The sequence below is a fragment of the Streptomyces sp. 8N114 genome, from assembly GCF_052245835.1.
Lineage (GTDB): Bacteria > Actinomycetota > Actinomycetes > Streptomycetales > Streptomycetaceae > Streptomyces.
Genome location: NZ_JBQQBT010000004.1, coordinates 226988 through 282105 on the forward strand (window position 1 = coordinate 226988; position 55118 = coordinate 282105).

Consider the following 55118-nt stretch of genomic DNA (forward strand, 5'->3'; position numbering starts at 1 on the left):
CGCCGAGGGGCTGGTGGTCACCCGGCCCGGGATCGGTGCGTTCCGCGCCGAGGCGCGGCGCCCGTACGACGCGCTCCAGCAGCGGGGCGACACCTCGTGGCAGGAGGTGGCGCTGAGTGCGGACGCCTCCGCGGACCAGATGCCCCGCAGTGTCGATGCGAGCGGTGTGACGACCACGCTCGATGTGCCGCCGCCGGGCGTGCTGGAAATGAACGGCGGCTATCTGCCGCCCGGATTGCAGCCGGAGAAGGCTCTCGCCGCCGCGCTCGCCCGCGCAGGCCGGCGGCCCGGAGCCTGGCGACGGCCGCCCCTCGAAGGTGTGGACGAGCTGCGCGACTGGTTCGCGCGGGAGATCGGCGGGCCGTCCGGGACGGTCGCTGCCGAGGAGGTGCTGGTCACCGCGGGCGGGCAGGCGGCGATCACCACCGCGCTGCGCGCCCTCGCGCCCCCAGGAGCCGCCGTACTCGTGGAATCCCCCACCTATCCCGGCATGCTCGCCGCCGCCCGGGCCTCGGGTCTGCGCCCGGTTCCGGTGCCGGTGGAGCCCTGTGGCGTACGGCCGGATCTGCTGGCGGACGCCTTCCGGGCCAGCGGCGCCCGTGTCTTCGTCTGCCAGCCGCTGTTCCAGAACCCGACCGGTGCCGTGCTCGGAGCCGACCGGCGCCGCGAGGTGCTGCGGGTGGCGCGCGAAGCAGGCGCCTTCGTCGTCGAGGACGACTTCGCCCGGCAACTCGCGCACGAGGACGCCGGACCCCTCCCGCCCGCGCTGCGCGCCGAGGACCCCGACGGGGTGGTCGTGCACATCCGCTCGCTGACCAAGATCACATCGCCGAGCCTGCGGGTGGGTGCGCTGGCCGCGCGCGGGCCGGTGCTGGAGCGGCTGCGTGCCATCCAGATCGTCGACAGCTTCTTCGTTCCGCGGCCGCTCCAGGAGGCGGCGCTGGAACTGGTCGGCGCCCCCGCCTGGTCCCGCCATCTGCGTACCGTCGCCGCCGAGTTGCGTACCCGGCGCGAGCTCATGGTCACCGCGCTCGCCGGCGAGGTGCCCGTGCTGGGCCTCGACCACGTCCCGCGCGGCGGCTACCACCTGTGGCTGCGGCTCCCCGACGGGGCCGACGAGGGTGTGCTGACCGCTGCCGCGCTGCGTGCCGGTGTCGCCGTCGCCCCCGGCCGCCCCTACTTCGCCGCCGAATCCGCGGCCCCTCATCTGCGGATCACCTTCGCTCCGGCGGCGGCCGAGGGCGACATCGTGGAGGGCGTACGCCGCCTCCGTACGGCCTGCGCGGAGGTACTGCCGGGGTAGGGGGACGGGAGTTGACCCGGTGTCAGAAGCGCGTTCCGGCCCAACTCCCGGAAAACTGCGGTGTGTCGAGACTCTCGAACACCCAGCCGTACCGCTCTACCCTCACCGCATGCACGTGCGTATGACGCTGCTCGCCGCGGGCCGCAGCTCCTCGTTGGCGGTCGTCCGCTTCGGCGAGGACCGGTCGCTGGACGCCACCGGGTGGGAGGAGGCCGTCCGGCGGGCCCCCGACTTCTCCTACCTGGCGGCTGCCGAGCTGCGCTACTGCTCGCCGTCGGCCCGCTGCCGCGAGACAGGCGCCGTGCTCGGGCTCACCCCGCTCGCCCAGCCGGCCCTGCTCGACTGGAACATGGGCCGCTGGCGCGGCGCCACCCTCGGCGAGGTGGCGGCGCGCGAACCGGACGCCGTCCAGCAGTGGCTCACCGACCCGTGCTCGGCCCCGCACGGGGGCGAGTCCCTGCTGGCCTTCATCCGCCGGATCGGCGGCTGGCTGGACACCCGGCCGGTGGGCGCCGGCGAGTGGGCGGTGGCCGTCACCGAGCCCTCCGTATTACGAGCAGCGCTCTGCTACGCCCTCAAAGCCCCACCGCACGCCTACTGGCAGCTGGAGACCCACCCCCTCGCCACCGTCACACTCACCGGGAAGGCGGGCGACTGGCATCTGGACCTGTCGTGATCCGGCCCAACCCCCGGTACTGATCGCCGACTTCAGCCCTCGCACGCCGCTCTGTGGAGGGCGTGGAGCAGCCAGAAGCGGTCTGCCTCGGGGCTTCGGCGGTCGTCGGTCATGGCGCGGGAGAGGTGGAACATCGGTGGGGGCCCGGCGACCGGAGCGCCGTCCTCGCGGGCGAGCAGATCGCCGAGCGTCTGCCATACCGCCGCCCGGCGCGCTGCCGGACCGCCGTATCCCGCACCGCGGCCGGCCGCGCCCTCGCCGGCCGCAGCCCGGGCCGCGAGATCGGCCCGCAGTCCGCTGCGGCCCTCGGGTGGACCGCAGCCGTCCAGGACGGCCAGCGCGAGCGTGCACAGCGCGTCGTCGGCCAGGCCGTGGTGCCGGGCGGCCAGCTCCACGCCGTAGCGCTCCATCTCCGGTACGGCGCCCGGCCCGAGGTCGGCGGAGAAGGACCGGAAGGGTTCCTCGGCCAGCAGTGGTGAGTCCTCCAGGCCCTGCGGCAGCACGGCGGAGGGCACTTCCACGATCTCCGCGTACAACTGCGGGGCGGATGCCCATTCCTCGTCCAGCCGGGCGCCCGTGGCACGCGCGACGGCGGACGCTCCGGCGGCATGCCAGTCGCTGCCCGTACCGAAGGAGAGCCCGTCCAGATACGCGTCCCACGCTTCGGGAGCCGCGCCATGGCGGTCCTCCGGGAACAGCATCTCGAAGGCGGAGAGCACCAGTCCGTCCTCGGCGAGGGCGAGCTTGGAGAGCGCGTCGTCGTTCCAGTAGGCGCTCGCCGCCCGGCCGCCGAGGCGGGAGAGGGGGCGCAGCACCTCCTCGCGCGAGCCCTGGAAGCCGTTGTACTCGACGACCACCACGGCGGGCCCGGCCTGGGCGACCGCGATCGGGGACGTTTCGCGGTCGGTGCCATCGAACAGTTCTTCCAGGAGATCCTCTCCCAGCACCCGCTGCACGGCCCGTTCCGGGTCGCCGCCGAACAGCCGGATCACCTCGGCGACATCAGCACCATGTACGGCGGTGATGCACGCCGCCTCGTCCAACGCCAGCTCGCTCAGCAGCGCGCCGAACTCCTTCTGGGCGCCCTCGCTCTTTTCCACGCTCTCAGCCATGGAGACGAGTATGGGCGGGGGAACTGACAGTGGCTGCTCGGCGGTTGCTGATGGGCGGTTCGATCAGCAGTTGCGCTCAGCGGTTGCGCTCAGCGGTTGACGAAGGCCAGGGAGCCGTCGTCGTAGCGGGCCCCGGCGATCCGGTCGCGGGGTGCCGCCGCCTCGATGTCGGCCAGTTCCGCGGCGGTGAGGGAGACCGAGAGCGCGGCCACGTTCTCCTCCAGGTACTTCTGCCGCCGGGTGCCGGGGATCGGCACCACGTTGTCACCGCGGTGCTGCACCCACGCCAGGGCGAGCTGCCCCGCCGTGACCCCGCGCTGCTCGGCGAGCTGGTTCAGCCGCTCGACGATCGCCAGGTTCCGGTCGAAGTTGTCCCCGGCGAAGCGCGGCATGCTGCGCCGGGCGTCGCCCTCCTCCATGGCGTCGACCGACGTGTAACGGCCCGTCAGGAAGCCGCGGCCCAGCGGCGAGAACGGCACCACCCCGATGCCCAGTTCGCGGCAGAGCGGGGCGATCTCGTCCTCCAGGTCACGCGTCCACAGCGACCACTCGCTCTGCAACGCGCTGATCGGGTGCACCGCGTGGGCCCGCCGGATGGTCTCCGCGCCCGCCTCGGACAGCCCCAGGTGGCGGACCTTGCCCTCGGTCACCAGCTCGGCCATCGCCCCCACGGTCTCCTCGATCGGCACCTCGGGGTCGACGCGGTGCTGGTAGTAGAGGTCGATGTGGTCGGTGCCCAGCCGCCGCAGCGACGCCTCGCACGCCTGGCGTACGTATGCGGCGTCGCCCCGGATGACGGTGGGCTCGCCCAGCTTGTTGGCGAAGCCGAACTTCGTCGCCAGCACCACCTTGTCGCGGCGGTCGGCGAGGGCCCGGCCGAGCAGCTCCTCGTTGGCGCCCGCACCGTAGAAGTCGGAGGTGTCCAGAAGGTTCACGCCCAGATCGAGAGCCCGGTGGATGGTGGCGACGGAGGTCTCGTCGTCGGAGGAGCCGTAGCCGTGGCTCATCCCCATGCAGCCGAGGCCCTGCGCGGAGACGGCGAGATCTCCCAGATGACGGGTGGGAAGGGCGGTCATGGTGGTACCTCCAGTGCCGGGGCGCCGGGGTTCGGGGCCCTGGCGCAGGTCGGTGCGATCTGTCGTCGACGCTAGGTGCTGGAGTGCGCTCCAACGCAAACCCGCCGCCGCACCTCGTACGCTCGAGCCGCCCCCCGTACGCTCAAGTCGCCCCGTACGCTCAGTCCGCCTCCCGGTGCCACACCAGCGCGGCCGAGATCGGGTGGTGACGGTACTTCTCCCACTTCGGCTTGCGCTCCAGCCAGCGCTCGTCGATGACGCCCTCCCGCATCTCGGCGAGCCGCCATCCGGCGCCCAGCCCCGCTGTCACATGGTCGCTGAGCAGGTGGACGTGGGTGCTGATGGCTACGTGCTCGCCGGAGGCGTCGGTGAAGTGGGTCGGCATGCCGGAGGCCATGATGAAGTGTGGGTGGAAGGCGACGACGACGCAGTGGGCGCCCGGCGCCGCCAGTCGCCATGCCTCCTGGTAGAACGGCCGCAGATCGGGCAGATGCTCGTCCATGAGCGAGGAGATCACCAGGTCGTAGGCGCCCGACTCCAGCCCGGTGGCGCGTACGTCGCCCTCCCGGAGCCGGTCGTGGACGCCCTTGGCGCGGGCCAGCCGCAGCATTTCGGGAGTGAGGTCCACCCCGTCGAGCGTGCCGGTCACGCCCTGCCGCCGCAGCCAACTGCCGGTCCGCCCGGTGCCGCACCCCAGGTCGGCCGCGCGCCGCACCCCGCGCCACTCGGGCACGGTCAGCTCGTCCAGCAGTGCGAGGTCCATCACGTCCTCGACGGTGTCCTCGTAGGTGCTGACCCACTGGCCGTACCCGGTGGCCACGTCCACGGTGCGGTAGCCACGCGTGTCGAAGTCGGAGAAATCCAGCATGCGGGCGAGTATCACGGCCCTGCGAGGGCATGGCGACAGGTTTTCCCTTGTCGGCCGGCCGTGGCCCGGCCCGGCTCAGGCCCCCGGTTGCGAGGCGCTGAACTCCACGTACTCGATGGTCGAGCCGCCCTGGTGCCGGACGGTCAGGTTCCGGCCGGTGGGCACCATGTTGGGGCCGTCGAGGATCTTGCCGCTGTGCTGCTCGGTGATCTGCAGGGCCTCGTCGAGGGAGTCGACCAGCACGGTGGCGTGGGTGCCGCGGTAGGGGGCAAGCGCCTCCGTCGTACCGGCCAGCAGGAGAAATCCGCCGATGGTCGCGAGTTCGAGACCCCGGTAGCTGAAGCGCTGCCTGGGCTGTTCGCCGGTGAGGTCGACAAAGGTCGGTAGCGCGGTGTCCAGGTCGTCGACGTAGACGCGGGCGAGGGTGGTGCGGGCTGCGGGCATGACTGTCTCCTTGATCATTTCGATTTTCCCGAAACGTTGAACTGAGCGGCATACTACGGGTCGGACCTGGCGATGAGGAGGAGGGGAGGGGTGGTGACGCAGCCCTCACGCGAAGAGGCGGCGGATCTGGAGATGTCCGTGGTGCTCCACGCCTTGGGCGATCCGGTGCGGCTGGCTCTCGTACGCGACATGGCGGAGAGCGGCGAGAGCCCGTGCAGCCCCGAGTGGCTCCAGGTGCCGCGCTCGACGCTCTCCAACCACTGGCGGATCCTTCGGGAAGCGGGCCTCACCCGTACCCGCCGGATGGGGAAGGCCCGCCTGATGTCGTTGCGCCGCGACGCTCTCGACGCCCGCTTTCCGGGGCTCCTGGACGCGGTACTGGCCGACGGGCGACGCTGAGGCACGCGCAGGGAGGGCCACGCTCAACACCGCGGCATCAGCGACGCGGCTCCGTACGCGCCAGAGCCTCGCGCGCTGCAAGGTACCCCGCGACTTTGAACGCCCGCTCATGGGAGCCGAACCGGTGGGCGCGGGCCTGCCGCAGCACCGCCCGGGTTGCCGGAACGACGCCGTGCTCGGGCAGGCTCAGCTGCTCCTCGATCCCCGCGGCTGCCGCCGCGAAGAACCGCGGCAGATCCGCGGCGGGTTCGTACTCCACCGTCAGCCCTTCGGCCGTTTCGAAGACGAAGCCCTCGGCCGGTGAGGGTTCGAAGTCCACGGTGATCTCCGCGAAGTGCGGGGCGCAGTTCTGCTTCTGGTGCAGCACGTGCACGCCGCGTATCGGATACGGCGGGAACCGGGGCGGCACTGACGTCATGCCGAAACGCTACCGTCGGCCGGTGGCCGTACGCGGGGCAGCAGCGTCGCCGGCACTACTGCGCACGCGGTGAGGGGCAGCGGCCCATCAGACGGAGTTGGTCGCGCGCCTCAAGGCTCTCGGTGCGACGCCCGCCCACGTGGGCCAGGGCGAGGTGCCGTGGACGTGTCCGGCCGACCCGGAGGGTCACGAGTTCTGCGTCCTCGCCCTGTCCTGACGCGGAGCCGCTTGCGTGCCGGGGCGAGATCACCTCGCTCGCCGACCACAACACTCAGCTCACCAACCGAAGCGCTACGTCACAACGGTCTCGGACGGTTGATCACATGATTCTTTGCATAAAACTGCTGCCCAGCGTATAGTCATGCTCCTGAGGAGGAGGTTTCATGGCAGTGCGCACTGCAGTGGCGGGAGCGAGCGGTTACGCGGGGGGTGAGGTGCTGCGCCTGCTCGCCGGGCATCCGCAGGTCGAGGTCGGGGCGCTGACCGGGAACAGCAACGCCGGGCAGCGCTTCGGGGCGCTCCAGCCGCATCTGGTGCCGTACGCGGACCGGGTGCTGGAGGAGACCACGGCGGAGGTCCTGCGTGGTCACGACGTGGTCTTCCTCGCCCTTCCGCACGGGCAGTCGGCGGCCGTCGCCGAGCAGCTGGGCGACGCAGTGCTGGTCGTGGACTGCGGCGCCGACTTCCGGCTGACCGACGCGGCCGACTGGGAGCGGTTCTACGGCACCCCGCACGCCGGCACCTGGCCCTACGGACTCCCCGAGCTGCCCGGCGCCCGCGAGGCGCTGCGCGGGACGAAGCGGATCGCGGTGCCCGGCTGCTTCCCCACGGCCGTCTCCCTCGCGCTGGTGCCCGCCTACGCGCACGGCCTCGCCGAGCCCGACGCCGTGATCGTCGCCGCGACCGGCACCTCCGGCGCCGGCAAGGCCCTCAAGCCGCACCTGCTGGGCAGCGAGGTCATGGGCTCGATGAGCCCGTACGGGGTCGGTGGTACGCACCGGCACACCCCCGAGATGATCCAGAATCTCTCGGCCGCCGCAGGACAGCGCGTCAGCGTCTCCTTCACCCCGACCCTCGCCCCCATGTCCCGCGGCATCCTCGCCACGTGCAGCGCCAAGGCCACCCCCGGCACCACCGCCGAGCAGCTGCGGGCCGCCTATGAGAAGGCGTACCAGGACGAGCCGTTCGTCACCCTGCTCCCGGAGGGCCGGTGGCCCGCGACGGCCGCCGTGCAGGGCTCCAACTCCGTGCACCTCCAGGTCGCGTACGACCCGGAAGCGGACCGGATCATCGTCGTCAGCGCCGTCGACAACCTCACCAAGGGCACCGCGGGCGGTGCCGTGCAGAGCATGAACATCGCCCTCGGCCTGGACGAGGGACTGGGACTTTCCACGATCGGAGTCGCACCATGAGCGTCACAGCGGCCGGCGGGTTCACGGCGGCGGGCATCGCAGCCGGACTCAAGGAGAGCGGGGCCCCCGACCTCGCACTCGTCGTCAACAACGGGCCGCGTGTCGAGGCGGCCGGGGTCTTCACCGCCAACCGCGTCAAGGCGGCGCCGGTGCTCTGGTCCGAGCAGGTCCTCAAGGGCGGCCGGGTCTCGGCGGTGGTGCTCAACTCCGGCGGCGCCAACGCCTGTACGGGCGCTCCCGGCTTCCAGGACACCCACGCGACCGCGGAGAAGGCGGCCGAGGCGCTGACGGCAGCCACCGGCACCGAACACAGCGCGGCGGAGGTCGCGGTCGCCTCCACGGGGCTGATCGGGCTGCGGCTGCCGATGGACAAGCTGCTGCCCGGCGTCGAGACGGCAGCCGCCGCGCTGTCCGAGCACGGCGGCGAGAAGGCAGCCCTCGCCATCAAGACGACCGACACCGTGCACAAGACGGCCGTCGTCACCAGCCCCGCGGGCTGGACCGTCGGCGGTATGGCCAAGGGCGCGGGCATGCTCGCCCCGGGCCTGGCCACCATGCTCGTCGTCCTGACCACCGACGCCGACCTGGCCGCTGACGAGCTGGACGGCGCGCTGCGCGCCGCCACCCGCACCACCTTCGACCGCATCGACTCGGACGGCGCCATGTCCACCAACGACACGGTGCTGCTGCTCGCCTCCGGCGCGAGTGGAGTGCGCCCGGAGCAGGCCGAGTTCGCCGAGGCGGTCCACGCGGTCTGCGCCGACCTGGGACAGCAGCTCATCCGGGACGCGGAGGGCGCTTCCAAGGACATCCGGATCGAGGTGGTGGGCGCGGCCAGCGAGGACGAGGCCGTCACGGTGGGCCGCACCATCGCCCGCAACAACCTCCTCAAGTGCGCCATCCACGGCGAGGACCCCAACTGGGGCCGGGTGCTGGCCGCCATCGGCACCACGGACGCGACGTTCGACCCCGACCAGCTGGACGTGGCCATCAACGGCGTAGAGGTCTGCCGCGGCGGCTCCGTCGGCGAGGACCGCGACAAGGTCGACATGCGGTTCCGCGAGGTCCGCATCACCGCCGACCTCAACGCCGGCTCCGCGTCCGCCGTCATCTGGTCCAACGACCTGACGGCCGACTACGTCCACGAGAACAGCGCGTACTCCTCATGAGCATTCGACAGCCGAGCAGCGCCCGCAAACACACCGCACTGCCCAAGGCGCAGATCCTCATCGAGGCGCTGCCCTGGCTGACCCGGCATCACGGCAAGACCGTCGTCATCAAGTTCGGCGGGAACGCGATGGTGGACGAGGAGCTGAAGGCGGCCTTCGCCCAGGACGTGGTCTTTCTGCGGCACGCCGGGCTGCGCCCCGTCGTGGTGCACGGCGGCGGCCCGCAGATCAGCAAGCAGCTGGACCGGCTGGGCCTGGAGTCCGAGTTCCGCGCCGGACTGCGGGTGACCACGCCCGAGACGATGGACGTCGTACGGATGGTGCTGGCGGGCCAGGTGCAGCGTGAGCTGGTCAATCTCCTCAACCAGCACGGTCCGCTCGCCGTCGGCATGACCGGCGAGGACGCCCACATCATGGCGGCCACCAAGCACTTGGCCGAGGTGGACGGGGAGGCCGTCGACCTAGGCCGGGTGGGCCGGATCAGCTCCGTCGAGACCGGTGCGATAGAGGCGCTGCTGGACGACGGCCGGATCCCGGTCATCTCCTCCATCGCCCGCAGCGCCGACGACGATCATGTTTACAACGTCAACGCCGACACCGCAGCCGCAGCCCTCGCCGCCTCGCTGGGTGCCGAGACGCTGATGGTCCTCACCGACGTGGAGGGCCTGTACGCGGACTGGCCGAACAGCGACGACGTGATCAGCGAACTGACCGCCGCGGAGCTGGAGAAGCTGCTGCCCGAGCTGGCGAGCGGGATGGTCCCCAAGATGGAGGGCTGCCTGCACGCCGTACGCAACGGGGTGCACACGGCCCGCGTACTGGACGGGCGGGTGCCGCACTCCATCCTGCTGGAGATCTTCACGGACGAGGGCATCGGCACGATGGTCGTCCCCGACGCCGCCCCCGAGCCACGCGAAACACGCCGGAACACATCGCACAACGCGGAGGGCCACGCATGACCGTCACGCACGACAACTCCGCCCTCACCGGACGGTGGCAGGGCGTGCTGATGAACAACTACGGCACCCCGCGCATCCCCCTCACCCACGGCGAGGGCAGCCTGCTGTGGGACGCGGAGGGCAAGCAGTACACCGACTTCGTCGGCGGTATCGCCGTCAACGCGCTGGGCACCGCGCACCCGGCCGTGGTGCGCGCCGTCTCCGACCAGATCGCCACCCTCGGCCATGTCTCCAACCTCTTCATCGCCGAGCCGCCCGTCGCGCTCGCCGAGAAGCTGCTGGAGGTGGCGGGCCGCCCCGGGAAGGTGTACTTCGCCAACTCCGGTGCGGAGGCCGTCGAAGCCGTCTTCAAGATCGGGCGGCGCACCGGGCGTACCCACATGGTCGCCACCCAGGGCGGTTTCCACGGCCGCACCATGGGCGCCCTCGCGCTGACCGGTCAGCCGGCCAAGCAGGAGCCGTTCCACCCGCTGCCGGGCGACGTCACGCACGTCCCGTACGGCGACGCCGAGGCGCTGCGCGCGGCGGTCACCGAGGAGACCGCGCTGGTGATCGTCGAACCGATCCAGGGCGAGAACGGCGTCGTCGTACCGCCCGAGGGCTATCTTGCCGCGGCCCGCGAGATCACCGCCGCCACCGGAACGCTGCTGGTGCTGGACGAGATCCAGACCGGCGTCGGCCGTACGGGGCACTGGTTCGAGTGCCAGGCCCAGGGCGTCGAGCCCGATGTCATCACGCTCGCCAAGGGGCTGGGCGGCGGGCTGCCGTTGGGCGCCACGCTCGCGTTCGGCGCCGCGGCCGAGCTGCTGGAGCCGGGCCAGCACGGCTCCACCTTCGGCGGCAACCCGGTCGCCTGCGCCGCAGGTCTCGCGGTGCTGGAGACCATCGCGGCCGACGGGCTGCTCGACCACGTCAAGCGCGTCGGCGCCCGGCTGCGCGAGGGTATCCAGTCCCTCGGCCACCCGCTCGTCGCGCAGGTCCGTGGTGCGGGGCTGCTGCTGGGTATCGTGCTCTGCGAGCCGGTCGCGCCGCGCGCGCAGCAGGCGGCGCAGGACGCGGGATTCCTGGTGAACGCGGTCGCCCCGGACGTCGTCCGGCTCGCTCCGCCGCTGATCGTCGGCGAGGCCGAGGTGGACGCGCTCGTCGGGGCGCTGCCTGCCGTCCTCGACGCGGCAGCGGCCGACGCGGTGGCCGATGCCGCAGCCGGCAGACAGCGATGATCGCAAGCAGATGACCAGAGGGGTACGCGCACGATGACCGAGGAGCAGCACGGGGGACAGGCCGTCCCGCAGACGCGGACGGCCCGCCATCGCCGTATCGTCGACATTCTGGGCAGGCAGCCGGTCCGCTCGCAGAGCCAGCTGGCCAAGCTTCTGGCCGACGACGGGCTCACGGTCACCCAGGCCACCCTCTCCCGGGACCTCGACGAGCTGGGCGCCGTCAAGATCCGCAACACCGGGGGGGAGCTGATCTACGCGGTCCCCGCGGAGGGGGGCGACCCCACCCCGCGGGCTCCGCTGGGCGAGTCCGCCACCGAGGCGCGGATGGCGCGGCTCGCCGGTGAACTCCTCATCTCCGCCGAGGCGTCCGCCAATCTCGTCGTGCTGCGGACCCCTCCGGGGGCGGCGCAGTTTCTGGCCTCGGCCATCGATCAGGCGGGGGTGCACGAGATCATCGGCACCATTGCGGGGGACGACACGCTGCTGCTGATCAGCCGTGCGCCGGACGGTGGGCAGGCCCTCGCCGATCATCTGCTGGCGTTGGCGCAGAAGGAACGGTGAGGGCTTCGCCTTTGTCGCGGGGCGGCAACTCACCGTGGGGGCTTCGCGGTTGGCCGGGTGCGGGTGCTTTGTGGCTTGGCGCGCACGCCTCGAAGCAAGCGAAGCGCCCGCGAGAGGCGCAGAAGGGGCTGTCCGCGCCCCTTCGGGGCGCGCCATTCCGCGTGCGCCTTCCGGCGATTACTCTCACGGGAGCCAGTAGCGCACCACCCCCCACCCAGGTTGCACGCTGGCACAAGCGCCCCCCCGCAGCCGGGTGACGACTTGACCGCTGCCTCCAGGAGGATCACGGTGAAAGTTCGCAAGCGCTCGGCGGTTCTCGGCACGCTCGTGCTCGCCGCCTCACTCGCGTTATCCACGGCGTCCGCCGAGGAGAAGACCGCACCACGACAGGCAGACGTCGCCCTCACGAAGGTCGCCGAGGCCAAGAACCCCACCGCCGGAACGGCGGGTCCCGACGGCACGGTGTGGATCGCCGAACGGCCCGGCACCGTACGGGTCCTGGACGAGAAGGGGCTCGGCGACCCCGTCGTCGACATCACGGACGAGACCACCGTCGACGGTGAACGCGGCCTTCTGGGCCTCACTTTCGACCCCGGCCATGAGCATCTGTACATCTCGTTCACCGATCTGAAGGGCAACAGCCGCCTCGACGAGTTCGCCGTCGAGAACGGCGAGGTCCAGCAGGACAGCCGCCGCACGGTCCTCACCCAGGAGCAGCCGTACGCGAACCACAACGGCGGCGACATCGCCTTCGGCCCGGACGGCATGCTCTACGTCGCCTTCGGCGACGGCGGCAGCGCCAACGACCCGCAGGACAACGGCCAGAATCTCGACACGTTCCTCGGCAAGATCCTGCGCATCGACCCCGCCAAGGGCGACCCGTACGCAGTCCCCGAGGACAACCCGTTCGTCGGCAAGCCGGGCGTGCGGCCCGAGATCTGGGCGTACGGGCTGCGCAACCCGTGGCGGTTCTCCTTCGACTCCGCGAACGGAGACCTGCTGATCGGTGATGTCGGCCAGAACCGCCGCGAGGAGATCGACTGGGCGCCAGGCAGCAGCAAGGGCGGCGAGAACTACGGCTGGGCCAGGATGGAGGGCACGCTTCCGGTCGCGGGCGAGGAACCCGCGAACCACGTGCCGCCGGTCTTCGAGTACGACCGCGGCTCCTCGCGCTGTTCGGTCACCGGCGGCTACGTCTACCGCGGCAAGGCCATCCCGCAGCTGCAGGGCAGATACCTCTTCAGCGACTACTGCGAAGGCGACATCCGGGCGCTGGAGATGAAGGACGGCAAGGTGACCGGCGAGACCAACCTCGGCGTCAACGGAGGTGAGGTCGTCTCGTTCGCCGAGGGCGGCGACAAGGAGATCTACGCACTGGCGCTGGGCGGCGACGTCTACCGGATCGACCCGGCGGCGTAACCCCGCGGAGCCCTAGGGGTTCTGGGCCTCACCGGCGTCCTTCTGGGCGGCGGTGGGGCCGCGGTCGCGGTAGGTCATCCACGCGGCGACCACTGCCCCCGAGACGTTGTGCCACACCGAGAAGACGGCGGCGGGCAGCGCGGCGAGAGGGCTGAAGTGCGCGGTTGCGAGGGAGGCCGCCAGGCCGGAGTTCTGCATACCGACCTCGAACGCCATGGCGCGGCTCGCCGGCTTGCCCAGCCTGGCCAGGCGCCCCGCACCGTAGCCCAGCGCGAGCCCGAGGCCGTTGTGCAGCACGACCGCCAACAGCACCAGCGCGGCGGCCGACTTGATGGCGTCCGCGCTCCCGGCGACCACCACGGCCACGATCACCGCGATGGTGAGCGCCGAGAGCCACGGCAGCACGGGCAGCGCCCGTGTCACAAGCCGCGCCGCCACCAGGCGTATCACCAGCCCGGCGAACACCGGCAGCAGCACCGTCTTGAGGATGTCCGTCACCATCGACCCCGCGTCCACGGGCAGGTACTCGCCCGCGAGCAGCAGCGTCAGCGGGGGAGTGACCAGCGGGGCGACGACCGTCGACACGGTGGCTACGGAGACCGAGAGCGCCACATCGCCCCGCGCCAGATACGTCACCACGTTGGACGCGGTACCGCTCGGCGCGCAGCCGACGAGGATGACCCCGGCAGCCAACTCCGGTGACAGGTCGAGCGCGTGCGCGACCAGCCAGCCCAGCCCCGGCATGATCACGTAGTGCGCCACCAGCCCCAGCGCCACCGCCCACGGCCGCTTCGCGACGCCCTTGAAGTCCTCCGGGGTCATCGTGACGCCCATACAGAACATCACCACGCCCAGCAGATAGGGCACCGCTTCACCGCCGCCCTCGAAGGTGCCCGGGGTGAGCAGGCCGATCACTCCGGCGAGGAGGACGAGGACGGGGAAGAGGGTCACCGCGCGGCGGGCCCCGCGCTGTTCGGCTGTGGCACCCGGGGATTCCGCGGAATCGGGCGCGCCCGGCGAGGTGTTCTGGTGTTCGGTTCGCACCCGGAGAGAAAACGCCCTGGTGGGGCTGGTTGGCAAGGCTGTCTCGCGATGTGACCCGCCGGTGGTCCCCAGGGACCCCTGAGCCGCTGGGGCTTGCCCCGCGGATCTTGGTCCGCCCCTCTGTTGTTCCGGTAAGCCGGTAACGGGGTGCCCCAGCCCGTCGCTTGCGGGCTGCGGGTGGGCCGGGGCTTGGCGCGCACGCCTCGAAGCAAGCGAAGCGCCCGCGAGAGGCACAGAAGACCAGTCCCGCGCCCCTGACGGGGCGCTCTCCCCTACTGCGCTTGCCCACCCATGCCGGGCACGCAAGATCCGACGGTCCCGGGGCCTACCGGGGTCCGGGTGCTCGCACGGTGAGGATGCCCAGCGTGGACCGGGCGGGCAGCAGCCCGGATTCGATCACGGCGGTGAACGCCGGGCGGTTGAGCTCCGCCAGCCGGGCGCAGCCGTCCTCGCCGAGGGCCTGGTACGGCGCCGCGGCGAGCTCGTCCGTCACCCGCTCCACCTCGTCCCGCACCTCACGGCCCCGCTCGGTGGCGGAGCCCTCGGCGTCGACCAGGCCGCGCTCCATGAGCCGGTCGCGGGCCGCCGCCCACTCCTGCTCGCTCCACCCGCGCGAGGCGAAGTTCTCCACCGGAGCCGCGCCGATCCCCGCGAAGGACACCAGCGCCTCGCAGCCGTCCAGTCCGGCGGCCTGCAACGCCACCAGATGGCCGTCGCCGCGGTGTTCGCGGAGCACGTTCGCCGCCTGCCACAGCATCAGATGCGGCTCTTCCGGCCAGTCCAGCGCGGCGTTGGCGGCAGCCAGTGGGCGCCCGGCGAGATCGGCGGCCTCCGCGGCGGTGCGGGCCAGCTCGGCCGCCTCGGCGAGGCCGGGGTCCGCGATCCGGTCACCGAGCATGGCGCGCAGCGTCGCGTCCACGCCCCGCGTACGCGCCTCCAGCACCGCCCCGGGCGAGGCGGTCCGCCAGATGCCGGGCACGTGCTCGGCGACCGCGTGCGGGCTGAAGCTGTAGAACGTCGCCGTCACCAGCTGGGCCGTCGCTGCTCCGAGTGGAGCCGCCCGCAGGGCGAAATAGGAGGGCCAGCGCGCGGTGGTGTCGTAACCGAGGGCACTGGTCTGTGCGGCGACCTCGGGGGAGAAGTAGACGGACGCGTAGACGGGTTCGAGCTGGTGCCACGTCTGCCGCGCGAGACTCGGATAGTCAGCCATGGCCGTAAGCTATCCGGCAATGTGAACGCCGTCAACATGCGGAGGGTGGGCCTTGGTCGCACGCTGACGTCATGGCTGCCAAGAAGAAACCGAAGATCCGGGTGCGCCGCGTCTACGAAGAACCCGAGCCCGCAACGGACGGCGCCCGCGTCCTCGTGGACCGCGTCTGGCCGCGCGGTCTGGCCAAGGAGGAAGCCGCGCTGGACGCCTGGCGCAAGGAGGTCGCCCCCAGTACGGAGCTGCGCAAGTGGTACGGGCACGATCCGGACCGCTTCGACGAGTTCGCCGAGCGCTACCGCGCCGAGCTGGCCACGGATGAGGGCGAGCAGGCGATCGGCGACCTGCTGGAAACCGCCTCCGGCGCCGGGACGCTCACCCTGCTGACCGCCGTCAAGGACCCGTCGATCGGCCACACGAGAGTGCTGGCCGAGGAACTGAAGAGCCGCGCCTAGCGCTTGCGTACCCGGCATCGAGGGCTGCGCCTGCCCACCCTGGGCCGCCCGGGCGAAGCCGCACGGCGAGTCTCCGCAGCGACAGCGACGGCAACAGGGGCGCAGGTCAGAGGCGCCCGTTGACGAACCATGCAGAGGAGTGCATACTTATGCCGATCAGCGTATGAAACCGTAAGGAGGAGAAGCCGTGGCGGAGCGCGTCGTACTCGCCTACTCGGGCGGTCTGGACACCTCGGTCTGCATCGGCTGGATCGCCGAGGAGACCGGTGCGGAGGTCGTCGCCGTAGCCGTCGACGTCGGCCAGGGTGGCGAGGACCTGGACGTCATCCGCAAGCGTGCGCTGGCCTGTGGTGCCGTCGAGGCCGAGGTCGCCGACGCCAAGGACGAGTTCGCCGAGGAGTACTGCCTCCCGGCGATCAAGGCCAATGCGCTCTACATGGACCGCTACCCGCTGGTCTCCGCGCTCTCCCGGCCCACCATCGTCAAGCACCTGGTGGCCGCTGCCCGCAAGCACGGCGCCGGCACGGTGGCCCACGGCTGCACCGGCAAGGGCAACGACCAGGTGCGGTTCGAGGCGGGCATCGCCTCCCTCGCCCCCGACCTGAAGTGCATCGCGCCCGTCCGTGACTACGCCATGACCCGCGATGCGGCCATCGCCTTCTGCGAGGAGAAGGGCCTGCCCATCGCGACGACCAAGAAGTCGCCCTACTCCATCGACCAGAACGTCTTCGGGCGGGCGGTGGAGACCGGCTTCCTCGAGGACATCTGGAACGCCCCGATCGAGGACGTCTACGAGTACACCTCCGACCCCGCCACCCCGCGCGAGCCGGACGAGGTCGTCATCACGTTCGAGAAGGGCGTGCCCGTCGCGCTCGACGGCAAGCCCGTCACCGTTCTCCAGGCCATTCAGCAGCTCAACCAGCGCGCCGGCGCCCAGGGCATCGGCCGGATCGACATGGTCGAGGACCGGCTGGTAGGCATCAAGTCCCGCGAGGTCTACGAGTCTCCCGGCGGCATCGCGCTGATCACCGCGCACCAGGAGCTGGAGAACGTCACCGTGGAGCGCGAACTGGCCCGCTACAAGCGGCAGGTCGAGCAGCGCTGGACCGAGCTGGTCTACGACGGCATGTGGTTCTCCCCGCTGAAGCGGGCCCTCGACGGGTTTGTCGAGGAGGCCAACCAGCATGTCTCCGGCGACATCCGGATGACGCTGCACGGCGGGCGGGCCGTGGTGACCGGGCGCCGGTCGGAGCAGTCGCTGTACGACTTCGACCTGGCGACGTACGACACCGGAGACACCTTCGACCAGTCGATGTCGAAGGGGTTCATCGAGATCTTCGGACTCAGCAGCAAGCTGGCCGCCAAGCGCGACCAGGCATAATTCGGGCCCTGTTGTGCTGCGGCCGGCCCGCAGCCGCCGACGAAACCGCACCATTGAGCCAGGAGCAGGCGACGCACGTGAGCAGCAACGACACCGACGACATCCGCCTCTGGGGCGGCCGGTTCGCCGACGGACCGAGCGAGGCACTGGAGAAGCTCTCCGCATCGGTCCACTTCGACTGGCGCCTGGCGCCGTACGACATCGCGGGCTCACGGGCCCACGCCCGCGTCCTGCACAAGGCCGGCCTGCTCACCGACGACGAGCTGGTCCAGATGATCGAGGGCCTGGACCTGCTCGAACGGGACGTCGCCTCCGGCGACTTCCAGGGCACCATCGCCGACGAGGACGTCCACACGGCCCTGGAACGCGGCCTCCTGGAGCGCCTCGGTAAGGACCTGGGCGGCAAGCTCCGTGCGGGCAGGTCCCGCAACGACCAGGTCGCCACCCTCTTCCGGATGTATCTGCGGGACCACGCCCGGGTGATCGGCGGCCTGCTGGCCGAACTGCAGGGCGTGCTCGTCGGCCTCGCCGAGATGCACCCGGATGTGGCGATGCCGGGCCGCACCCACCTCCAGCACGCGCAGCCCGTACTGTTCGCGCACCACGTCCTGGCACATGCCCAGGCCCTCGCGCGGGACGCGGAGCGGCTGCGGCAGTGGGACGCGCGTACAGCGGTGTCCCCGTACGGCTCCGGAGCGCTGGCCGGGTCCTCACTCGGCCTCGACCCGGAGGCCGTCGCCGCCGACCTGGGCTTCGAGGGCGGCAGTGCGGCCAACTCGATCGACGGGACGGCCTCGCGTGACTTCGTCGCGGAGTTCGCGTTCGTCACGGCGATGATCGGTGTCGATCTCTCGAAGATCGCCGAGGAGATCATCATCTGGAACACGAAGGAGTTCTCCTTCGTGACACTGCACGACGCCTTCTCGACCGGCTCCTCGATCATGCCGCAGAAGAAGAACCCGGACATCGCGGAGCTGGCGCGCGGCAAGTCCGGCCGGCTGATCGGCAATCTGACCGGGGTGATGGCGACGCTCAAGGCGCTGCCGCTCGCCTACAACCGGGACCTTCAGGAGGACAAGGAGCCGGTCTTCGACTCCATCGACCAACTGGAGCTGCTGCTGCCCGCGTTCACCGGCATGATGGCGACGCTGACCGTGCACGGCGACCGGATGGCCGAGCTGGCGCCGGCCGGGTTCTCGCTGGCCACCGATGTGGCCGAGTGGCTGGTCAAGCGCGGCGTCCCGTTCCGGGTGGCGCACGAGGTGGCGGGCGCGTGCGTGAAGGAGTGCGAGCGTACAGGCATCGAGCTGGACCAGCTCACCGACGAGCAGTTCGCCGCGATCTCCCCGCACCTCACCCCCGAGGTGCGCGAGGTCCTGAACGTGCCGGGCGCGCTGGCCGCCCGCGACGGCAAGGGCGGTACGGCCCCCTCCGCGGTGGCCACCCAGCTCGCGGACTTCCGCACCGATCTGGACCACCAGCGCGAATGGGCGGACGCCAAGCGCTGACCCTCCAAGCCCCGAAGGGGAGGCGCCCCGAAGGGGCGCGGAGCTGTGCTCATGTGCGGCTCCGCCGCGTGGGCGCGAGCATCACGCCGATCTGGACCCTCCCAAGCGCAGTGGGGAACGCGCCCCGAAGGGGCGCGGGGAACTGCGCGAGCAACTACCAGGCACCCGCAGCCTGCGGACGTCGGGCAGGGGCACTCCCTCACCAGAACAGGGGAGGGGCCCGAAGGTCTTCCGGGGGCGTCGACACCGCAGACCCTCACACCAAGGTGCGGAGCCCGGCGGCACCCGCCGAGTACGGTGGTGCGGCACCAGCCGCACCACCGTTCGCACCCTTGGCCGGGAGATGCCGATGCCCTTCACCCGTCTCGCTTCCGCCACCACACCGACGGCCCACCTCGGCCTGGGGCTGGCCGCCGTCGGCCGTCCCGCGTACATCACCCTCGGCAGGGAGGCGGAGCTGCCCGTCAACCGCACCCCGGAGGCGCTGCGCTCCCGTACGCACGAACTCCTGGACGCGGCCTATGCGCAGGGCGTGCGCTATTTCGACGCGGCGCGTTCCTACGGGCGGGCCGAGGAGTTCCTCGCGGGCTGGCTGCGCGAGCATCCGGAGGTCGACGACGTGGTCGTCGGCAGCAAGTGGGGCTACGCCTATGTGGGGGAGTGGCGTACGGACGCCGAGGTGCACGAGGTCAAGGACCACTCCCTCGAGGCATTCGAGCGGCAGCTGGCCGAGAGCCGTGAACTGCTCGGCGACCGGCTGGACCTGTACCAGATCCACTCCCTCACCCCGGACAGCCCCGCGCTCACCGACACCGCGCTGCACGAGCGGCTGGCCCGGCTGGCGGCCGATGGGATCACGGTCGGCTTCAGCACCAGCGGACCCGCGCAGGCCGACGCCATCCGCGCGGCGCTGCGGGTCACCGTCGACGGCGAGCCGCTCTTCCGCACCGTCCAGAGCACCTACAACCTGCTGGAGACCTCGGCGGCCGGTGCGCTGGCCGAGGCGCACGAGGCGGGGCTCACGGTGATCGTCAAGGAGGCGATGGCGAACGGACGGCTGGCCGGTGGCCAGGAGCCCCGCGATCTGCACCTGGTGGCGGAGGCTGCGGGGACCACGCCGGATGCCGTCGCGCTCGCCGCGGTGCTGCGGCAGCCGTGGGCGGGGGTCGTCCTCTCCGGCGCGGCCACGGCCGGCGAGCTGCACGCCAACCTGCTGGCCACGGCGGCCGAGCTGGACGAGGCCCAACTGGCCCTGCTGGCCGAGCTGGTGGAGGAGCCGGAGGTGTACTGGCGGCGCCGCTCGGAGCTGCCGTGGCAGTGAAGCCGCAGGTCATGCCGCAAGTCACAAAGCCGGCGCACTGACAGAGTCGCGGATTTCGCCGGCGCCCCGCCGCCTTCGTGCGGCGGGGCGCTTTTGCTGTCTCGTATGCGACATCTCTGTCTCATGTGGAGTAGGGTTGTCTCATGAGTCTGGACCGGGAAGAGCTGCTGAGCACCGCCGCCGATGTGCTGACGCGGCGGCCGACCTCCTCGATGGACGACATCGCCAGGGCCGCCGGCATCAGCCGTGCGACGCTGCACCGGCTCTTCGCCGGCCGCGAGGCGCTCGTCCGTGCGCTGGAACAGCTCGGTCTCCGCCGCCTCGACGCGGCGCTGGACGCGGCCCGGCTGGACGAGGGTGACGCCGCCGAAGCGGTACGGCGCGTCATCGCCCGGACCGAGCCGCTCGCCGGCTTCCTCGGCTTTCTGGTCACCGAGAACCAGCTCTTCGAGCCCGGCGAGCAGCACGAGGGCTGGACCAGGATCGACGAGCGGATCAGCGCCCTGTTCCAGCGCGGACAGCAAGAGGGCACCTTCCGCATCGACCTGTCCCCGGCCTGGCTCACCGAAGCCCTCTACGCGCTGATCACGGCGTCGGCCTGGGCGGTCCAGGACGGCAGGGTCGCGGCCCGCGACTCGGTACGGATGACCGCCGAGCTGCTGCTCGGCGGCGCACGACGGAGCAGTTGAAATGAGCAGCAGAACCGCAGCCCCCGGCCCCGAGGTGCGGCCCGGGGCCGATCCCTCCCGGCTGCGCTGGGTCGCCCTCGCGGTGCTGGTACTGGCCGTGCTGCTGGTCGGTATCGACGTCACCGTCCTCGGCCTGGCCGCACCCTTCCTCAGCGAGGACCTGCGCCCCTCCAGTACCCAACTGCTGTGGATCGGCGACGTCTACTCGTTCGTCATCGCCGGACTGCTGGTCTCCATGGGCAGCCTCGGCGACCGGATCGGCCGTAAGAAGCTGTTGCTCACCGGCTCGGTGGCGTTCGGCGCCCTCTCGGTGCTGACCGCCTACGCGCACAGCGCCGAGGCGATGATCCTGTGGCGGGCGCTGATGGGCGTGGCGGGTGCGACCCTGATGCCCGCCACTCTCGCGCTGATCCGCAACATCTTCCCGGACCCGCGGGAGCGCAGCCTGGCCGTGGGCATCTGGGGCGCGATGACGGCCGCGGGCACCGCCATAGGCCCCGTGGTCGGCGGCTTCCTGCTGGAGCACTTCTGGTGGGGCTCCGTCTTCCTGATCAACCTCCCCGTGATGGCCGTACTGGTGCTGGTCGGCAGCAAGCTGCTGCCGGAATCCAGGAACCCGGCGCCGGGACCGTGGGATCTGCCGAGCGTCGGACTGTCGATGGTGGGCATCATCGCGCTCGTATACGCCGTCAAGGAGGCTGCCGCCTACGGCTTCCGCTGGGACGCCGTGCTGGCGGGCCTCGCCGGCCTCGCGGCGCTGTACGCGTTCGTACGACGCCAACTGCGGCTGCCGGCGCCGCTGCTGGACATGCGGCTGTTCGCCCATCGCGGCTTCAGCGGTGCCGTCCTCGCCGACCTGCTGACCATCCTCGGCCTGTCCGGACTGGTCTTCTTCCTCTCCCAGTTCCTCCAGATGGTGCAGGCGCGTACCCCGTTCCAGGCGGGGCTCGCCGAACTGCCCGCCGCCATCGGCTCGATCGTCGCCGGGCTGTTGGCGGGGTGGGTCGCGCGCCGTACGTCCGTGCGGGGCGCCGTCTCCGGCGGGCTCACCGCCGTGGGGCTGGCCCTGGGCGCCTGCCTGTGGCTGCAGGCGACAACGAGCTATCTGCTGCTGGGCGGCGTGCTTCTGGTCGTCGGCGCGGGTGCGGGGCTGGCGTTCACGGTGACCGCCGATGTGATCCTCTCGACGGTGCCGAAGGAGCAGGCCGGCGCGGCCTCGGCGGTCTCGGAGACCGCCTACGAACTGGGCGCCGCGCTCGGCATCGCCCTGTTGGGGTCCGTGGTGACGGGCGTCTACCGCTCCTTCGCCACCCCTTCGGGTGTCCCGGAAGGCGCCGCGGAGCACGCCCGGCAGTCGCTGGGCGAGGCGGTGCGGACGGCACACACATTGCCGCCCGCGCAGGGAGGGGAACTGCTGGCTGCCGCCCGCGACAGCTTCACGGAGGGCCTGCGGTACGGCGCCACTGCCGGTGCCGTCGTCCTGCTGGCCGCCGCGGTGCTGGCCTGGCGGCTGTTGCGCGGGCAGCGGTTGGACGGGGAGTCATAACGCTGCCCGCCGCAACCGAACCGCTCGGCGTCAGGCGGCCTTCGCCTTCGTCGCGTAGACGTCCACGTACTCCTGGCCCGACAGGCGCATCACATCGCTCATGACCTCGTCGGTCACCGCGCGCAGCACATAGCGGTCGCGGTCCATGCCCTCGTACCGGGAGAAGTCGAGCGGCTCGCCGAAGCGGACCGTGATCCGACGCCCGCCGCCGATCCGCGGGAGGCCCTTGCCGCCCGGCTGTACCTCGTCCGTACCGATCATCGCGAACGGCACCACCGGTGCGCCCGTCATCAGGGCGAGCCGCGCGATGCCCGTACGGCCGCGGTACAGCCGGCCGTCGGGGGAGCGGGTGCCCTCGGGGTAGATGGCGAAGACGTTGCCCTCCTCCAGCACCCGGCGGCCGGTCATCAGCGCGGCGACGCCCCCGCGTCCGCCGTCCCGGTCGACGGGGATCATGCCGACCCCGGTGAAGAACCACGCCATCAGCCGGCCCTTGAGGCTCTTGCCGGTGACGTACTCGTCCTTGCCGATGAAGAAGACCTGGCGGGTGGTGACCAGCGGCAGCACCATCGAGTCGATGAAGGTGAGGTGGTTGCCGGCCAGGATCACCGGACCCGAGCCAGGGATGCGGTCGGCCCCTTCGACCCGCGGCCGGAACAGCACGCGGAGAAGCGGGCCGAGCACTGCCTTGATCAGCCGGAAACGGGACAACGGACCCTCCGCCTCAGTCGATATGGCCGTGCGCTTGGTCGATGCGCACGGACGCGCAGATGAGGACGATACTCGCCGCTTCGGGTACCCGGCACACCGGGTTGCTTGCACCGTTACGAGGAATTGACGCGGGTTACTTCCATATTGCTCCGATCCCCGTTCCTCGACTGGCCGGTGTTTCCGCCGTGTTCGCACGCACGTCTCCCCGGCGCCGCCCGGCCGGTCCTACGATCAGCCCGACGTGTGGCAGGGGCCGGTCATCGGTGCCACCGGAGCAGAGGAGAGCGCATGGGACAGGAGCAGCAGCCGGGCCGCAGAACCGTGCTCGGGGCGGCGGCCGTGCTGGGCGCGGCGGGTACGGGCGCGGTCGCGCTCGGCGGTGGTACCGCGCAGGCCGCGGCCCGCCCGTCGGCCCGCACCGACGGGGGCGGACAAGGCCACCGCAGCCTGCCCACTCCGGCCGTCGTCGCGCACCGCGGCGCCAGCGGTTACCGCCCCGAGCACACCCTCGGCTCCTACCAGCTCGCCCTCGACATGGGCGCCGACGTCATCGAGCAGGACCTCGTCCCCACCAAGGACGGCCACTTGGTGTGCCGGCACGAGAACGACATCACCGCCACCACCGACGTGGCCGACCACCCCGAGTTCGCCTCCCGTAAGACCACCAAGACGGTCGACGGGGTGAAGTTCACCGGCTGGTTCACCGAGGACTTCACCCTCAAGGAGCTCAAGACGCTCCGGGCCAAGGAGCGCATCCCCAAGCAGCGCCAGCACAACACCCTCTACGACGGCCGCTGGGAGGTGCCCAGCTTCGAAGAGGTCCTGCAATGGGCCGACAAACAGGGCAGGCGGCGAGGCCGCCCGGTGTGGCTCCACATCGAGACCAAGCACCCCACCTACTTCCGCAAGCTGGGCCTGGGCCTGGAGAAGCCGCTGGCCAAGCTGCTGCGCCGGTACGGGCGGCACGAGGCGCAGGCGCCCAACTTCCTCCAGTCTTTCGAGCCGAGCAGCATCCAGCAGCTGGGCAAGCTGGTGGAATGCCCCCGCGTCGTCCTGCTGTCCGGCCCCACTTCGCGCCCCTGGGACTTCGTGGAGGCGGGAGACCCGCGCACCGTCGCCGATCTGGTCAAGCCCGAGGGGCTGAAGTGGATCGCCGGCTTTGCGCAGGGCATCGGGCCCACCCTCGACCTGATCATCCCCCGCAAGCAGGACGGCTCCCTCGGCGAGGAGACGACCCTGGTGCGGGACGCGCATGCGCACAAGCTTGTGCTGCACCCGTACACCATGCGCAACGAGAACACCTTCCTGCCCGCCGACTTCCGCAAGGGCGACGACCCGAACGCGTACGGCGACGCGTTCGGCGCCTTCAAGCGCTACTTCGAGACGGGCATCGACGGTCTCTTCTCGGACAACTGCGACACCGCGCTGCTGGCCGCGGCCGACTTCCGCGCCGACCACTGAGCGGTCCCACCCGTACGAGTGATGCGCCGCCCGCCCCGCAACCGGGGGCGGGCGGCGCGCGTGCAGCGGCGTATGACCGAACCCTCCCTGATGGAGCCGGGCCTGTGGGCGCTGCTGGATGCCGAGTGCGCCGCCGAGGCCACGGCCCACGCCGGTGCGGACGCCGAGGATCTGCGCCAGGGCGTCTGGCTGCGCTGGCTTGAGCATCTGCGCGAGTCCGGGCCGCCCGCCGAGCCCGCCGCGTGGCTGGCCGCCGCCGTACGTGCCGAGGTCCGTGCGGCGGCCGGCGGGCGGCGGCGCGAGGTGCCGCGGGGTGCCGAGCCCGTGCCCCGCGTACTCCGTCAGCGGCGGATCACCGCGGCCGACGGCACCGGTGATCCGGCCAGCGACACCGAGGCCCCGCTGCTGGCCGCCGAGCGGCGCCGCGAACTCGTCGCGGCCGTCGGCAGGCTGTCGGGACGCTGCCCTGCCGTACTGCGGGCGCTACTGTCCCGCGAAGAGCCCACATACCCCCAAATCGCCCGCGAGTTGGGAATCTCACAGGGCGCGCTGGGCCCGCTACGTTCTCGCTGTCTGGAATGCCTGCGCAGAATGCTCGCGGCAAAGGTTCCACCACCCGGAACAACGGGAAGGGTGCGAGAGGCAACCGGCGTCACCAGGGCAGACTGCACGGACACGGCACCCTCACTTTCCCGTGCCCGTGCGCACACAACTTGGGGAGGCATGCGCACATGGGCATGAGCGTGACCATCTCTGCGGCGGACGAGCGAGACGCCGAACAGATACTGAAACTGCAGTACCTCTGCTTCCAGAGCGAGGCGGAGCTGTACGGCGACTACCGCATCGAGCCGCTCGTCCAGACGCTGGACGAACTCCGGACCGAACTGGCCGAGGGCTGCATGGTGGTGGCCCGGCTGGGCGAGGAGGTCGTCGGCACCGTGCGCGGCAAGGTCGATGCCGAGGGCACGGCGCGGATCGGCCGGCTGTGCGTGCACCCCCGCCTCCAGGGGCACGGACTGGGCGGGCGGCTGCTCGCCGCCGTCGAGGCCCTCCTCGCCGAGAAGTTCGCACCCAAGCGCTACCACCTGGTGACCGGCAGCCGCAGCGAGGGCAATCTCCGCCTCTACCGGCGGATGGGGTACACGCCCGTGGGCACCGAGCGCGACCGCCGGGTGACCCTGGTCGCGCTGGCCAAGGACGCGACGGAGTACGCCACCAGCGCGTAGCGCTTCGCGGGGTGGTCGGACGTGCGGGCTACGCCCACACCTCCTACGCCCCCGCACCCCCGCTGTTGCGGCTCCGAAGCCACCAAAGGCCCGTCACGGGGAGGGCTACCGGGATGAAGAGGTAGCCCATTCCGTAGTCCGACCAGACGGTGGCGTCCGGGAACGCGGAGGGTTCCGCCAAAGTCCAGGTGCCCACGGCGAGTACGCCGAGGAGTTCCAGCGCGCAGCAGGTGAGGGCGGCTTTGCGGGCGCCCTCACCGCCGCGGACGAGGGAGAGCGTGATGAACGCGTACACCACTGCGGCGACCGCCGAGAGGATGTAGGCCAGCGGCGCCTCGTGGAAGCGGGTGGACAGCTGGACGACGGAACGCGAGGCGGCGCCCACCGTGAAGATCCCGTACAGCGTGACCAGCAGCTTGCCGGGGCCCGTGTTGATGCCCGCGCGGCGGGGCGCGGGAACGGTCTTCGAGGGCGTTTGTTCAGCCACCCGTGCCGCCTCCCCAGATGTCGTGGAGCCGCACCTGGAGGACCGCCAGTACGACGGCGCCCGCCACCACCGTCAGCGAGCCCCACTTGGTGCGCTCCGTGAGCGAGACCAGACCCACCACGGGCACGCACGCGACGACGCCGACCAGGTAGGAGAAGAAGATCACCGAGCCGTCCGCCGCGGTCTGGCCGCGGGCCACCTGCACGATGCCGACCACCAGCTGCGCCAGCGCGAGCAGGGTCACCACAGCCATGCCGATGAAGTGCCAGTCCTTGGTGGGCTGGTCGCGGTAGGCCGCCCAGCCGCACCACGCGGCCAGCAGAAGCGCGGCCACGGCGAGCGTGACGGTGAGCGGGGTGAGCATGTGAAGGAGTCTAAAAGGGCGCCCGGGCCTGCCGACGCGCGCCCCCGGGCGCCCGCGTACGCTGCTCGGCATGAAGTTCGAAGCCCCCGTGACCTTGCTGTTCGACAACGACGGCACCCTGCTCTCGTCCATGGACTCCGTGCTCCGCTGCTGGACGAGGTGGGCGCAGGAGTACGGGATCAGCGCTGAGGACTTCGCCGCGGTCGAGCTGCACGGGCGGCCGGCCGTGGACATCGTCGGCGATCTGCTGCCCGCCGCGCAGATCCCCGAGGCACTGGCCCGGATCGAGCGGCTGGAGGTCGAGGATGTGCCGAACGGAGGCGTCGTCCCGCTGCCCGGCACCGCCGAGCTGCTGGCCTCGCTGCCGGAGGGGAGCTGGGCCGTGGTCACCTCGGCCACCCGCGAGCTGGCCGAGGCCCGGCTGCGTGCTGTGGGCATCGAGGCGCCGCTGGTCGTCGCCGCCGACGACGTCACCCGCGGCAAGCCCGACCCGGAGCCGTACTTGCTGGCGGCCGGGAAGCTGGGCGCCGACCCGGCACGGTGCGTGGTCTTCGAGGACGCCCCCGCCGGGCTGGAGGCGGGCCGCAGGGCCGGCATGCGGACCGTGGGCTTGGCCACAACACACCCGCGCGGACAGCTGCGTGCCGATGTGGTCGTGGAGCACCTCGGTTCTGTGACGGCGCAGGTCACAGCCTCGGGTGTGATGGTCGTCGCAGAGGATTGAGCGGGCTGCGGCACGCCGGGCTGCTGTCCATTTCCCCGTCCACGATGCGGACGGGGGCCTCTGTGCCGTCCGCCCCATCTGGTTTACTGAGCCCCATGAACACGACGAGCTGCCGCACACTTGCGACCGAGGCGACCTGTACGCCCGGTGCTCGTTGTATGCCTATGCGCGCCTGGCCGTCGCGGACCGCCCGGCGAATGTGTGCCCGCTGAGGGCCCCTGCCTGAGCTGACCGAGGCGACTCGCGCCCCGAAGCGAGTCACGAGCCCGCGCACCGAGCATCGCGGGCAGAGCAGCCCCCGCCCCCACCGCTGACCCCCCGGGCTCCGGGCCGGAGTCCCCCAGCTACCGCTGGGAGGTACCCCCAGGGGCGAACCACCCACGCGCACCGCGAACACCGCAGCCGTGGGCGCACTCTGCCCGCACCGTCCCGGACCGCGCCGCGCCCCTCGACGGCACCGTAAGCGCTCATCCCACCGACACCACGGATGTTTCTGTGATCACGACAAAGGACCTCACAAAGGTCTACCGCACGCGGGACCGCGAGGTCACCGCACTGGACGGGGTCGATCTCCACGTCAGCGAAGGCGAGGTCTTCGGCGTCGTCGGCCAGAGCGGCGCCGGGAAATCCTCGCTCATCCGCTGCGTCAACCTCCTCGAACGCCCCACCTCAGGCACCGTCACCGTCGACGGCCAGGAGCTCACGGCGCTCGCCGGCAGCGGCAAGCGCGCGGGCAAGGAGCTGCGCGCGGCACGCGGCCGGATCGGCATGGTCTTCCAGCACTTCAACCTGCTGTCCTCGCGCTCGGTGCTCGGCAACGTCGAGCTGCCGCTGGAGATCCTCGGCCACAGCGGGCAGGAGCGCACCCGCAAGGCGCGCGAGCTGCTCGACCTGGTCGGCCTCGCCGACAAGGCCAAGGCACACCCCGCGCAGCTCTCCGGCGGCCAGAAGCAGCGGGTCGGCATCGCGCGGGCGCTGGCCGGCGACCCCAAGGTGCTGCTCTCCGACGAGGCGACCTCCGCGCTCGACCCGGAGACCACCCGCTCCGTCCTCCAGCTGCTGCGCGACCTCAAGGAGCAACTGGGCCTCACCGTGCTGCTGATCACGCACGAGATGGAGGTCGTCAAGGCCGTCTGCGACTCCGCTGCGCTGATGAAGGACGGACGTATCACCGAATCCGGCACCGTTCCCGAGCTGCTGGCCACGCCCGGCTCCGAGCTGGCCCGCGAGCTCTTCCCCGTCGGCGGGGTGCCCTCGGCGCCCGGCCGTACGGTCGTGGACATCACCTTCCACGGGGCGACGACCACCGAGCCGGTGATCTCCAAGCTGTCGCGGACCTACGAGGTCGACATCTCCATCCTCGGCGCCGCCATGGACACCGTCGCGGGCAAGCAGGTCGGCCGGATGCGGATCGAGCTGCCCGGCAGCTTCGAGGACAACGTCGTGCCGATCGGCTTCCTGCGCGAACAGGGCCTGACCGTGGATGTCGCGGCCGTCGCGGAGGACAGCAAGGCGGAGGACAGCGAGGCCGTCGTGGAGGACAACATCACCGACGCCGCCGAGCGCGCTGACGGCCTCGCCAAGGAGGGTGCCAAGTGACCTGGTCCGAGATACAGCCGCTGCTGTTCCAGGGGTTCTGGGACACCCTCTACATGGTCGGCTGGTCCGCGCTCCTCGCGCTGGCCGGCGGTCTGCCGCTCGGTGTGCTGCTCGTCCTCACCGACAAGGGCGGGATGCTGCAGAACGCGCCGGTCAACAAGGTCGTCGGCGCGGTCGTGAACGTCGGCAGGTCGCTGCCGTTCATCATCCTGCTGATCGCCCTGATCCCCTTCACCCGCTTCGTCGTCGGCCAGTCCGTCGGCTCCACCGCCGCCATCGTGCCGCTGGCCATCGGCGCGATCCCGTTCTTCGCGCGGCTGGTGGAGACCGCCGTCCGTGAGGTCGACCGAGGGCTGATCGAGGCCGTCCAGGCGATGGGCGGCGGCACCCCCACCGTCGTCTTCAAGGCGCTGCTCCCGCAGGCGCTGCCGTCCCTGGTGGCGGGGCTGACCACGACCGTGATCGTGCTGATCGGCTACTCGGCGATGGCCGGCACCGTCGGCGGTGGCGGCCTCGGCTCGGTGGCCGTGCAGTACGGCTACCAGCGCTTCGAGACCAGCGTCATGATCGCCACGGTGGTCGCGCTCATCGTCATCGTCACCGCCGTGCAGATCATCGGCGACGCCGTCGTACGGCTGCTGGCCGCGGGCCGGGGCGGTGCGGGCAGCGGCGACGGAGGCGCCGGCAAGCGGCTCGCGCGGCTGGGCCGCGGCCGTACGGTCGCGGTGGCCGCCGCCGTCGTCGTCCCGCTGGCACTCATCGGCTACGGCGTCGGCCAGGGCGGCGAGGACAAGCAGACCCTCAAGATCGCGGCCTCGCCCACCCCGCACGCCGAGATCCTGGAGTACGTCGAGAAGCACCTCGCCGAAAAGGAGGGGCTCAAGCTCGACATCCGTAAGTTCAACGACTACGTGGTGCCCAACACCGCCACCGAGAGCGGCGAGGTCGACGCCAACTTCTTCCAGCACAAGCCCTACCTCGACGACTTCAACAAGAAGCAGAACACCCACATCAGGCCGGTCGTCAACGTCGAGCTGGAGCCGCTGGGTCTCTACTCCAAGAAGGAGAAGAGCCTGAAGGGCATCGGGTCCGGCGACACCGTCGCCGTCCCCAACGACAGCACCAACGAGGGCCGCTCCCTGCACCTGCTGGCCAAGCACGGCCTCATCAAGCTGAAGCCGGGCGCCGGGCAGGAAGCCACCCTCGGCGACATCGCCGACACCAAGGGTCTGAAGTTCAAGGAGCTGGAGGCCGCGGCGGTCCCGCGTGCGCTCGACGATGTGGACGCCGCCGTCATCAACGGCAACTACGCCGTCGACGCCGACCTCAACCCGGCCAAGGACGCCCTGGTCGCGGAGCAGGCCAAGGGCAACCCGTACGCCAACTTCCTCGCCGTCAAGGACGGGAAGCAGCACGACCCGCGGATCGAGAAGCTGGCCAAGCTGCTCAACTCCGAGCAGGTCAAGAAGTTCATCGAGAAGAAATACCAGGGGGCCATCGAACCGGTCTTCGGGTCTGTGGGATCGTGAACCTTCCGGCCTGACGACGAAAGTCCCGTGTCGACAAGTCTCCGGCACGGCGCCGGGGCCCTCCTGCGGAAGGGCCCCGGCGCCGCACTTCCGGTACCGATGCTGCATGCTGAGCACCCGACGACGTGGAGGAGCGGCGCTTGACTTCTCTCCCAGCAGAAGCAGGGGGTTCGACCCTTGCGGGTCGCGCTTTCTGCTGCACCGCCGACAGCCGACCCGGACGAACGGCGAGGGACGGCGCACCGCCCATCGGCTCTGTGTAGTCTCCGCAGACGTCACTTCCCGCCGGCCCGGCGGCAGGCCCGGTCGGCTTGTCTCTCGCCGGCCAGCACCTCACAGGCTGCGTCACAAGGACGGCACGTCGACGGGGAACGGCCGAGACCGCACACGATCAGCAGCCATCCTGGTGGGTGAAAGGTCTCCCCTACCCTGCTCGGCAGAAGTCCGCTTCTTCCCCCGCCGTGAGGCAGGGGTATCCACGGAGGATTCCCGATGACCTCGACCTTCCCGGACATCTCGATCAGCACGGACCGGCTCGTGTTGCGCCCGTTCGAGGAAGCGGACGTCCCCGCGCTCACCGAGATGATGGCGGACGACCAGATCACCGCCTGGATGGCGGCGCCCGTGCCGTTCACCGAGGCCGAGGCCCGGAACCTCGTCACCCGTCGCGCCCCCGCCCGGCGCACCTCGGGTGACGGCATCGTCTTCGCCGTCACCGAACTGCTCACCCAGCGCCTCGTCGGCCTGGTCGAACTGCGCGACACCGACTGGCGGGTGCTCTCGGCCCACGCCGCCTACGCCACCGCCTCCTGGGCCCGCGGCGAGGGATACGCCTCCGAGTCGCTGGCGGCCGTCGCCCAATGGCTCTTCCAGGATCAGAAGTTCGAACGCCTGGAGATCCGCACCGCGGCCGACAACACCGCAGCGCAGCAGGTCGCCCAGAAGCTCGGCTGCATCAGCGAGGGAGTGCTGCGCAACGCCTGGATAGCGCGCACCCGCACCGAGAACTGGGGGTCCGCCCGGCCGGAGGCCCAGGGCGGCTGGGCGGAGATCCGCACCGACCTCATCGTCTGGAGCCTGCTCCCCGAAGACCTCGACGGCGCCTTCGACCAGTTCGCCGAGACCGGCGACTACGCGCACTACCCCAGCTGGCCCCAGCGCCACTGACCGCAGCCGACCCCGGCGCCACTGATCCCAGCCGGCCTGTGCGCCGCCGACCGCCGCATGCGCCGGGCGCAGGATGCACGGACGGCCGCGCACGGCAGCACGGGGAGGCTGCCCCCGGCCGCACAGAGGGTACGCTCAGTGGGCCCGACCTGCGATGACCACAGACCAGCCAGGAGACACCCACCATGGCCGACCGCGTCACCGTGATCGGGTGGGACGGTTCGCCGCTGACCGACGCCGCCCGCTCGGCACTCGCAGCGGCCACCCTCGTCGCCGGAGCCGCGCACCACCTGGCTCTGCCCGAGGTCCCGCCACGCGCCGAACGTATCCGGCTCGGCAGCACCTCCCTCGCAGCGCGCCGTATCGCGCGCCACCGCGGCTCGGCCGTCGTCCTCGCGGACGGCGACCCCGGCTTCTTCGGCGTCGTACGGACCCTGCGCGCCCCCGAGCACGGCCTGGAGGTCGAGGTCGTGCCCGCCGTCTCCTCGGTCGCCGCCGCCTTCGCCCGTGCCGGGATGCCCTGGGACGACGCCCAGCTCGTCGTCGCCAACAGCCGCACCCTGCGCCGGGCCGTCAATGTCTGCCGCGCCCACAACAAGGTCGCCGTACTCACCTCGCCCGGCGCCGGGCCCGCCGAACTCGCCCTGCTGCTGACCGGCGTCCATCGCACCTTCGTGATCTGCGAGGAGTTGGGCACCGAGCGCGAGCAGGTCACCGTCCTCACCTCCGACAAGGTCGCCGACCACACCTGGCGCGACCCCAACGTCGTCATCGTCGTCGGCGGTACGGGAGCCGGCGCCGACAGGGGTGCCACCCAGGGCAGCGCGTGGCTCGCGGGTCATGAGGTCGGCTACCCGCCCACCGTCCGCGGCTGGGCCCTGCCGGCGGTCGAGTACACGGGAGTGCCGGTGGAAGGGAAGGCCCGCGCGTCCCGGGCCGGTGAGTCGGTACAGCTGCGCGCCGCCCAACTCGCCTGGCTGGGGCCCCGGATCGGTGACCTCGTCTGGGACATCGGCGCGGGCAGCGGAGCCCTCGCGGTGGAGTCCGCACGGCTGGGCGCCGCCGCCATCGCGGTCGACCGCGACGCCGACGCGTGCGCCCGGATCTACGCCGCGGCCCGGCGCTTCGGCGTCCAGTTGGAGACCGTGCACGGCGTCGCGCCGCACATCCTGGAGGACCTTCCCGAGCCCGATGTGGTGCGGGTCGGAGGCGGGGGAGCGGGCACCGTCACCGCCGTCGCCGACCGCCGCCCCCCGCGTATCGTCACGCACGCCACCACCAGGGATGAGGCAGAGGCGGTCGGAAGGGCGCTCGGGGAGCGGGGTTACGCCGTCGAGTGCGCCCTGCTTCAGTCGGTGGAGCTGGAGACGGCCGAGTGGACGGAGACCGAACGCTCCGTCGTCTTCCTGCTGTCCGCCGCCCGCACCTGAACCTCTGTGACGTGACAGTGAACCTCTGTGACGTGCTGCGTGACGAACCCCGACGAAGTGCGCTTTCTCTCCCACCCGTGGCCGGTGGTGTCAGTAGTGACGGGTAGGCTGATGGACTGTTGTGCCACCGTTCGGTGTTGACGCTTCGTCCGTCATTGTCCGAATGGTGTAGGCGGAGGCACGTGCCGCACAGAGTGCGTGCTCGTTCTTCATCTACGGGGTGCGGCGGTCCGTCCGCCGGGTTGGAAGGAGCACTAGCGATGGGCGAGGGGAACGCATGACTGACACCGGTCAGATCCCGGGCGAGGGGCTGCCGGAGAACGCAGGCGGGCAGCAGCCGGAGGGACAGCCGGGCGTTCCGGCCTCCGGTACCTACACCTTCGCCGACCCGGCCGGTGGCGTCGGTGACATCCAGAACGTCCAGAACGCAGCCCAGGCAACCTCCGCCCACGCCCCGAACGGCCACCACGACGCGCAAGGCCCCCACCTCGCGCAAGGCCCCCACGACGCACCAAGTCACCAGGAACCGCACGAGGAAGAGGACCTGCTGCTGATGCCCTCGGCGCAGGGCGCCTGGAACGAGCAGTCGACGCCCGGCCCGGGACAGCCGATGCCGCAGCCACAGCCCCAACCCCAGCCTCAATCCCACCCTCAAGCCCAGCCACAGCCGGAAGCCTCCTACGGGTACGGGTACGACCAGCACGGGCAGCCGCATCCCGCCGCCGGCCATCAGCCGCCGCAGGGCGGCCAGTTGACGCCCGAGGCGCCGTACGGGCCGGAAGGCACCCACGCGCCGGGCGACGCGTACGGGGTCAACGGGTATGCGCAGCACGGATACGGGGCGCAGGAGGCCGCGTACGTCCAGCAGGCGCAGGGCGACCCGCAGCCGACCGCGCAGGCTGCCCAGCCGGAGCAGCCGCAGCCCGACGCCGGTCCGGCTCCGGCTCCGCAGTCCGACGCCGGTGCCATTTCCGCCCCGCAGTCCGACGCCGGTTCCGCTTCCGCCCAGCAGCCGGACGCGGTGGCCGCGGGCGCCCCGGAGCCGCATGAGACGGACGGCCGGGACTCCGGCTCCATCGATGTGAGCGCCGTACGCACGCCCCAACAGCCGCACGGAGCGCCCGCCTCCACGCAGGGCGCCGCCGCCGGCAACGGTGCGCGCCGCCCGCTGCACCTCGGGCCGCCGGTGCCCGAGCAGTCCGGCACCGTACGCCCGCTCTCGGAGCGGGCTGCCGCGCAGTCGGCCCCCGCGACTCCGCAGGCCGCGCCCGTGCAGGGTGCGCCGGCCGGTCGCGCGGCCGGTGCGGCGCCGCAGCCTGCCGTACCGTCGGACGGGCGGCTTCCCGCGGAGCAGCCCCAGGGTGCAGCACCGGCCGAACAGCAGCCCGGCACCGGTCCTCAGCCGACAGCTCCTGCTGTCATGGACTCGCAGACCGGGGGACCGGCAGCCCCCGGACAACAGATCGCCGGTCCGCAGCCCGCGCACCCCGAAGCTCCGGCGCAGCAGCCCGAGGCGCAGCCTCAGCCGCAGCCCGACCCCGAGCAGCAGGCGCCCGCACCGGCTGTCGAGGAGCCGCTGCCGGGCCCGCAGCTCGGTCAGCTCCCACCGGACGCCTGGACCGGCCAGCCCGCCCCCGCGCCGGTCGAACCTGCGGTCTCGGCGGACCCTGCGGTCTCCGCCGAGCAGTCCATCACCGCCGAGCAGCCTGCTCCCGCTGATGCCGACCCCGCCGCGTCCGTGCCCATGCCCGAGGACGGGCAGGCAGGTGGCGAACCACAGCTCTCTCCCGAACCCCCCGGCAACGCTCCGGAGGCCGTTCCGGCCGAGGGCGGCCAGGCTCCCGACGAGGCGCCGACGATGGGCGGACCGATCGAGGTCTCCGCGACCGGCGAGGCAGTTCCTCAGCAGGCGCCCGCGCCGGAGAACCCCGTCAACGACGCCGTGCCCGGCCCTCGCCAGGAGGCGCAGACCGGAACGCTGCCCACCGTTCCGGCGCAGGGCGGCGAATCCCGGCCCGAGCAGGGCGCTGATGCCCCGCCCCAGTCGGTGGCACCGCCGATAAACGAGGACGCGGAGCAGCAGCACGGCACGCAGCCGGACAGCCCGGTGATTCCCGGACAGCCAACAGCCCCTGACTCTCCCGACTCCCCGGGCACCTCGTCCGAGGCCCAGCCAGGTGAGGAGCCCGAGTCCATGCCGATGCCCGAAGGCGCTGCCCCTCAGGCGGCACCGGAGGCGCAGCCCGGCACCACCGAGGCCAAGCCCCCGGCTCCCGAGACTGCCGCATCCGCCGAAGCCGTACCGGCAGACGCATCGGACAACACGGAACCGGAAGCAGCTGCTCCAACGAGCGCCCCGCCCGACTCGGCAACCATGGAGCTGACCGGCGTGGCGGAAGCACCCGAGGCGGCCCCGCAGGAGCCCGCGACGCCCCAGGGCCCGGACGCACCCGATGCCGCGACCGCGGAAGACCCGGCCCCCGCCGAGGCGGAGCCCGCCCCCGCCGAGCCGGCCATTCCCGGCACGGAGTCCGCAGAGGAGACATCCGCGGAGGAGGCTGCTGCCCCGGAGACCTCCGCCGAGGAGACCGCTGCCCCGGAGACCGCTGCCCCGGAGACCTCCGCCCCGGAGACCTCCGCCCCGGAGACCTCCGCCCCCGGAGGCGAAGCCGTCGACGCGGCTGCCCCGGATGCCGAAGTGACGGCCCCGGCCGAGTCCCCGGCGCCGGAAGACACGGAATCCGCCACGGCCACGGAACCCGCCGACGGCGAGGCTGTCGACGCTGAGACGGCCGACGGTGAGGCCGCCGATGGCGAGACGGCCGAAGGCCGGGCCGCCGATGTGGAGGCCGACGACGACAACGAGGCCGCCACCACGGAAGCCCCCGACGCCCAGTCCCCGGACGCCCAACCCGCCGCTGCCGAAACGCCGACCGGCGAAGCCGAGGCGGCCGACGCCGAACCTGCCGACGCCGAACCCGCCGAAGGCGAGCCCGCGCATGCCGAAGGCGAGCCCGTCGGCGACGCCGCAGCCCCGGCCGACACCCCTGCGGGCGACCCCGCCGCGGGGTACGCCGAGGCGGAGCGGGAAGCCGTACATCGGCTGATGCGGGAGCGACGAGACATCCGCAACGGGTTCCGGCGCGACCCGATCCCGCACGATGTGCTGCTCCGCGTGCTGGAGGCGGCGCACACCGCGCCCAGCGTCGGGCACTCCCAGCCGTGGGACTTCGTGGTGATCCGCTCCGAGGAGACCCGGCGGACCATGCACGAGCTGGCCGAGCGGCAGCGGCAGGCGTACGCCAAGTCGCTGCCCAAGGGCCGGGCGAAGCAGTTCAAGGAAATGAAGATCGAGGCGATCCTCGACACCCCGGTCAACATCGTCGTCACCGCGGACCCGACGCGCGGCGGCCGGCACACCCTCGGCCGTCATACGCAGCCGCAGATGGCGCCGTACTCCTCGGCGCTCGCGGTGGAGAATCTGTGGCTCGCCGCGCGGGCCGAGGGGCTGGGAGTGGGCTGGGTCAGCTTCTTCGACGAGCGGGAGCTGGTCCGCACGCTGGAGCTGCCCGAGCACCTGGAGGTCGTCGCCTATCTGTGCGTCGGCTACGTCGACGAGTTCCCGGACGAGCCCGAGCTGATGCAGGCGGGCTGGTCCAAGCGGCGCCCGCTCTCGTGGGTCGTCCACGAGGAGTCGTACGGGCGCCGTGCGCTGCCGGGCGCCGAGCCGACCGGCATGCTCGCCGAGACGCTGGGCACCATCCGCCCGCTGGACGCGAAGGCGCTCGGCGAGGCGTGGGAGCGGCAGAAGCGGATGACCAAGCCGTCCGGGGCGCTCGGCATGCTGGAGATCATCTCCGCGCAGCTGTGCGGGCTTTCCCGCAAGTGTCCGCCGCCGGTGCCCGAGCCGGCCGCCGTCGCGGTGTTCGCCGGGGACCACGGGGTGCATGCGCAGGGTGTCACGCCCTGGCCCCAGGAGGTCACCGCGCAGATGGTGGCCAACTTCCTGGGCGGCGGCGCAGTCTGCAACGCGTTCGCCAACCAGGTGGGTGCCGAGGTGTGCGTCATCGACGTCGGCGTGGCGGCCGAACTGCCCACCACGCCCGGTCTGCTGCCCCGTAAGGTCCGGGCCGGTACCGCGGACATGACCGTCGGCCCCGCGCTGACCCGCGAGGAGGTCGAGCGGGCCCTGGAGGTGGGCATCGAGACCGCCCGCGATCTCGTCGCGGCAGGCAACAAGGCGCTGCTCACCGGCGAGATGGGCATCGCCAACACCACGGCGTCCGCGGCGCTGATCGCCGCCTGCACGGGCGCCGACCCCGCCGAGGTCACCGGCCGGGGCACCGGCATCAACGACGAGACACACGCCCGCAAGGTCGAGGTCGTACGCCGCGCGCTGGAGCTCCACCAGCCCGATCCGGCCGACCCTCTGGGCATGCTCTCCGCCTTCGGCGGGCTGGAGCACGCCGCGATGGTCGGGCTGATCCTCGGCGGCGCCTCGCTGCGTACGCCCGTCATCCTCGACGGGGTCAGCGCCGGAGCCGCCGCGCTGGTGGCCCGCGCCGTGGCGCCCGAGGCGCTCGCCGCGTGCATCGCTGGTCACCGCAGCGCGGAGCCCGGCCATGTCGCGGCACTCACCAAGCTGGGGCTGCGGCCGCTGGTCGATCTCGATCTGCGGCTGGGCGAGGGCACGGGCGCGCTGCTGGCGCTCCCGATGGTGCAGAGCGCGGCTCGCGCGATGCACGAGGTGGCGACGTTCGACGCGGCGGGCGTCACCGAGAAGGGCTGACGCGAAGCCTCGACGCGGCGGCGTCCCCGGCCCCTTTGTCCAGGGACCGGGGACGCCCCCGTCTGCCCTGTCCTCCCCGCCGCCCCTGCCGTGACCTGCGAGACAGCACCGTTCGCCGGTCCCGCATAGGCTGTCCCTCACCGTCCCCCGGCCGCTCCACCGCCGCAGCGGCATCGTCGTCGGCTCGGTATCGAGCCGGCTCGCCCTCCCGAGAAGGATGCCGTCCCAGATGTCGGAAACCTCCGCCACTCCCGCCTACCCCGTAGGACTCCGCCTGGCCGGACGCCGCGTCGTGCTGGTCGGTGGCGGCACCGTGGCGCAGCGCCGCCTCCCGGCGCTGCTGGCGGCGGGCGCGGATATCACGGTCATCGCCCCCGAGGTCACGCCCTCCGTCGAGGCGATGGTGACCAGCGGCGAGATCACCTGGGAGCGCCGCGACTGGCGGGACGGCGACCTCGCCGACGCCTGGTACGCGCTGGCAGCCACCGACGACCCCGGCGTCAACGCCGCCGTCGTCGCCGAGGCCGAGTCCCGCCGTGTGTGGTGCGTACGGACGGACGACGCGGACCAGGGCACCGCGTGGACCCCGGCGACCGGGCGCAGCGACGGCATCACCGTCGCCGTCCTCACCAGTGGGGTGCACGGCGCCGCGGGCCGCGATCCCCGCCGCTCGGCCGCCATCCGGGACGCCATCGTCGCCCGCCTCGGCGACGGCACGCTGGGCGCGGAACAGCGCGCACCCCGCACACCGGGCGTCGCCCTCGTCGGCGGGGGACCCGGCGACCCGGACCTGATCACGGTGCGCGGCCGCCGACTGCTGGCCCAGGCCGATGTGGTGGTCGCCGACCGGCTCGGCCCCCGCGACCTGCTGGACGAACTCCCGCCGCACGTCGAGGTCATCGACGCGGCCAAGATCCCCTACGGGCGCGCAATGGCGCAGGAGGCCATCAACGCCGTACTGGTCGAGCACGCCAAGGCCGGCCGGTCCGTCGTACGCCTCAAGGGCGGCGACCCGTTCGTCTTCGGCCGCGGCATGGAGGAGGCCGAACAGCTCGCGGCCGAGGGCGTCCAAGTGACCGTCGTGCCGGGTATCTCCAGCTCGATCAGCGTGCCCGGAGCCGTCGGCATCCCCGTCACACACCGGGGCGTGGCCCACGAGTTCACCGTCGTCAGCGGCCATGTCGCCCCCGACGACCCGCGCTCGCTGGTGGACTGGTCGGCGCTCGCCAGGCTGCGCGGCACCCTCGTACTGCTGATGGCCGTGGAGAACCTCGGCGCCATCGCCGCCGCGCTCCGTGCGCACGGCCGCCCCGACGACACTCCCGTCGCCATCGTCCAGGAAGGCACCATGGCGACCGAGCGCCGCGTCGACGCCACGCTGGCGACGGCCGCGGAGCGCGCCGCCGCCGAGGGGGTACGGCCCCCGGCCGTCATCGTGATCGGCGACGTGGTGTCTGTGGGCACCCGCCGCGCAGCGGAAGACGCGCGATAGCGGACCACCGCTTACGCGGTAGTAACGACACATTGGCACTTCGAGCGGGACAGGGCAGTATCGGCCTGTGGCTACAGCATCCCCCAACGGCACACCCGGCGATCCACCGGCCGGCAGGCTCGTCACCGTCGACGACTCCGACGACCCCCGGCTCAGCGACTACACGGGCCTGACCGACGTCGAACTACGCCGTAAGCGCGAGCCCGCCGAGGGCCTGTTCATCGCCGAGGGCGAGAAGGTGATCCGCCGTGCGCGGCACGCCGGGTACGAGATGCGCTCGATGCTGCTGTCCGCAAAGTGGATCGACGTCATGCGCGACGTCATCGACGAGGTGCCCGCGCCCGTCTACGCCGTCAGCCCGGAACTGGCCGAGCGCGTCACCGGCTACCACGTGCACCGCGGAGCCCTCGCCTCCATGCAGCGCAAGCCCCTCCCGGCGCCGGAGGAGCTGCTGGCCACGGCCCGCCGTATCGTGATCATGGAGTCGGTGAACGACCACACCAACATCGGCGCCATCTTCCGCAGCGCCGCCGCGCTGGGCATGGACGCCGTACTGCTCTCGCCCGACTGCGCCGACCCGCTCTACCGCCGCTCGGTCAAGGTCTCGATGGGCGCCGTCTTCGCCGTGCCCTACGCCCGGCTGCAGAGCTGGCCGCGCGGCCTGGAGACGGTACGCGACGCGGGGTTCCCGCTGCTCGCCCTCACCCCCGACGAGAAGGCCGTCCCCATCGACACCGTCACCGTGGGCGGCGCCGAACGCACGGCACTGATGCTCGGCGCCGAGGGCGAGGGCCTGACCGCGCGCGCCCTGCGCGCCGCCGACGAATGGGTCCGCATCCCCATGGCCCCCGGCGTCGACTCCCTCAACGTCGGCGCCGCCGCGGCCGTCGCCTTCTACGCGGTAACCCGCTGACGCGGTCGGCCGCCTTCGGCTAGGCCGTGCCCGGCGGACCTTGCGCCGTCCCTCTCGTGTTCTTGGGTAGGGGGTGCCCCTGGCCGTCGCCCGCAGGCTGCGGGTGGGCTGTGGTTGCTCGCGCAGTTCCCCGCGCCCCTGACGGGGCGCGTCCCCCTGCGCTGCGTCTGCGCCAGGGGCGGGCGAGCGCAGCCCCCCATTGCCGAGTACGCATGATCCGCCGAACGCGGCCTACGGCACCTGCTCCGAGACGCTGCCGAGTCCCCGGGTGGGGCCCTCGCAGCCCTGTGCCGCGGCAATGCCCAGGGCAACCAGCAGGGTGACCGTCACGAAGACGATGAGGCGTTGCCGCAGCAGCCGACGCCTGCGGGCGGCGGGGCTGAGCCCGCCGGGTCGAGCGCCCCGGGCGGGATGGCCCTCTTTGCCGGTGGTGGGCCTGCCGCTGCCCGTCCGCTCCCCGCCCCGCGGGGGCGGCGGGCTCGCGGGGCGACGTGCCGGGCGCTCCCCGCTCCTGCGGGCGCCGTTGCCGGTCACATGTCCGGCGTCCCGCGAGGGGCGCGACGCACGCGAGGAGCCGGGCGCGGTCGCCCGGGGAGCGCGGGGCGTCGAGGCGCGGGGCGCGCTCGCCGCCCGCTCGCGCTCCCGGCCGGCGCCGTCCCGCTGGGTGCGCTGCTGCGCGTGGTCCCGCGGGTACCGCTCCCCGGAGGGTGCTTCGTGCCGCCTGCCGGGCACCGGCCCACCGGGTGCCGGCCGGGCGCCGGCACCCGGCCAGTCGCCCAGCGCGGCGTCCCCGCCGTCGGACAGCCCCCGGGCCTCGCGCGCCGCGATCTCCTTGAGCCGCAGCGACAGCTGCAAGGTGCTGGGCCGGTCCTCCGGCGACTTGACGAGGCACGCGTGGATCAGCGGCGCCAGCGCGGCGTGCACCGCGTCCAGCTGCGGCTCCTCGTGCACCACGCGGTAGAGCATCACTTCCGAACTGCCCTGCCCGAACGGGGAGTCCGCCGTTGCCGCGTACGCCAGCGTGGCGCCCAGCGCGAACACATCCGTCGCAGGGGTGACGGCCGCGCCCCGTACCTGCTCGGGGGCGAGAAAGCCGGGTGAGCCGACCGCGGTGCCTACGTGCGTCAGCGTGCTGGCGCCCGTCGCCCAGGCGATGCCGAAGTCGATGATGCGCGGGCCCTTGGGGGACAGCAGGATGTTGGACGGCTTCAGGTCCCGGTGCACGACGCCTGCCTCGTGCACCGCCACCAGGCCCTCGGCCAGTGCCGCGCCGATCGAGGCGACCTGTGCGGCGGGCAGCGGGCCGCCCTCGTTCACCTTGTCGTGCAGCGAGGGGCCCGGTACGTACTGGGTGGCGAACCAGGGCCGGTCGGCCTCCAGATCGGCCGCCACCAGCCGGGCCGTGCATCCGCCCCTGATCCGCCGTGCTGCCGAGACCTCGCGGGCGAAGCGGGAGCGGAACTCCTGGTCCTCGGCCAGATCCGGCCGGATCACCTTCAGCGCGACCCGCTGGCCGCGCCGGTCCGAACCGAGATAGACCACGCCCATGCCGCCGGCCCCCAGGCGCCGGTGGAGCCTGAACGAGCCGACGACTCGCGGGTCCTCGCGCCGGAGCCGCATCATCGCCATGTCCGTTCCTACCTCCGGTGTCCGGTGGGCGACTGCCCCACCTCCGGCGCCCGGTGGGGGAGCAGCCCACCGCCGACCGGTCCGTCTGACGACCACAGCTTACGGACTGCTGTGGCAAGGCGACGATAGGCCGCGCACGCGGCGCCGGACGGAATGTCAGAGCCCGGCGGACGACGGGAAGTCCGTCAGGCGCGCCGGTTACGCGCGCCCGTGCGCCCCGGTTCGCCGCCACCAATCAGGGGCGGCTGCACGGAGTTTGACGCCGTGACGGATCACGCCGGATGCAGAGGAGGGGGGCCGGTCGGGTACGCAGAGGAGGGCCCGTCTCCCATCCGACCAGGGGCCGAAGAGGCTCTCGGCCGGAGCGAGGGAAGGCAGCGGGGGAGTGAGAGAACTCACCCCCTCGGGGTGCTCGGCCGACCGAGCGGCGGCACCCCTGGGGGAAGACCCTGGAAAAGCCGATGACGCCTCCACCCTGGGGAGTAGGCGGCCCCGCACCACGTCATCCTGCGGGAGGCCCCCGAGTCGGTACGCGCGCATGACGCCGCCGCGCACGCCCGTGCCTAATGTTGTGGTCAAGCGGCGGGCGCAGCACTCGTCCCCCGAGGTCAGACGTCCGCCGCCCCAACAACGATCAGGAGCGGACATGGCACACACCGCCGGGCGCACGACGCCCACAGGGAAGGGAAGGCTCGCGGCACTCGCCGATCTCGGCACCCGTCCCGGCGGGCGTCGCCATCCGCTGGTGGCAGCCGCCATGGTGCTGCCACTCGCCCTCCTCCTCGGCCTCGTTTCGGGCTGGGGCCGGATGGTGTTGACACAAGCGTCGTCCGTGGCCGGAATGCTGGGGTCCTGAGCGATCCCAGGCCCGGTGGAGCGGACCGGGTCGGGGACTTCCGGCTTTCAGCCCCGTGGGGACGGGGGTGCGGCGGACGGCACGAGGCCCGGGTAGCTGGGGAGCTACCCGGGCCCTCGCGTATCCACGGCCTCCCAGTTCGCTGCCGCCACATGACCCCCTGGCGCCGCACGGGGTGCGGGCATCCGCCGTACGTTGTGGTCGTCGAACGCTTGGAGAACTCCATGCCCCTCCACGACAGCCCCGCCGGTGACACCGCACTGCACCGGGCGCTCGGCGTGCTCGCCGGGGACCCCGCGGGCAACGGCGAGGTGGTCGCCGAGCGCGCCGACGCCACCGTCGTACGGGTCGGGGACCGGGTCGCCAAGGCGCACGCGCCCGATGCCGAGGTGGCGCCGCTGGACGTACGGGTGCGGGTCGCGGCTGCCGCGACGTATCAGGGCGTGCTGCTGCGCCCCGTCTCGGACAGCGGGACGGTGCCGCTGCCGGGCGGCCGGGTCGGCAGCGTCTGGCCGTACGGAGCACCGGTGGACCCGAGCGACGCGGCAGCCGCCCCCTGGGAGGCGGCGGGCGAGCTCCTGGCCCGGCTGCACACCGCGCCGCTCCCCGCAGCCGCCCAACTTCCCGGCCCCCTGCCGCTGATGCGCGGACCAGCCAAAGCCCTCCGTGCCCTGACCCGGATGCGGAAAGCCCCGCAGGGCGCGCACACCGCGGCGGCCGAGGTCGTCGAGCGTGCCTGCGCCGTGCTGCCGCCGTGGTGCCGGGACGAGGAGCCGCCGCCCGAGGCCCGCACTCTCTGCCACGGCGACTTCCACCTCGGCCAGCTCGTACGGCGCCCGCCGCCCGACGGCCCCTGGCACCTCATCGACGTCGACGACCTGGGCCTCGGCGACCCGGCCTGGGACCTGGGCCGCCCCGCCTGCTGGTACGCGGCCGGCCTCCTCCCGCCCGCCGAGTGGCGGCGCTTCTTCGACGCGTACACCCGCACGGTCCGGGCCGCCGGTGCGCTCCGGGCAGGCAGCACCGTGCAGGGCCTGGCGGGTCCCGACCCGTGGGCGTATCTCGACCCGGCCGCCCGTGCGTTGACGGTGCAGAGCGCGGCGCTCGGCGTCGCCAAGGCCCGTACGGCGGGCCGGTCGCTGGACGAGGCGGAGGAGGCGTGCGTGGCCGCATGCGCCCGGATAGCGGCGCTGTTCGAACGGACCGAACTCCCCGCGACCCAGGGGTCGTAGGGTGGAACCCGCTGGCCGAAGCCGGTGGTGTCCGGTCACCGGTGAAGGCATCGGTGGGCAACCGGTAGCGAGAGGAAGCCGTCAAATGATGCAGTGTCCCAAGTGCGGTGCGGCCATGCACACGTACAACCGCAGCGGCGTACAGATAGAACAGTGCAGCAACTGCCGGGGAATCTTCCTCGACTACGGCGAGCTGGAGTCCCTCACCAGGATGGAAGCCCAGTGGGCGCAGTCCGCACCCCCGCCGCCCGGCCCGCAGTCATACCCCGCCGGTCCGGCCTGGGGCGCCGCGCACCACGGCTCGCACGGCCACAGCTCGCACGGCCACGGCTCGCATGGTCACGGGCACCACGGCCAGCACGGTCACCGCGGGTTCGGACGGATGCTCTTCTCCTCCTGAGCCCCGCCCCTCGAAAGCGCACGAAAGAGGGCCCCGGCAGAACCGCCGGAGCCCTCTTTGCTGGTGGACGATACTGGGATTGAACCAGTGACCTCTTCCGTGTCAGGGAAGCGCTCTCCCGCTGAGCTAATCGTCCGTGCGCGGTACTGGGATTGAACCAGTGACCTCTTCCGTGTCAGGGAAGCGCTCTCCCGCTGAGCTAACCGCGCGGAAGGTCCGGTGGTCACCGGACCCGGTGGACGATACTGGGATTGAACCAGTGACCTCTTCCGTGTCAGGGAAGCGCTCTCCCGCTGAGCTAATCGTCCTTGGAGGTGGAGACGGGATTTGAACCCGTGTAGACGGCTTTGCAGGCCGTTGCCTCGCCTCTCGGCCACTCCACCAAGTGCGGGGGCCCGGGAGGTCCCCCACTCGAGCGGACGACGAGATTCGAACTCGCGACCCTCACCTTGGCAAGGTGATGCTCTACCAGCTGAGCCACGTCCGCAGTGCCTTTCCCAGGCCGCGCCCGGGAGGCAGTCCCCGGGGCGCATGCGCCTCGGCGACGTGTTGAACTTTAGCGGATTCCCGGGCCAGCTCAAATTCCGTTTCCGCAGCGTGGCCGCCCAGCGGCCCTCATAGACTCGAAACCGTGTCCGATCCGACCCCGCTCGCCCGCTTGGGCGGCTGCCTTGCCACCGACCTCCGCGACGTGACCAGCGATCCCGAGGCTCTCGACTCCTCGGGCTGGTGGGCCGTCGTCGCCGACTACGAGGGCGGGCTGTGCTGTGCCCGCTTCGGCGACGTACGCCCCGCCCCTCTCCCCGCGCCGGTGCCGGGCCGCTGGCGGGGCCCCGCGGCCGGCAGCTGGGTCAGCTCCCTGGACCGCGCCGGCTACACCGAGGGCGTGCGGCGAATCCGCGCGGCCATCGGTACGGGCGACGTCTACCAGGTCAACCTCTGCCGCGTGCTGTCCGCACCGCTGCCCGACCCGTCCCCGGGGGCCGCCGACATCGACCAGCTCACCGCCCGGCTCGCCCTCGGTACCCCGGCGGCGTACGCGGGCACCGTGCGCCTCCCCGCACACGGTGTGGAGATCGCCACGGCCTCCCCCGAGCTGTATCTGCGCCGCACGGGACGCACCGTTGAGTCCGGCCCCATCAAGGGCACCGGCCGCTCGGAGGCCGACCTGGGGGAGAAGGAGCGGGCCGAGAACGTGATGATCACGGACCTGGTCCGCAACGACCTCGGCCGGGTCTGTGTGCCCGGCTCCATCACCGTCCCTCAGCTGTGCGCGGCCGAGCCCTACCGGGGCCTGGTCCATCTGGTCTCCACCGTCCGCGGCGAGCTGCCGGAGACCGCGGAGACCCCCGGCGCCGGGCCCGGGGCGTGGGCGCGGCTGCTGGAGGACACCTTCCCGCCCGGCTCGATCACCGGGGCGCCCAAGTCCAGCGCCCTGCGCCTGATCGACGAGCTGGAGACGGTGCCGCGCGGCCCGTACACCGGGGGCATCGGCTGGGTCGACGCCGATCGTGGGACCGGCGAGCTGGCCGTCGGTATCCGTACTTTCTGGATCGAGCGTGACCACCCACGTCCCCTGCTGCGCTTCGGTACCGGCGCGGGCATCATCTGGGACTCGGACCCGGAACAGGAATGGCGGGAGACCGAGCTGAAGGCTTCCCGGCTGCTCGCGGTAGCGTCGGGGGAGTACGACGGACACGAGACCGCGGCACAGACCCGGTGACACAGCGGCCCCTAGAGGCTCCCTGAGGTGAACAGCAGTGAAGATCTGGCTCGACGGCGGACTGCGGGACGCACACAGCGCAAACGTCTCCGTGTTCGATCACGGGCTGACGGTCGGCGACGGCGTCTTCGAGACCGCCAAGACCACTGACGGCACACCGTTCGCCCTCACCCGGCATCTGCACCGGCTCGCCTCCTCCGCACGCGGCCTCGGTCTGCCCGAGCCCGACCTGGACGAGGTACGGCGGGCCTGCAACGCCGTCGTCGCCGCGAACCCCATGCCCTTCGGCAGGCTGCGGATCACCTACACCGGCGGCCTCTCCCCGCTCGGCTCGGACCGCGGGGAAGCGACGCCCACCCTCGTCGTCGCTCTCGGCCAGGCGACCCGCAGGCCGGACACCACCTCGGTCGTCACCGTCCCCTGGACCCGCAACGAGCGCGGCGCCATCACCGGGCTGAAGACCACCTCGTACGCGGAGAACGTCGTCGCGCTCGCCCGCGCCCGCCAACAGGCCGCCACCGAAGCGCTGTTCCCCAACACCCACGGGCAGCTGTGCGAGGGCACCGGCACCAACGTCTTCGTCGTCCTCGACGGCGAGTTGCACACGCCGCCGCTGTCCTCCGGCTGTCTGGCGGGCATCACGCGGGCGCTGGTCCTCGAATGGGCGGGCGGCCGGGAGACCGAGCTGCCGATGGATGTGCTGGAGCGGGCCGAGGAGATCTTCGTGACCTCCAGCCTCCGCGACATCCAGGCGGTGGCGCGGCTGGACGGACGCACCCTGCCCGGCGTGCCCGGCCCGGTGACCGCCAAGGCGATGCGGGTCTTCGAGGAGCGCTCGGCGGCCGATATCGACCCGTAACCCGGTGGTGGGGGCGACGGCCGACGGGTAGAACCGGACTGTGACGACCACCTTGCGCCCCACCGGTCCCGAGAGCCGCACCGCCGAGGGCAGGCGCTCGCGCGCGTACGAGATCTGTGTCAACTCCCGCCCGGTCGGCGCCGTCGCCCTCCTCGGCCCTGCCGAGGACGGGCCTGCCCTCGGCCGGCTGGCGCGGCTGTACGTCCACGAGGGCGAGCGGCGCCGGGGGCGGGGGACCGTCGCGGCGCTGGCGGCCGAGGAGGCGCTGCGGGGCTGGGGCTGCACACATGTGGAGGCGAGCGTGCCGCTGGCCGCCGACACCGACGGGAGCGGGGAAGCGGTGCCCGCGGGTGTGCACCTGCTGGGCGTACTCGGCTATGCGGAACGCAGCTGTCACATGATCAAGCAGCTTGGCCGGCGGCCCGAACTGCCGCCCGGCAGCGCGGTCCGGCCGCTGACGGACGGGGAGTTCGACGCCTGGTGGGCAGCGGGCGCCGCGACCTTCGTCGAGGGACTTGTCTCCCTCGGCTTCAGCCCCGAACAGGCCGCCGCCCGGTCCGCGGCCGTCCGGCGCACGCAACTGCCCAATGGTCCCGCCTCACCTGGGGTCGCGCTGCGGGTCCTCACCTGCGAGGGCACCGACGTCGGCTCGGTCTGGCTGGCCTTCGCCGGGCTGCCCCGTACCGGAGTGGACGCCTGGGTCTACGACATCAGCGTGGTGCCCGAGCGGCGCGGGGAGGGCCACGGACGCTCCCTGATGCTGGCCGCCGAGCGCAACTGCCTGGACGCAGGGGCCGGGCGGCTCGGGCTCAACGTCTTCGCCGGCAACACGCCAGCACGGCGGCTCTACACCTCGCTGGGCTACCGCCCGGTGGAGCGCTACTTCGTCAAGACACTGCTGTAGCCGTCCGGCTGCGGATCAGCGGCCGAGCAGCCGGTCGGCGATCTCCTCGATGCGCTCCCGCAGCCCTTCCTGGCTCTTGCCGCCGTCCAGCCGCTGCCCGTCGATGACATACGTCGGCGTTCCCGTCACCCCGATCGCCTTGCCCTCGGCCTGGTCGGCGTCCACCGCCAGCAGATGCCGGCCGTCGATCAGCGCGGAGGAGAACTCCTCGGCGTCCAGGCCCAGTTCGCGCGCCAGCTCCAGCAGCAGCTCCTCGCCGCGCTCGCCGAGCTGCTCGGTGCGAGCGAGCAGCGCCTCGCCGTACTCCTCGCCCTTGCCCTGCTCGTACGCCTCCTCGAACGCCTGGGCAGCGGCGTACGCGTGCTTGTTCTTCTCCAGCGGGAAGTGCCGCAGCCGGATCTCCATCCCGTCGCCGTACCGCTCGCGCAGCGCCCGCAGATCTGCCTGGGCCCGGTGGCAGTCCGGGCACTGCAGATCGCACCACACGTCGAGCGTGGCGTGGGCGTGGGGGTACCTCCCGGCCGAAGGCTGGGGGAAGGAGGTGCCGGAGTCGGTGGTGTTGTCCATGGCCACAGTCTCTCAGCCCCGAGGAGGGCACCCGACCCCGAGATCTCCCTGAACCGGACGCCCGGCCATGGCCGCTACCGCCTGCCCGGTGCGACGATGGAGACATGCTCACCACCACCGTCTGCGCCGCGCTCTCCGCGGCGGGCCTCGCCGTCGCCTTCCTGACAGCGTGGCGGCGCCGCTTCGCTGCCGCGACGCGGCTCGCCGCCGTCGCGCTGGTGCCGGTCGGGCTGGCGATGTCCGGGCTGGTCGGCCTCGGCGGGAAGATCGGCAGGGCGTTCGGCAGCTGGGCGGCCGATCTGGTGCTCAAGCCCACCGTCTGGGCCGGGTTCGCCGTGCTGGCCTGCGCCGTCGTGCTGTGGATCATCGGCCGTGCCGCCGCCGGCCGTGCCGCGGCCAAGCCCTCCCGCCGGCAGTCCCGCGCCGCGGAGCCCGCTGCCGATACCCCCGCCCTCGCCTCCTCCGGCCCACCCGCCACCCAGCGGAAGGCCAAGCCCGAGAAGACCAAGCAGGGCAAGAACAAGCCCGCCGACTCCGGCGAAGACTTCTCCGACATCGAAGCCATCCTCAAAAAGCACGGCATCTGACGCTGCCGCCCCTCCCGGGCCTCCCTGGCGCCCCTAGCATGCCCAGCGGGCGGCATGCGGGGCTTTTGTCGGAAATCACGGGGAAAGGGGGCATGCGGTCCTACGGGGTCGTGGCGGCTGAGACATGATCACGGCGAGATGGACACGACGCCGAACTCCGCGATCGAGCTCGACGAGCTGCCGCCCTCCGAGCCCAAGGGATGTCTGTACGCACTCTCCCAACCGCCGCTGATGCTGTTCCTCGCTGTGATCGCGGTGTTGCTCGGCGCCGCGGGGGTGCATGATCTGTTGCTGCTGTGAGGGCCGGACGTGCGGCAGGGCTCAGCCCTGGGTGGCGGCCCCGGTCGACTCCCGGCGGCGCGCGCGGTAGGCCGCCACATGGAGGCGGTTGCCGCAGGTACGGCTGTCGCAGTATCGGCGGGAGCGATTGCGGGACAGGTCGACGAAGGCGCGCCGGCAGTCCGGCGCGGAGCAGCGCCGCAGCCGGTCCCGTTCGCCGGAGACGAGGACGAACGCCAGCGCCATGCCACCGTCGGCGGCCAGATGCTGGGCGAGGGAGGCGTCGGGCGCGAAGTAGTGGACGTGCCAGTCGTAGCCGTCGTGGTTGGTGAGCTGCGGCGTCGTCCCGGCCTCCGCGACCAGCGCGTTGATCAGCCGGGCCGCCGTACGCGAGTCCTCCGCGGCGAACACCTGCGCGAAGCGCTCCCGCGCCTCACGTACGGCCCGCAGGTCGTCCTCGGTGAGCTTGCCGACGCCGCTGACGTTGTTGCGCTCCACGTAGGCGCGCAGGTCCGCCACGGACACCAGCGTGTCGGGGGTGTCGCCGTCCGCCATGGTGTTCAGCAGCTCGACCACCTGGTCGAGCGCACACCGGGTGTCGTGGTTGATCTGCACGGGCCGCTCCTGCCGTGTCCGGGAACATCTCCGGCCTGATGCGGAAGCCTAGTCGCTGCGCCTCGCCCGGGAGCCGCCTGTTTCCGGCCGGTAGCCGTGGAGTTGCCGAACGCAGCGACGCCGCCGCCGCGTATCTCTACGCGGCGGCGGCGTCGCAGTGTGCCGTTACACGAAGCGGTGCCGTGGCACACGGCTGCCGGGACCGTCGGCCGTCGCCCCGAGTCGGACGGCCGCGGTGACCGGCGGTCTCAGCTCTCGGCGAGGATGTGCGAGAGCTCGGTGTCGAGGTCGAAGTGGCGGTGCTCGGTACCGGGCGGCACGGCCGCGTCGGTCCGCTTGAGGAAGGATTCCAGTGCCCGCGCCGGGGCCTCGAGCAGGGCCTCGCCCTCCGGGGAGCTGAGGGCGATGCAGGCCACGGACTGACCGTGGCTGCGGGACGGCCAGACTCGGACGTCCCCGGTGCCCGTGGGCCGGTGCAGGCCCTCGGCAAGGAGATCGCGGGCGAAGACCCACTCCACGGTCTCCTCGGCACCGGTGTGGAAGGTGGCGTGCACGGCGTAGGGGTCCGCCGTGTCGTACCGCAGGCCCGCTGGTACAGGCAGTGAGGACTCGCTCGAAACAACGAGGCGCAGGTGCAGCTCACAGCTCACCGTTGTGTTCATAAGCGCCAGGGCCTTTCGCTCAGTGTGCGCTCGGGGATTCGCACGTCGGCGAAATCGACATGCCACCTACGCGCCGGTTGTAAACCCCTCTGACTGATTTGTACGGAATCGAATCCTTCGTACGGCTCTTGTAGGTTTGGGATGTACGGCCAATCAAGTGAACCGGCCTGTTCGAAAGCTGTCAGGTACCTTGTCCCTCATGACTGCGGAGAGTGACGCAATGCCGCGTAGTATCCGGGAGGAGAAGCCGCTCGGTTCCCGCGCGCCGAGGTTCGTACAGGCTTCCCGGCCGCTGCACATGAGCTGGCGCGTGGGGATCTTCATCGTCGGCCTGGCGATCGTGGCCGGCGGCGTCATCATGCTGCCGCTGCCGGGGCCCGGCTGGCTGGTGATCTTCGGCGGGATGGCTGTGTGGGCCACCGAGTTCGTCTGGGCGCAGCACGTCCTGCGGTGGACCAAGCGCAAATACCGGGAGGGCACCCAGTGGCTGAAGGATCGCCGGGCGGCGCGCAAGGAGCGCAGGCTTGCCCAGCGCGCGGAGCGGCAGTCCCGCTGAGGCCCGGCCGCTGGTCATGGGCACCCGATGACATGCGGTAATGTTGGGCGCGCCAACGGGCGATTAGCTCAGCGGGAGAGCGCTTCGTTCACACCGAAGAGGTCACTGGTTCGAACCCAGTATCGCCCACCCAGTGCACCGGGGCCCGGAAGCGATCAGCTTCCGGGCCCCGAAGCGTTTCCGGGAGGGTTGGCGCGTGGGCCGTAACCACTACCGCTTCCGTGCGGCATGGCAGCTCGCCGCTCCGCCGGCCCGCGTCTTTGCCGTACTGGAACGGGCCGAGACATATCCCGAGTGGTGGCACCAGGTGCGCCGCCTCGACCGGACCGGCGAGGACAGTGCCGTCCTCCGCATCCGGTCCGTGCTGCCGTATGAACTCTCCGTAACTCTCCGCACATCCCGCCGCGACCGGGCGGCCGGGATTCTCGAGATCGGGATGAGCGGCGACATGGACGGCTGGGCCCGCTGGACCATACGCCCCGACGGCACCGGCGCCGTCGCGCTCTTCGAGCAGGACGTGGAGGTCAACAGGCGGCTGCTGCGGATGCTCGCCGTACCGGGTCGTCCCTTCTTCGTCGTCAACCACAAGCTGATGATGCGCAGCGGTCTGCGGGGCCTGCGGGCCCTGCTGGAAAGGGGTTTGGATGAAGAGTGAGGCGCACTGTATTGTTCTGCCGTGCCGCCGCACCGAAGGCGGAACGCCTGGGGCGATTAGCTCAGTGGGAGAGCGCTTCGTTCACACCGAAGAGGTCACTGGTTCGAACCCAGTATCGCCCACCCCGTGTTCGTGTGAGATCACCTGCGCGTGAGATCTCCGGAGGCCGGACCGTCAGCGGACGGGACGGCCTCTTTTTGTTTCCCGGTTCTCCGCTTCTCCGCTTCTTCGTTTCTCCGGTTTCCGCTCCTCATCTGCGAAAGCGGGCTGTTTGCGGTACCGATCCGTGGTCAGGAGAAGGAGGGGAGTGGCCGGGACACGGAGAGGGTGATGCGAGTCGCCGCCGACGACGATGAGATCCACTGGAGACGCGAACTGCCCGCGAGCAACACGGCGGCCACCTGGCGTGCCCGGCAGAGGCTGAGCACGGCAGCCCGCGCGATGCTGCGCGCCGGCGCCCTCGCCGCCCGCCGGTCCACCGGCTTCCACGGGGCCCGCGGCGAGCGGCGGGCCGAGGCGTTCACCGAAGGCGTGCGGTACGACGAGATCTCCGAGGAAGGCCATGCGGGCCGGCTGCTGACGGCCCGCGTCGCGCCCGGCCCGCAGGACGGCAGCCGGGAGCTCGCTGTGCTCAGCCGCGCTCTGCGGGCGACCGCCGACGCCGTGTGCCGCTACCGCGCCACCGGTGCCACCGAGCACTTCGACGCCGCCGTGGCGGACGGCTGCTGTGCCGAACTCACCGAGTCGCTCTGTGACTTGGTACGCGGCACCGAGGGGGTGCAGATCACCCTCGTCTGGTCGCGGACGGCCGGGACGCCGCAGGGCTGTCCGCAGCGGCCGTTGCCCGTCGTCTTCACCCCCGGCGACCTGTCCGCACTGGAGGTGGCCGGGCGGCACTACGTACGTGCGGAGCCCTCCGTTCCGGTTCGGGTGACGGGCAGCGTCGTACGGCTGCGTCGCGCCCGGCCCGACGGTCCCGGGTCGGTACGGCTGGATGTGCTCGCCGGGACGGAGGTGACCCAGATACGGGCCCGGCTGGACGAGGAGGGCTACCGCCGCGCCGTCCACGCCCATCTGGCGGGGCTGCCGCTGCGGATCGCCGGGCTGCTGGAGAGCAGGGGCGGCTTCCGGCGGCTCAGCGGCGCTTACGACGTCGCCCCGGTTCCGGTGCCCGAGGCGGCGCGGGAACGACTGCTGAAGCAGCTGCGGTACGGCCTCGACGACTTCGAGCGCGGCATGGGCGGCTGAGCGGGCCGGGCCCGAAGCCCGCACCGGCCGTCGGCCGGTGCGCGGTGGGGACTCCCGACCGTTTCGCGGTCGGGGGGCGTTGCTCGGTACGATTCGACGGCGCGGTATGCCCGCGTTCACGGCGCGGCGACGGCCGCGCGTCCCAGGTGAGAGTCAGGAGAGACCGGTGTCAGATGTCCGTGTGACCATCCAACGCGATTCCGAGCGGGAAGAGCGCGTGGTGACGACGGGCACTACGGCCGCCGCGCTCTTCGAGGGCGAGCGTTCCGTCGTCGCCGCACGTGTCGGCGGCGAGCTGAAGGACCTCGTCTACCCGCTGGCCGATGGCGATGAGGTCGAGCCCGTCGAGATCACCAGCGACGACGGCCTGGACATCCTGCGCCACTCCACCGCGCATGTCATGGCGCAGGCCGTCCAGGAGCTCTTCCCTGAGGCCAAGCTCGGCATCGGCCCACCCATCAAGGACGGCTTCTACTACGACTTCGACGTCGCCGAGCCGTTCACCCCCGACGATCTCAAGCGCATCGAGAAGAAGATGCAGCAGATCCAGAAGCAGGGGCAGCGCTTCTCCCGCCGCGTCACCACCGACGAGGCGGCCCGCGAGGAGCTGACGGGCGAGCCGTACAAACTGGAGCTGATCGGCCTCAAGGGCAACGCGGCCAACGCCGCCGAAGGTGCCTCGGCCGAGGTCGGCTCAGGCGAGCTGACCATCTACGACAACCTCGACGCCAAGAGCGGCGAGCTGTGCTGGAAGGACCTGTGCCGGGGCCCGCACCTGCCCTCCACCCGGCTGATCCCCGCCTTCAAGCTGATGCGCTCCGCCGCCGCCTACTGGCGCGGCAGTGAGAAGAACCCGCAGCTCCAGCGGATCTACGGCACCGCATGGCCGACCAAGGACGAGCTCAAGCAGTACCTGGAATTCCTCGCCGAGGCCGAGAAGCGCGACCACCGCAAGCTCGGCACCGAGCTGGACCTCTTCTCCATCCCCGAGGAACTGGGCTCCGGCCTTGCCGTCTTCCATCCCAAGGGCGGCGTCGTCCGCAAGGTCATGGAGGACTACTCGCGCAGGCGGCACGAGGAGTCCGGCTACGACTTCGTCAACACGCCGCACATCACCAAGGAGCGGCTCTTCGAGATCTCGGGCCATCTGCCGAACTACGCGGACAGCATGTTCCCGCCGCTGGAGTTCGACGAGCAGAACTACCGCCTCAAGGCGATGAACTGCCCGATGCACAACCTGATCTTCCGGGCGCGGGGACGGTCGTACCGGGAGCTGCCGCTGCGGCTGTTCGAGTTCGGCACCGTCTACCGGTACGAGAAGTCCGGCGTCGTCCACGGGCTCACCCGTGCCCGCGGCTTCACCCAGGACGACTCGCACATCTACTGCACCAAGGAGCAGATGCCGGACGAGCTGGACAACCTGCTCACCTTCGTCCTCAACCTGCTGCGCGACTACGGCCTGTCCGACTTCTATCTGGAGCTGTCCACTCGCGATCCCGAGTCGGACAAGTTCATGGGCACCGACGAGGAGTGGGAGGAGGCCACCGAGGCGCTGCGGCAGGCGGCAGGCAAGCAGGGCCTGGAGCTGGTCATGGACCCGGGCGGCGCCGCCTTCTACGGGCCGAAGATCTCCGTCCAGGCCCGGGACGCCATCGGCCGTACCTGGCAGATGTCGACCATCCAGGTCGACTTCCAGCAGCCCGCCCGCTTCGGTCTCGAGTACACCGCGGCCGACGGCTCACGCCAGCAGCCCGTGATGATCCACCGTGCCCTCTTCGGCTCCATCGAGCGCTTCTTCGCCGTCCTGCTGGAGCACTACGCGGGCGCCTTCCCGGCCTGGCTTGCGCCGGTGCAGGCGGTCGGCATCCCGATCGGCGACGACCATGTGCCGTACCTGACGGAGTTCGCCGCCGCGGCGAAGGCGAAGGGGCTGCGGATGGAGGTCGACTCGTCGTCGGACCGGATGCAGAAGAAGATCAGGAACGCGCAGAAGAGCAAGGTCCCGTTCATGGTGATTGCGGGTGACGAGGACATTGCGAACGGTGCGGTGTCCTTCCGCTACCGGGACGGCTCCCAGAAGAACGGCATTCCGCGTGCCGAGGCCATCGCGGAGATCCTCGACGCCGTGGAGCGCCGTATCCAGGTGTGAACGCACAGTTATCGTGAGTGAGGGGCGGTCCTTCCCGAGGGCTCGCCCCTCCTCGTGTCCGGCGCCGGACGGCGCATAAGCTGGCGGACATGACGAGTGAGCCGGAGCAGCAGATCGG

The 55118-nt window shown here is 71.8% G+C and carries 51 protein-coding genes, 7 tRNA genes and 4 pseudogenes (2 of these 62 running past the window's edge); 43 read left to right on the plus strand and 19 right to left on the minus strand.

The annotated features are described in order from the left end of the window. Positions 1 to 1303, plus strand: the 3' portion of a protein-coding gene (locus ACTWQF_RS11825; RefSeq protein WP_443279219.1) for an aminotransferase-like domain-containing protein. 155 nt of this gene lie to the left of the window's left edge; only the last 1303 of its 1458 coding nucleotides appear in the window; the start codon falls outside the window, past its left edge; its stop codon occupies positions 1301 to 1303. Between the two features lie 109 nt (positions 1304 to 1412). Continuing rightward, positions 1413 to 1979: a histidine phosphatase family protein gene (locus tag ACTWQF_RS11830; protein ID WP_443248743.1), complete on the plus strand. Its 567-nt coding sequence runs from the start codon at positions 1413 to 1415 to the stop codon at positions 1977 to 1979. A 32-nt stretch (positions 1980 to 2011) separates the two neighbouring features. Here ACTWQF_RS11830 and ACTWQF_RS11835 read toward each other — a convergent pair whose 3' ends face one another. The 4 genes from ACTWQF_RS11835 to ACTWQF_RS11850 all read right to left on the minus strand — a co-directional run bounded on the left by ACTWQF_RS11835 (position 2012) and on the right by ACTWQF_RS11850 (position 5479). Beyond that, positions 2012 to 3091, minus strand: coding sequence for a DUF6461 domain-containing protein (locus ACTWQF_RS11835; protein ID WP_443279221.1), 1080 nt, complete (start codon positions 3089 to 3091; stop codon positions 2012 to 2014). An 89-nt stretch (positions 3092 to 3180) separates the two neighbouring features. Further along, entirely contained in the window at positions 3181 to 4167 is a 987-nt protein-coding gene (locus ACTWQF_RS11840) for an aldo/keto reductase (protein ID WP_443279223.1), read from the minus strand. Between the two features lie 160 nt (positions 4168 to 4327). After that, the gene (locus ACTWQF_RS11845; RefSeq protein WP_443279224.1) at positions 4328 to 5035 is read right to left on the minus strand and encodes a class I SAM-dependent DNA methyltransferase; all 708 of its coding nucleotides are present in this window, start codon (positions 5033 to 5035) and stop codon (positions 4328 to 4330) included. Between the two features lie 75 nt (positions 5036 to 5110). Next, the gene (locus ACTWQF_RS11850; RefSeq protein ID WP_443279226.1) at positions 5111 to 5479 is read right to left on the minus strand and encodes a VOC family protein; all 369 of its coding nucleotides are present in this window, start codon (positions 5477 to 5479) and stop codon (positions 5111 to 5113) included. A gap of 93 nt (positions 5480 to 5572) precedes the next feature. Here ACTWQF_RS11850 and ACTWQF_RS11855 point away from each other — a divergent pair, with 93 nt between their 5' ends. Beyond that, a complete protein-coding gene (locus ACTWQF_RS11855; RefSeq protein ID WP_443279228.1) occupies positions 5573 to 5878 on the plus strand; it encodes an ArsR/SmtB family transcription factor in 306 nt (101 codons plus the stop codon). Positions 5879 to 5915: 37 nt separating this feature from the next. Here ACTWQF_RS11855 and ACTWQF_RS11860 read toward each other — a convergent pair whose 3' ends face one another. After that, positions 5916 to 6296 carry a hypothetical protein gene (locus ACTWQF_RS11860; protein WP_443279230.1) on the minus strand — a complete coding sequence of 127 codons (381 nt, stop codon included), beginning with the start codon at positions 6294 to 6296 and terminating at the stop codon, positions 5916 to 5918. Positions 6297 to 6372: 76 nt separating this feature from the next. Here ACTWQF_RS11860 and ACTWQF_RS11865 point away from each other — a divergent pair. The 7 genes and pseudogenes from ACTWQF_RS11865 to ACTWQF_RS11895 all read left to right on the plus strand — a co-directional run. After that, positions 6373 to 6501 (plus strand): annotated as a pseudogene (locus tag ACTWQF_RS11865) (VOC family protein); the annotation flags it as partial. A 178-nt stretch (positions 6502 to 6679) separates the two neighbouring features. Beyond that, on the plus strand, positions 6680 to 7708 hold the full coding sequence (argC, locus tag ACTWQF_RS11870; RefSeq protein WP_443279231.1) for an N-acetyl-gamma-glutamyl-phosphate reductase: 1029 nt from the start codon (positions 6680 to 6682) through the stop codon (positions 7706 to 7708). Beyond that, positions 7705 to 8877 (plus strand): bifunctional glutamate N-acetyltransferase/amino-acid acetyltransferase ArgJ, encoded by a 1173-nt coding sequence (gene argJ / locus ACTWQF_RS11875; protein WP_443279233.1) that lies wholly within the window; start codon positions 7705 to 7707, stop codon positions 8875 to 8877. The genes argC and argJ overlap by 4 nt, the downstream gene beginning before the upstream one ends. Then, positions 8874 to 9836 carry an acetylglutamate kinase gene (gene argB, locus ACTWQF_RS11880; RefSeq protein WP_443279235.1) on the plus strand — a complete coding sequence of 321 codons (963 nt, stop codon included), beginning with the start codon at positions 8874 to 8876 and terminating at the stop codon, positions 9834 to 9836. Before argJ ends, argB begins: the two co-directional genes overlap by 4 nt. Beyond that, positions 9833 to 11056 carry an acetylornithine transaminase gene (locus ACTWQF_RS11885; protein WP_443279236.1) on the plus strand — a complete coding sequence of 408 codons (1224 nt, stop codon included), beginning with the start codon at positions 9833 to 9835 and terminating at the stop codon, positions 11054 to 11056. The genes argB and ACTWQF_RS11885 overlap by 4 nt, the downstream gene beginning before the upstream one ends. A 33-nt stretch (positions 11057 to 11089) precedes the next feature. Further along, positions 11090 to 11617, plus strand: a complete 528-nt coding sequence (locus ACTWQF_RS11890; protein WP_443248754.1) for an arginine repressor — start codon at positions 11090 to 11092, stop codon at positions 11615 to 11617. A gap of 288 nt (positions 11618 to 11905) precedes the next feature. Then, positions 11906 to 13036, plus strand: a complete 1131-nt coding sequence (locus ACTWQF_RS11895; protein WP_443279238.1) for a PQQ-dependent sugar dehydrogenase — start codon at positions 11906 to 11908, stop codon at positions 13034 to 13036. A gap of 12 nt (positions 13037 to 13048) precedes the next feature. Here ACTWQF_RS11895 and ACTWQF_RS11900 read toward each other — a convergent pair whose 3' ends face one another. Further along, entirely contained in the window at positions 13049 to 14080 is a 1032-nt protein-coding gene (locus ACTWQF_RS11900; RefSeq protein ID WP_443279240.1) for a bile acid:sodium symporter family protein, read from the minus strand. A 325-nt stretch (positions 14081 to 14405) separates the two neighbouring features. After that, positions 14406 to 15290, minus strand: coding sequence for an SCO6745 family protein (locus tag ACTWQF_RS11905; RefSeq protein WP_443279242.1), 885 nt, complete (start codon positions 15288 to 15290; stop codon positions 14406 to 14408). 71 nt (positions 15291 to 15361) lie between these two features. On the opposite strand from ACTWQF_RS11905, the gene ACTWQF_RS11910 reads away from it, so the two are divergent. The 6 genes from ACTWQF_RS11910 (at position 15362) to ACTWQF_RS11935 (ending at position 22187) form a co-directional block, all read left to right on the plus strand. Further along, positions 15362 to 15742 carry a DUF488 domain-containing protein gene (locus ACTWQF_RS11910; RefSeq protein ID WP_443279244.1) on the plus strand — a complete coding sequence of 127 codons (381 nt, stop codon included), beginning with the start codon at positions 15362 to 15364 and terminating at the stop codon, positions 15740 to 15742. A gap of 187 nt (positions 15743 to 15929) precedes the next feature. Beyond that, positions 15930 to 17123, plus strand: coding sequence for an argininosuccinate synthase (locus ACTWQF_RS11915; RefSeq protein WP_443279246.1), 1194 nt, complete (start codon positions 15930 to 15932; stop codon positions 17121 to 17123). 77 nt (positions 17124 to 17200) lie between these two features. Further along, positions 17201 to 18631 carry an argininosuccinate lyase gene (gene argH, locus ACTWQF_RS11920; protein ID WP_443279248.1) on the plus strand — a complete coding sequence of 477 codons (1431 nt, stop codon included), beginning with the start codon at positions 17201 to 17203 and terminating at the stop codon, positions 18629 to 18631. Positions 18632 to 18980: 349 nt separating this feature from the next. After that, positions 18981 to 19952: an aldo/keto reductase gene (locus ACTWQF_RS11925; protein ID WP_443279249.1), complete on the plus strand. Its 972-nt coding sequence runs from the start codon at positions 18981 to 18983 to the stop codon at positions 19950 to 19952. 143 nt (positions 19953 to 20095) lie between these two features. Beyond that, positions 20096 to 20641, plus strand: a complete 546-nt coding sequence (locus ACTWQF_RS11930; protein ID WP_443279251.1) for a TetR/AcrR family transcriptional regulator — start codon at positions 20096 to 20098, stop codon at positions 20639 to 20641. 1 nt (position 20642) lies between these two features. Then, on the plus strand, positions 20643 to 22187 hold the full coding sequence (locus ACTWQF_RS11935) for an MFS transporter (protein ID WP_443279253.1): 1545 nt from the start codon (positions 20643 to 20645) through the stop codon (positions 22185 to 22187). Positions 22188 to 22217: 30 nt separating this feature from the next. Here the strand turns inward: ACTWQF_RS11935 and ACTWQF_RS11940 are convergent, their stop codons facing one another. Beyond that, a complete protein-coding gene (locus ACTWQF_RS11940; protein ID WP_443279255.1) occupies positions 22218 to 22898 on the minus strand; it encodes a lysophospholipid acyltransferase family protein in 681 nt (226 codons plus the stop codon). A gap of 288 nt (positions 22899 to 23186) precedes the next feature. Between ACTWQF_RS11940 and ACTWQF_RS11945 the strand changes: the two genes are divergently transcribed. The 3 genes from ACTWQF_RS11945 to ACTWQF_RS11955 all read left to right on the plus strand — a co-directional run bounded on the left by ACTWQF_RS11945 (position 23187) and on the right by ACTWQF_RS11955 (position 25585). Next, a complete protein-coding gene (locus ACTWQF_RS11945) occupies positions 23187 to 24359 on the plus strand; it encodes a glycerophosphodiester phosphodiesterase (protein ID WP_443279257.1) in 1173 nt (390 codons plus the stop codon). A gap of 72 nt (positions 24360 to 24431) precedes the next feature. Next, entirely contained in the window at positions 24432 to 25100 is a 669-nt protein-coding gene (locus ACTWQF_RS11950; RefSeq protein ID WP_443279258.1) for a sigma-70 family RNA polymerase sigma factor, read from the plus strand. Then, positions 25091 to 25585 carry a GNAT family N-acetyltransferase gene (locus ACTWQF_RS11955; RefSeq protein WP_443248765.1) on the plus strand — a complete coding sequence of 165 codons (495 nt, stop codon included), beginning with the start codon at positions 25091 to 25093 and terminating at the stop codon, positions 25583 to 25585. Before ACTWQF_RS11950 ends, ACTWQF_RS11955 begins: the two co-directional genes overlap by 10 nt. Positions 25586 to 25628: 43 nt before the next feature. Here the strand turns inward: ACTWQF_RS11955 and ACTWQF_RS11960 are convergent, their stop codons facing one another. Then, positions 25629 to 26072, minus strand: coding sequence for a hypothetical protein (locus tag ACTWQF_RS11960; RefSeq protein ID WP_443279260.1), 444 nt, complete (start codon positions 26070 to 26072; stop codon positions 25629 to 25631). Further along, a complete protein-coding gene (locus tag ACTWQF_RS11965) occupies positions 26065 to 26436 on the minus strand; it encodes a hypothetical protein (RefSeq protein WP_443279262.1) in 372 nt (123 codons plus the stop codon). The genes ACTWQF_RS11960 and ACTWQF_RS11965 overlap by 8 nt, the downstream gene beginning before the upstream one ends. A gap of 70 nt (positions 26437 to 26506) precedes the next feature. On the opposite strand from ACTWQF_RS11965, the gene ACTWQF_RS11970 reads away from it, so the two are divergent. The 9 genes and pseudogenes from ACTWQF_RS11970 to ACTWQF_RS12010 all read left to right on the plus strand — a co-directional run bounded on the left by ACTWQF_RS11970 (position 26507) and on the right by ACTWQF_RS12010 (position 40079). After that, on the plus strand, positions 26507 to 27160 hold the full coding sequence (locus ACTWQF_RS11970; RefSeq protein WP_443279263.1) for an HAD family hydrolase: 654 nt from the start codon (positions 26507 to 26509) through the stop codon (positions 27158 to 27160). Between the two features lie 495 nt (positions 27161 to 27655). Further along, a complete protein-coding gene (locus tag ACTWQF_RS11975) occupies positions 27656 to 28759 on the plus strand; it encodes a methionine ABC transporter ATP-binding protein (protein WP_443279265.1) in 1104 nt (367 codons plus the stop codon). Then, a pseudogene (locus tag ACTWQF_RS11980) lies at positions 28756 to 29403 on the plus strand (methionine ABC transporter permease); the annotation flags it as partial. The gene ACTWQF_RS11975 and the pseudogene ACTWQF_RS11980, both read left to right, overlap by 4 nt. A 168-nt stretch (positions 29404 to 29571) precedes the next feature. Then, a pseudogene (locus ACTWQF_RS11985) lies at positions 29572 to 30288 on the plus strand (MetQ/NlpA family ABC transporter substrate-binding protein); the annotation flags it as partial. Positions 30289 to 30780: 492 nt separating this feature from the next. Continuing rightward, on the plus strand, positions 30781 to 31455 hold the full coding sequence (locus ACTWQF_RS11990; RefSeq protein ID WP_443279266.1) for a GNAT family N-acetyltransferase: 675 nt from the start codon (positions 30781 to 30783) through the stop codon (positions 31453 to 31455). A gap of 185 nt (positions 31456 to 31640) precedes the next feature. Further along, positions 31641 to 32885, plus strand: a complete 1245-nt coding sequence (gene cbiE / locus ACTWQF_RS11995; protein WP_443279268.1) for a precorrin-6y C5,15-methyltransferase (decarboxylating) subunit CbiE — start codon at positions 31641 to 31643, stop codon at positions 32883 to 32885. Between the two features lie 277 nt (positions 32886 to 33162). Then, positions 33163 to 37674, plus strand: a complete 4512-nt coding sequence (gene cobT, locus ACTWQF_RS12000) for a nicotinate-nucleotide--dimethylbenzimidazole phosphoribosyltransferase (protein WP_443279270.1) — start codon at positions 33163 to 33165, stop codon at positions 37672 to 37674. Positions 37675 to 37903: 229 nt separating this feature from the next. After that, positions 37904 to 39166 carry a uroporphyrinogen-III C-methyltransferase gene (cobA, locus tag ACTWQF_RS12005; RefSeq protein ID WP_443279272.1) on the plus strand — a complete coding sequence of 421 codons (1263 nt, stop codon included), beginning with the start codon at positions 37904 to 37906 and terminating at the stop codon, positions 39164 to 39166. A 67-nt stretch (positions 39167 to 39233) separates the two neighbouring features. Next, a complete protein-coding gene (locus ACTWQF_RS12010) occupies positions 39234 to 40079 on the plus strand; it encodes a TrmH family RNA methyltransferase (protein WP_443279274.1) in 846 nt (281 codons plus the stop codon). A gap of 231 nt (positions 40080 to 40310) precedes the next feature. Here the strand turns inward: ACTWQF_RS12010 and ACTWQF_RS12015 are convergent, their stop codons facing one another. After that, positions 40311 to 41708, minus strand: coding sequence for a protein kinase domain-containing protein (locus ACTWQF_RS12015; RefSeq protein WP_443279275.1), 1398 nt, complete (start codon positions 41706 to 41708; stop codon positions 40311 to 40313). A 646-nt stretch (positions 41709 to 42354) separates the two neighbouring features. Between ACTWQF_RS12015 and ACTWQF_RS12020 the strand changes: the two genes are divergently transcribed. The 3 genes from ACTWQF_RS12020 to ACTWQF_RS12030 all read left to right on the plus strand — a co-directional run bounded on the left by ACTWQF_RS12020 (position 42355) and on the right by ACTWQF_RS12030 (position 44196). Next, the gene (locus ACTWQF_RS12020) at positions 42355 to 42564 is read left to right on the plus strand and encodes a hypothetical protein (RefSeq protein ID WP_443279277.1); all 210 of its coding nucleotides are present in this window, start codon (positions 42355 to 42357) and stop codon (positions 42562 to 42564) included. A gap of 224 nt (positions 42565 to 42788) precedes the next feature. Further along, positions 42789 to 43796 (plus strand): phosphotransferase, encoded by a 1008-nt coding sequence (locus ACTWQF_RS12025; protein ID WP_443279279.1) that lies wholly within the window; start codon positions 42789 to 42791, stop codon positions 43794 to 43796. A gap of 88 nt (positions 43797 to 43884) precedes the next feature. Next, positions 43885 to 44196 (plus strand): TFIIB-type zinc ribbon-containing protein, encoded by a 312-nt coding sequence (locus tag ACTWQF_RS12030; protein WP_443279476.1) that lies wholly within the window; start codon positions 43885 to 43887, stop codon positions 44194 to 44196. Between the two features lie 61 nt (positions 44197 to 44257). On the opposite strand, the gene ACTWQF_RS12035 is transcribed toward ACTWQF_RS12030, so the two are convergent. The 5 genes from ACTWQF_RS12035 to ACTWQF_RS12055 form a co-directional block, all read right to left on the minus strand. Next, positions 44258 to 44332 (minus strand) — tRNA-Val (locus ACTWQF_RS12035). A 1-nt stretch (position 44333) separates the two neighbouring features. Then, positions 44334 to 44405 (minus strand) — tRNA-Val (locus tag ACTWQF_RS12040). Positions 44406 to 44432: 27 nt separating this feature from the next. Next, positions 44433 to 44504: transfer RNA gene (locus tag ACTWQF_RS12045), tRNA-Val, on the minus strand. A 1-nt stretch (position 44505) separates the two neighbouring features. Next, positions 44506 to 44579: transfer RNA gene (locus ACTWQF_RS12050), tRNA-Cys, on the minus strand. Between the two features lie 31 nt (positions 44580 to 44610). Continuing rightward, positions 44611 to 44683, minus strand: a tRNA-Gly gene (locus ACTWQF_RS12055). Positions 44684 to 44827: 144 nt separating this feature from the next. Between ACTWQF_RS12055 and ACTWQF_RS12060 the strand changes: the two genes are divergently transcribed. Genes ACTWQF_RS12060 through ACTWQF_RS12070 form a run of 3 tightly spaced genes read left to right on the plus strand, consistent with a single transcriptional unit; the run spans position 44828 to position 47682 of the window. Next, complete coding sequence (locus ACTWQF_RS12060; protein ID WP_443279281.1) at positions 44828 to 45919, plus strand: chorismate-binding protein; 1092 nt, start codon at positions 44828 to 44830, stop codon at positions 45917 to 45919. A 37-nt stretch (positions 45920 to 45956) separates the two neighbouring features. Continuing rightward, positions 45957 to 46778 carry an aminotransferase class IV gene (locus ACTWQF_RS12065; RefSeq protein ID WP_443279282.1) on the plus strand — a complete coding sequence of 274 codons (822 nt, stop codon included), beginning with the start codon at positions 45957 to 45959 and terminating at the stop codon, positions 46776 to 46778. Positions 46779 to 46818: 40 nt separating this feature from the next. After that, positions 46819 to 47682, plus strand: coding sequence for a GNAT family N-acetyltransferase (locus ACTWQF_RS12070; protein WP_443279283.1), 864 nt, complete (start codon positions 46819 to 46821; stop codon positions 47680 to 47682). A gap of 15 nt (positions 47683 to 47697) precedes the next feature. Here the strand turns inward: ACTWQF_RS12070 and ACTWQF_RS12075 are convergent, their stop codons facing one another. Next, positions 47698 to 48249 (minus strand): DsbA family protein, encoded by a 552-nt coding sequence (locus ACTWQF_RS12075; protein WP_443279285.1) that lies wholly within the window; start codon positions 48247 to 48249, stop codon positions 47698 to 47700. Between the two features lie 104 nt (positions 48250 to 48353). On the opposite strand from ACTWQF_RS12075, the gene ACTWQF_RS12080 reads away from it, so the two are divergent. Further along, the gene (locus tag ACTWQF_RS12080; RefSeq protein ID WP_443279286.1) at positions 48354 to 48836 is read left to right on the plus strand and encodes a hypothetical protein; all 483 of its coding nucleotides are present in this window, start codon (positions 48354 to 48356) and stop codon (positions 48834 to 48836) included. Between the two features lie 138 nt (positions 48837 to 48974). Then, positions 48975 to 49136, plus strand: coding sequence for a hypothetical protein (locus ACTWQF_RS12085; protein ID WP_177214255.1), 162 nt, complete (start codon positions 48975 to 48977; stop codon positions 49134 to 49136). A gap of 21 nt (positions 49137 to 49157) precedes the next feature. On the opposite strand, the gene ACTWQF_RS12090 is transcribed toward ACTWQF_RS12085, so the two are convergent. Both ACTWQF_RS12090 and ACTWQF_RS12095 read right to left on the minus strand, forming a co-directional pair. Beyond that, on the minus strand, positions 49158 to 49730 hold the full coding sequence (locus tag ACTWQF_RS12090) for a CGNR zinc finger domain-containing protein (protein WP_443279288.1): 573 nt from the start codon (positions 49728 to 49730) through the stop codon (positions 49158 to 49160). Between the two features lie 248 nt (positions 49731 to 49978). After that, positions 49979 to 50392: an SsgA family sporulation/cell division regulator gene (locus tag ACTWQF_RS12095; protein WP_026005227.1), complete on the minus strand. Its 414-nt coding sequence runs from the start codon at positions 50390 to 50392 to the stop codon at positions 49979 to 49981. A gap of 199 nt (positions 50393 to 50591) precedes the next feature. Here ACTWQF_RS12095 and ACTWQF_RS12100 point away from each other — a divergent pair. The 7 genes and pseudogenes from ACTWQF_RS12100 to ACTWQF_RS12130 all read left to right on the plus strand — a co-directional run. Continuing rightward, a pseudogene (locus ACTWQF_RS12100) lies at positions 50592 to 50906 on the plus strand (TIGR02611 family protein); the annotation flags it as partial. Positions 50907 to 51005: 99 nt separating this feature from the next. Continuing rightward, positions 51006 to 51077: transfer RNA gene (locus ACTWQF_RS12105), tRNA-Val, on the plus strand. A gap of 67 nt (positions 51078 to 51144) precedes the next feature. Then, positions 51145 to 51603, plus strand: a complete 459-nt coding sequence (locus tag ACTWQF_RS12110; RefSeq protein ID WP_443279290.1) for an SRPBCC family protein — start codon at positions 51145 to 51147, stop codon at positions 51601 to 51603. A gap of 50 nt (positions 51604 to 51653) precedes the next feature. Next, positions 51654 to 51725, plus strand: a tRNA-Val gene (locus ACTWQF_RS12115). A 208-nt stretch (positions 51726 to 51933) separates the two neighbouring features. Then, positions 51934 to 52851, plus strand: a complete 918-nt coding sequence (locus ACTWQF_RS12120) for a hypothetical protein (RefSeq protein ID WP_443279291.1) — start codon at positions 51934 to 51936, stop codon at positions 52849 to 52851. A gap of 166 nt (positions 52852 to 53017) precedes the next feature. Beyond that, positions 53018 to 55000, plus strand: coding sequence for a threonine--tRNA ligase (thrS, locus tag ACTWQF_RS12125; RefSeq protein ID WP_443279293.1), 1983 nt, complete (start codon positions 53018 to 53020; stop codon positions 54998 to 55000). Between the two features lie 89 nt (positions 55001 to 55089). Next, on the plus strand, positions 55090 to 55118 hold the 5' end (the start) of the coding sequence (locus tag ACTWQF_RS12130) for an HIT family protein (protein ID WP_443248788.1). Its footprint extends 511 nt past the window's final position; the window shows 29 of its 540 coding nt (coding positions 1-29); the start codon lies at positions 55090 to 55092; its stop codon lies off the right edge, out of view.

Excerpts from the sequence above, each read along its gene's own strand:
- ACTWQF_RS11830 (WP_443248743.1), top strand. The coding sequence starts at position 1,413 with ATGCACGTGCGTATGACGCTGCTCGCCGCGGGCCGCAGCTCCTCGTTG.
- ACTWQF_RS11835 (WP_443279221.1), bottom strand. The coding sequence starts at position 3,091 with ATGGCTGAGAGCGTGGAAAAGAGCGAGGGCGCCCAGAAGGAGTTCGGC.
- ACTWQF_RS11840 (WP_443279223.1), bottom strand. The coding sequence starts at position 4,167 with ATGACCGCCCTTCCCACCCGTCATCTGGGAGATCTCGCCGTCTCCGCG.
- ACTWQF_RS11845 (WP_443279224.1), bottom strand. The coding sequence starts at position 5,035 with ATGCTGGATTTCTCCGACTTCGACACGCGTGGCTACCGCACCGTGGAC.
- ACTWQF_RS11850 (WP_443279226.1), bottom strand. The coding sequence starts at position 5,479 with ATGCCCGCAGCCCGCACCACCCTCGCCCGCGTCTACGTCGACGACCTG.
- ACTWQF_RS11860 (WP_443279230.1), bottom strand. The coding sequence starts at position 6,296 with ATGACGTCAGTGCCGCCCCGGTTCCCGCCGTATCCGATACGCGGCGTG.
- argC (WP_443279231.1), top strand. The coding sequence starts at position 6,680 with ATGGCAGTGCGCACTGCAGTGGCGGGAGCGAGCGGTTACGCGGGGGGT.
- argJ (WP_443279233.1), top strand. The coding sequence starts at position 7,705 with ATGAGCGTCACAGCGGCCGGCGGGTTCACGGCGGCGGGCATCGCAGCC.
- argB (WP_443279235.1), top strand. The coding sequence starts at position 8,874 with ATGAGCATTCGACAGCCGAGCAGCGCCCGCAAACACACCGCACTGCCC.
- ACTWQF_RS11885 (WP_443279236.1), top strand. The coding sequence starts at position 9,833 with ATGACCGTCACGCACGACAACTCCGCCCTCACCGGACGGTGGCAGGGC.
- ACTWQF_RS11890 (WP_443248754.1), top strand. The coding sequence starts at position 11,090 with ATGACCGAGGAGCAGCACGGGGGACAGGCCGTCCCGCAGACGCGGACG.
- ACTWQF_RS11905 (WP_443279242.1), bottom strand. The coding sequence starts at position 15,290 with ATGGCTGACTATCCGAGTCTCGCGCGGCAGACGTGGCACCAGCTCGAA.
- ACTWQF_RS11910 (WP_443279244.1), top strand. The coding sequence starts at position 15,362 with ATGGCTGCCAAGAAGAAACCGAAGATCCGGGTGCGCCGCGTCTACGAA.
- ACTWQF_RS11925 (WP_443279249.1), top strand. The coding sequence starts at position 18,981 with ATGCCCTTCACCCGTCTCGCTTCCGCCACCACACCGACGGCCCACCTC.
- ACTWQF_RS11930 (WP_443279251.1), top strand. The coding sequence starts at position 20,096 with ATGAGTCTGGACCGGGAAGAGCTGCTGAGCACCGCCGCCGATGTGCTG.
- ACTWQF_RS11935 (WP_443279253.1), top strand. The coding sequence starts at position 20,643 with ATGAGCAGCAGAACCGCAGCCCCCGGCCCCGAGGTGCGGCCCGGGGCC.
- ACTWQF_RS11945 (WP_443279257.1), top strand. The coding sequence starts at position 23,187 with ATGGGACAGGAGCAGCAGCCGGGCCGCAGAACCGTGCTCGGGGCGGCG.
- ACTWQF_RS11950 (WP_443279258.1), top strand. The coding sequence starts at position 24,432 with ATGACCGAACCCTCCCTGATGGAGCCGGGCCTGTGGGCGCTGCTGGAT.
- ACTWQF_RS11955 (WP_443248765.1), top strand. The coding sequence starts at position 25,091 with ATGGGCATGAGCGTGACCATCTCTGCGGCGGACGAGCGAGACGCCGAA.
- ACTWQF_RS11965 (WP_443279262.1), bottom strand. The coding sequence starts at position 26,436 with ATGCTCACCCCGCTCACCGTCACGCTCGCCGTGGCCGCGCTTCTGCTG.
- ACTWQF_RS11970 (WP_443279263.1), top strand. The coding sequence starts at position 26,507 with ATGAAGTTCGAAGCCCCCGTGACCTTGCTGTTCGACAACGACGGCACC.
- ACTWQF_RS11990 (WP_443279266.1), top strand. The coding sequence starts at position 30,781 with ATGACCTCGACCTTCCCGGACATCTCGATCAGCACGGACCGGCTCGTG.
- cbiE (WP_443279268.1), top strand. The coding sequence starts at position 31,641 with ATGGCCGACCGCGTCACCGTGATCGGGTGGGACGGTTCGCCGCTGACC.
- cobT (WP_443279270.1), top strand. The coding sequence starts at position 33,163 with ATGACTGACACCGGTCAGATCCCGGGCGAGGGGCTGCCGGAGAACGCA.
- cobA (WP_443279272.1), top strand. The coding sequence starts at position 37,904 with ATGTCGGAAACCTCCGCCACTCCCGCCTACCCCGTAGGACTCCGCCTG.
- ACTWQF_RS12015 (WP_443279275.1), bottom strand. The coding sequence starts at position 41,708 with ATGGCGATGATGCGGCTCCGGCGCGAGGACCCGCGAGTCGTCGGCTCG.
- ACTWQF_RS12020 (WP_443279277.1), top strand. The coding sequence starts at position 42,355 with ATGGCACACACCGCCGGGCGCACGACGCCCACAGGGAAGGGAAGGCTC.
- ACTWQF_RS12025 (WP_443279279.1), top strand. The coding sequence starts at position 42,789 with ATGCCCCTCCACGACAGCCCCGCCGGTGACACCGCACTGCACCGGGCG.
- ACTWQF_RS12030 (WP_443279476.1), top strand. The coding sequence starts at position 43,885 with ATGCAGTGTCCCAAGTGCGGTGCGGCCATGCACACGTACAACCGCAGC.
- ACTWQF_RS12075 (WP_443279285.1), bottom strand. The coding sequence starts at position 48,249 with ATGGACAACACCACCGACTCCGGCACCTCCTTCCCCCAGCCTTCGGCC.
- ACTWQF_RS12080 (WP_443279286.1), top strand. The coding sequence starts at position 48,354 with ATGCTCACCACCACCGTCTGCGCCGCGCTCTCCGCGGCGGGCCTCGCC.
- ACTWQF_RS12085 (WP_177214255.1), top strand. The coding sequence starts at position 48,975 with ATGGACACGACGCCGAACTCCGCGATCGAGCTCGACGAGCTGCCGCCC.
- ACTWQF_RS12095 (WP_026005227.1), bottom strand. The coding sequence starts at position 50,392 with ATGAACACAACGGTGAGCTGTGAGCTGCACCTGCGCCTCGTTGTTTCG.
- ACTWQF_RS12120 (WP_443279291.1), top strand. The coding sequence starts at position 51,934 with ATGCGAGTCGCCGCCGACGACGATGAGATCCACTGGAGACGCGAACTG.